55 protein-coding genes and 2 tRNA genes are annotated in these 57671 nt (G+C 67.3%); 16 read left to right on the forward strand and 41 right to left on the reverse strand.

What is annotated here, in order from left to right; genetic code table 11:
- From ACWDSI_RS17865 to ACWDSI_RS17890, 6 genes are all read right to left on the reverse strand, one after another.
- Positions 1-920: alanine/glycine:cation symporter family protein (locus ACWDSI_RS17865; RefSeq protein WP_449757332.1), on the reverse strand; the 920-nt coding region annotated here is incomplete at its 3' end.
- 119 nt (positions 921-1039) lie between these two features.
- Positions 1040-2035, reverse strand: a complete 996-nt coding sequence (locus ACWDSI_RS17870; protein ID WP_449745049.1) for a sulfate/molybdate ABC transporter ATP-binding protein — start codon at positions 2033-2035, stop codon at positions 1040-1042.
- A 2-nt stretch (positions 2036-2037) separates the two neighbouring features.
- The gene (gene cysW / locus ACWDSI_RS17875) at positions 2038-2967 is read right to left on the reverse strand and encodes a sulfate ABC transporter permease subunit CysW (protein WP_449745050.1); all 930 of its coding nucleotides are present in this window, start codon (positions 2965-2967) and stop codon (positions 2038-2040) included.
- A complete protein-coding gene (gene cysT, locus ACWDSI_RS17880; protein WP_449745051.1) occupies positions 2964-3854 on the reverse strand; it encodes a sulfate ABC transporter permease subunit CysT in 891 nt (296 codons plus the stop codon). The genes cysW and cysT overlap by 4 nt, the downstream gene beginning before the upstream one ends.
- Positions 3851-4903, reverse strand: coding sequence for a sulfate ABC transporter substrate-binding protein (locus ACWDSI_RS17885; RefSeq protein WP_449745462.1), 1053 nt, complete (start codon positions 4901-4903; stop codon positions 3851-3853). The genes cysT and ACWDSI_RS17885 overlap by 4 nt, the downstream gene beginning before the upstream one ends.
- A gap of 255 nt (positions 4904-5158) precedes the next feature.
- A complete protein-coding gene (locus ACWDSI_RS17890; RefSeq protein WP_449745052.1) occupies positions 5159-5359 on the reverse strand; it encodes a hypothetical protein in 201 nt (66 codons plus the stop codon).
- A gap of 138 nt (positions 5360-5497) precedes the next feature.
- Here ACWDSI_RS17890 and ACWDSI_RS17895 point away from each other — a divergent pair, with 138 nt between their 5' ends.
- Positions 5498-7477 (forward strand): glycoside hydrolase family 15 protein, encoded by a 1980-nt coding sequence (locus tag ACWDSI_RS17895; RefSeq protein WP_449745053.1) that lies wholly within the window; start codon positions 5498-5500, stop codon positions 7475-7477.
- Positions 7478-7502: 25 nt separating this feature from the next.
- Positions 7503-8393, forward strand: a complete 891-nt coding sequence (locus tag ACWDSI_RS17900; RefSeq protein WP_449745054.1) for a polyphosphate kinase 2 family protein — start codon at positions 7503-7505, stop codon at positions 8391-8393.
- Between the two features lie 24 nt (positions 8394-8417).
- Here ACWDSI_RS17900 and ACWDSI_RS17905 read toward each other — a convergent pair whose 3' ends face one another.
- From ACWDSI_RS17905 to ACWDSI_RS17915, 3 genes are all read right to left on the reverse strand, one after another.
- Positions 8418-9326, reverse strand: a complete 909-nt coding sequence (locus tag ACWDSI_RS17905) for a cation diffusion facilitator family transporter (protein ID WP_449757333.1) — start codon at positions 9324-9326, stop codon at positions 8418-8420.
- A 100-nt stretch (positions 9327-9426) separates the two neighbouring features.
- On the reverse strand, positions 9427-11478 hold the full coding sequence (locus tag ACWDSI_RS17910; RefSeq protein WP_449745056.1) for a M3 family metallopeptidase: 2052 nt from the start codon (positions 11476-11478) through the stop codon (positions 9427-9429).
- Between the two features lie 63 nt (positions 11479-11541).
- Entirely contained in the window at positions 11542-12162 is a 621-nt protein-coding gene (locus ACWDSI_RS17915; protein WP_449745057.1) for a TetR/AcrR family transcriptional regulator, read from the reverse strand.
- A 185-nt stretch (positions 12163-12347) separates the two neighbouring features.
- Between ACWDSI_RS17915 and ACWDSI_RS17920 the strand changes: the two genes are divergently transcribed.
- Positions 12348-13091, forward strand: a complete 744-nt coding sequence (locus tag ACWDSI_RS17920) for an alpha/beta fold hydrolase (protein ID WP_449757334.1) — start codon at positions 12348-12350, stop codon at positions 13089-13091.
- On the opposite strand, the gene lepA is transcribed toward ACWDSI_RS17920, so the two are convergent.
- Both lepA and ACWDSI_RS17930 read right to left on the reverse strand, forming a co-directional pair.
- The gene (gene lepA, locus ACWDSI_RS17925) at positions 13092-14951 is read right to left on the reverse strand and encodes a translation elongation factor 4 (protein WP_449745463.1); all 1860 of its coding nucleotides are present in this window, start codon (positions 14949-14951) and stop codon (positions 13092-13094) included. It abuts the gene before it with no gap.
- 128 nt (positions 14952-15079) lie between these two features.
- Positions 15080-15610, reverse strand: a complete 531-nt coding sequence (locus ACWDSI_RS17930; protein WP_449757335.1) for a hypothetical protein — start codon at positions 15608-15610, stop codon at positions 15080-15082.
- A gap of 24 nt (positions 15611-15634) precedes the next feature.
- On the opposite strand from ACWDSI_RS17930, the gene ACWDSI_RS17935 reads away from it, so the two are divergent.
- Together ACWDSI_RS17935 and ACWDSI_RS17940 are read left to right on the forward strand one after the other, a co-directional pair.
- Positions 15635-16285: an alpha/beta hydrolase family protein gene (locus tag ACWDSI_RS17935; protein WP_449757336.1), complete on the forward strand. Its 651-nt coding sequence runs from the start codon at positions 15635-15637 to the stop codon at positions 16283-16285.
- Positions 16282-16698, forward strand: coding sequence for a type II toxin-antitoxin system PemK/MazF family toxin (locus ACWDSI_RS17940; protein ID WP_449745061.1), 417 nt, complete (start codon positions 16282-16284; stop codon positions 16696-16698). Before ACWDSI_RS17935 ends, ACWDSI_RS17940 begins: the two co-directional genes overlap by 4 nt.
- A gap of 14 nt (positions 16699-16712) precedes the next feature.
- Here the strand turns inward: ACWDSI_RS17940 and ACWDSI_RS17945 are convergent, their stop codons facing one another.
- The 4 genes from ACWDSI_RS17945 to ACWDSI_RS17960 form a co-directional block, all read right to left on the reverse strand.
- Positions 16713-17561, reverse strand: coding sequence for a transglutaminase family protein (locus ACWDSI_RS17945; protein ID WP_449745062.1), 849 nt, complete (start codon positions 17559-17561; stop codon positions 16713-16715).
- A complete protein-coding gene (locus ACWDSI_RS17950) occupies positions 17558-18541 on the reverse strand; it encodes an alpha-E domain-containing protein (RefSeq protein ID WP_449745063.1) in 984 nt (327 codons plus the stop codon). Before ACWDSI_RS17950 ends, ACWDSI_RS17945 begins: the two co-directional genes overlap by 4 nt.
- On the reverse strand, positions 18538-20298 hold the full coding sequence (locus ACWDSI_RS17955; RefSeq protein WP_449757337.1) for a circularly permuted type 2 ATP-grasp protein: 1761 nt from the start codon (positions 20296-20298) through the stop codon (positions 18538-18540). Before ACWDSI_RS17955 ends, ACWDSI_RS17950 begins: the two co-directional genes overlap by 4 nt.
- 144 nt (positions 20299-20442) lie before the next feature.
- Positions 20443-21579 carry a sulfotransferase family protein gene (locus ACWDSI_RS17960; RefSeq protein WP_449745065.1) on the reverse strand — a complete coding sequence of 379 codons (1137 nt, stop codon included), beginning with the start codon at positions 21577-21579 and terminating at the stop codon, positions 20443-20445.
- Between the two features lie 238 nt (positions 21580-21817).
- On the opposite strand from ACWDSI_RS17960, the gene rpsT reads away from it, so the two are divergent.
- Positions 21818-22078: a 30S ribosomal protein S20 gene (gene rpsT / locus ACWDSI_RS17965; protein ID WP_449745066.1), complete on the forward strand. Its 261-nt coding sequence runs from the start codon at positions 21818-21820 to the stop codon at positions 22076-22078.
- 179 nt (positions 22079-22257) lie between these two features.
- On the opposite strand, the gene holA is transcribed toward rpsT, so the two are convergent.
- The 14 genes from holA to ACWDSI_RS18035 all read right to left on the reverse strand — a co-directional run bounded on the left by holA (position 22258) and on the right by ACWDSI_RS18035 (position 38251).
- Positions 22258-23232 carry a DNA polymerase III subunit delta gene (gene holA / locus ACWDSI_RS17970; protein ID WP_449757338.1) on the reverse strand — a complete coding sequence of 325 codons (975 nt, stop codon included), beginning with the start codon at positions 23230-23232 and terminating at the stop codon, positions 22258-22260.
- Positions 23189-24736: a ComEC/Rec2 family competence protein gene (locus tag ACWDSI_RS17975; RefSeq protein ID WP_449757339.1), complete on the reverse strand. Its 1548-nt coding sequence runs from the start codon at positions 24734-24736 to the stop codon at positions 23189-23191. Before ACWDSI_RS17975 ends, holA begins: the two co-directional genes overlap by 44 nt.
- A gap of 268 nt (positions 24737-25004) precedes the next feature.
- Positions 25005-26090 (reverse strand): helix-hairpin-helix domain-containing protein, encoded by a 1086-nt coding sequence (locus ACWDSI_RS17980; RefSeq protein ID WP_449757340.1) that lies wholly within the window; start codon positions 26088-26090, stop codon positions 25005-25007.
- A gap of 89 nt (positions 26091-26179) precedes the next feature.
- The gene (locus ACWDSI_RS17985) at positions 26180-27043 is read right to left on the reverse strand and encodes a DegV family protein (RefSeq protein ID WP_449757341.1); all 864 of its coding nucleotides are present in this window, start codon (positions 27041-27043) and stop codon (positions 26180-26182) included.
- 30 nt (positions 27044-27073) lie between these two features.
- Positions 27074-27817 carry a diglucosylglycerate octanoyltransferase gene (gene octT / locus ACWDSI_RS17990; RefSeq protein WP_449757342.1) on the reverse strand — a complete coding sequence of 248 codons (744 nt, stop codon included), beginning with the start codon at positions 27815-27817 and terminating at the stop codon, positions 27074-27076.
- A 37-nt stretch (positions 27818-27854) separates the two neighbouring features.
- Positions 27855-28568 carry a histidine phosphatase family protein gene (locus tag ACWDSI_RS17995; RefSeq protein ID WP_449745072.1) on the reverse strand — a complete coding sequence of 238 codons (714 nt, stop codon included), beginning with the start codon at positions 28566-28568 and terminating at the stop codon, positions 27855-27857.
- The gene (gene rsfS, locus ACWDSI_RS18000; protein WP_449745073.1) at positions 28565-28927 is read right to left on the reverse strand and encodes a ribosome silencing factor; all 363 of its coding nucleotides are present in this window, start codon (positions 28925-28927) and stop codon (positions 28565-28567) included. Before rsfS ends, ACWDSI_RS17995 begins: the two co-directional genes overlap by 4 nt.
- 90 nt (positions 28928-29017) lie before the next feature.
- Positions 29018-29740, reverse strand: coding sequence for a nicotinate-nucleotide adenylyltransferase (gene nadD, locus ACWDSI_RS18005; protein ID WP_449757343.1), 723 nt, complete (start codon positions 29738-29740; stop codon positions 29018-29020).
- A gap of 23 nt (positions 29741-29763) precedes the next feature.
- On the reverse strand, positions 29764-31197 hold the full coding sequence (locus tag ACWDSI_RS18010; protein ID WP_449757344.1) for a vWA domain-containing protein: 1434 nt from the start codon (positions 31195-31197) through the stop codon (positions 29764-29766).
- Positions 31197-32108, reverse strand: a complete 912-nt coding sequence (locus tag ACWDSI_RS18015) for an AAA family ATPase (protein ID WP_449757345.1) — start codon at positions 32106-32108, stop codon at positions 31197-31199. The genes ACWDSI_RS18010 and ACWDSI_RS18015 overlap by 1 nt, the downstream gene beginning before the upstream one ends.
- Positions 32105-33391: a glutamate-5-semialdehyde dehydrogenase gene (locus ACWDSI_RS18020; RefSeq protein ID WP_449757346.1), complete on the reverse strand. Its 1287-nt coding sequence runs from the start codon at positions 33389-33391 to the stop codon at positions 32105-32107. The genes ACWDSI_RS18015 and ACWDSI_RS18020 overlap by 4 nt, the downstream gene beginning before the upstream one ends.
- 96 nt (positions 33392-33487) lie before the next feature.
- Positions 33488-34246 carry an HNH endonuclease family protein gene (locus ACWDSI_RS18025; RefSeq protein WP_449745078.1) on the reverse strand — a complete coding sequence of 253 codons (759 nt, stop codon included), beginning with the start codon at positions 34244-34246 and terminating at the stop codon, positions 33488-33490.
- Positions 34247-34328: 82 nt separating this feature from the next.
- Positions 34329-36587: an ATP-dependent DNA helicase RecG gene (gene recG / locus ACWDSI_RS18030; RefSeq protein ID WP_449745079.1), complete on the reverse strand. Its 2259-nt coding sequence runs from the start codon at positions 36585-36587 to the stop codon at positions 34329-34331.
- The gene (locus ACWDSI_RS18035; protein ID WP_449745080.1) at positions 36587-38251 is read right to left on the reverse strand and encodes a DAK2 domain-containing protein; all 1665 of its coding nucleotides are present in this window, start codon (positions 38249-38251) and stop codon (positions 36587-36589) included. The genes recG and ACWDSI_RS18035 overlap by 1 nt, the downstream gene beginning before the upstream one ends.
- Before the next feature lie 220 nt (positions 38252-38471).
- Here ACWDSI_RS18035 and rpmB point away from each other — a divergent pair, with 220 nt between their 5' ends.
- Complete coding sequence (gene rpmB / locus ACWDSI_RS18040; RefSeq protein WP_449745081.1) at positions 38472-38663, forward strand: 50S ribosomal protein L28; 192 nt, start codon at positions 38472-38474, stop codon at positions 38661-38663.
- An 86-nt stretch (positions 38664-38749) separates the two neighbouring features.
- On the forward strand, positions 38750-39553 hold the full coding sequence (locus ACWDSI_RS18045) for an enoyl-CoA hydratase/isomerase family protein (protein WP_449745082.1): 804 nt from the start codon (positions 38750-38752) through the stop codon (positions 39551-39553).
- 35 nt (positions 39554-39588) lie between these two features.
- Here ACWDSI_RS18045 and ACWDSI_RS18050 read toward each other — a convergent pair whose 3' ends face one another.
- Genes ACWDSI_RS18050 through thiL form a run of 3 tightly spaced genes read right to left on the reverse strand, consistent with a single transcriptional unit; the run spans position 39589 to position 41876 of the window.
- Positions 39589-40272, reverse strand: a complete 684-nt coding sequence (locus ACWDSI_RS18050; RefSeq protein ID WP_449745083.1) for a uracil-DNA glycosylase — start codon at positions 40270-40272, stop codon at positions 39589-39591.
- Positions 40269-40790, reverse strand: coding sequence for a gamma carbonic anhydrase family protein (locus tag ACWDSI_RS18055; RefSeq protein ID WP_449745084.1), 522 nt, complete (start codon positions 40788-40790; stop codon positions 40269-40271). Before ACWDSI_RS18055 ends, ACWDSI_RS18050 begins: the two co-directional genes overlap by 4 nt.
- Positions 40791-40802: 12 nt before the next feature.
- A complete protein-coding gene (gene thiL / locus ACWDSI_RS18060; protein WP_449757347.1) occupies positions 40803-41876 on the reverse strand; it encodes a thiamine-phosphate kinase in 1074 nt (357 codons plus the stop codon).
- 201 nt (positions 41877-42077) lie between these two features.
- On the opposite strand from thiL, the gene ACWDSI_RS18065 reads away from it, so the two are divergent.
- Both ACWDSI_RS18065 and ACWDSI_RS18070 read left to right on the forward strand, forming a co-directional pair.
- On the forward strand, positions 42078-42323 hold the full coding sequence (locus ACWDSI_RS18065) for an Lrp/AsnC ligand binding domain-containing protein (protein WP_449757348.1): 246 nt from the start codon (positions 42078-42080) through the stop codon (positions 42321-42323).
- Positions 42324-42377: 54 nt separating this feature from the next.
- Positions 42378-42974 carry a DUF3515 domain-containing protein gene (locus tag ACWDSI_RS18070; RefSeq protein ID WP_449757349.1) on the forward strand — a complete coding sequence of 199 codons (597 nt, stop codon included), beginning with the start codon at positions 42378-42380 and terminating at the stop codon, positions 42972-42974.
- A 15-nt stretch (positions 42975-42989) separates the two neighbouring features.
- Here ACWDSI_RS18070 and ACWDSI_RS18075 read toward each other — a convergent pair whose 3' ends face one another.
- Positions 42990-43997 (reverse strand): NAD(P)H-dependent glycerol-3-phosphate dehydrogenase, encoded by a 1008-nt coding sequence (locus ACWDSI_RS18075; protein WP_449757350.1) that lies wholly within the window; start codon positions 43995-43997, stop codon positions 42990-42992.
- Between the two features lie 190 nt (positions 43998-44187).
- On the opposite strand from ACWDSI_RS18075, the gene cofC reads away from it, so the two are divergent.
- The 3 genes from cofC to ACWDSI_RS18090 are packed head-to-tail and all read left to right on the forward strand — an operon-like array spanning position 44188 to position 48085.
- Positions 44188-44883 (forward strand): 2-phospho-L-lactate guanylyltransferase, encoded by a 696-nt coding sequence (gene cofC / locus ACWDSI_RS18080; protein WP_449757351.1) that lies wholly within the window; start codon positions 44188-44190, stop codon positions 44881-44883.
- 7 nt (positions 44884-44890) lie between these two features.
- A complete protein-coding gene (locus tag ACWDSI_RS18085) occupies positions 44891-47092 on the forward strand; it encodes an RNA degradosome polyphosphate kinase (RefSeq protein ID WP_449745090.1) in 2202 nt (733 codons plus the stop codon).
- Between the two features lie 60 nt (positions 47093-47152).
- The gene (locus ACWDSI_RS18090) at positions 47153-48085 is read left to right on the forward strand and encodes an NUDIX hydrolase (RefSeq protein WP_449757352.1); all 933 of its coding nucleotides are present in this window, start codon (positions 47153-47155) and stop codon (positions 48083-48085) included.
- A gap of 84 nt (positions 48086-48169) precedes the next feature.
- On the opposite strand, the gene ACWDSI_RS18095 is transcribed toward ACWDSI_RS18090, so the two are convergent.
- From ACWDSI_RS18095 to leuC, 3 genes are all read right to left on the reverse strand, one after another.
- On the reverse strand, positions 48170-48805 hold the full coding sequence (locus tag ACWDSI_RS18095; protein ID WP_449757353.1) for an HU family DNA-binding protein: 636 nt from the start codon (positions 48803-48805) through the stop codon (positions 48170-48172).
- Positions 48806-48981: 176 nt separating this feature from the next.
- On the reverse strand, positions 48982-49575 hold the full coding sequence (gene leuD, locus ACWDSI_RS18100) for a 3-isopropylmalate dehydratase small subunit (RefSeq protein ID WP_449745093.1): 594 nt from the start codon (positions 49573-49575) through the stop codon (positions 48982-48984).
- A gap of 38 nt (positions 49576-49613) precedes the next feature.
- Positions 49614-51029, reverse strand: coding sequence for a 3-isopropylmalate dehydratase large subunit (gene leuC, locus ACWDSI_RS18105; RefSeq protein WP_449745094.1), 1416 nt, complete (start codon positions 51027-51029; stop codon positions 49614-49616).
- Positions 51030-51132: 103 nt separating this feature from the next.
- Here leuC and ACWDSI_RS18110 point away from each other — a divergent pair, with 103 nt between their 5' ends.
- Both ACWDSI_RS18110 and ACWDSI_RS18115 read left to right on the forward strand, forming a co-directional pair.
- Positions 51133-51870 (forward strand): IclR family transcriptional regulator, encoded by a 738-nt coding sequence (locus tag ACWDSI_RS18110; RefSeq protein WP_449745095.1) that lies wholly within the window; start codon positions 51133-51135, stop codon positions 51868-51870.
- Between the two features lie 63 nt (positions 51871-51933).
- Entirely contained in the window at positions 51934-52428 is a 495-nt protein-coding gene (locus ACWDSI_RS18115; protein ID WP_449745096.1) for a PPOX class F420-dependent oxidoreductase, read from the forward strand.
- Between the two features lie 266 nt (positions 52429-52694).
- Here ACWDSI_RS18115 and ACWDSI_RS18120 read toward each other — a convergent pair.
- The 5 genes from ACWDSI_RS18120 to ACWDSI_RS18140 all read right to left on the reverse strand — a co-directional run bounded on the left by ACWDSI_RS18120 (position 52695) and on the right by ACWDSI_RS18140 (position 56096).
- Positions 52695-52767 (reverse strand) — tRNA-Glu (locus ACWDSI_RS18120).
- Between the two features lie 50 nt (positions 52768-52817).
- Positions 52818-52889: transfer RNA gene (locus ACWDSI_RS18125), tRNA-Gln, on the reverse strand.
- An 85-nt stretch (positions 52890-52974) separates the two neighbouring features.
- Entirely contained in the window at positions 52975-54453 is a 1479-nt protein-coding gene (gene gltX / locus ACWDSI_RS18130; protein WP_449757354.1) for a glutamate--tRNA ligase, read from the reverse strand.
- A gap of 54 nt (positions 54454-54507) precedes the next feature.
- The gene (locus ACWDSI_RS18135) at positions 54508-55329 is read right to left on the reverse strand and encodes an alpha/beta fold hydrolase (RefSeq protein ID WP_449745098.1); all 822 of its coding nucleotides are present in this window, start codon (positions 55327-55329) and stop codon (positions 54508-54510) included.
- Positions 55326-56096, reverse strand: a complete 771-nt coding sequence (locus ACWDSI_RS18140) for a fumarylacetoacetate hydrolase family protein (RefSeq protein ID WP_449757355.1) — start codon at positions 56094-56096, stop codon at positions 55326-55328. Before ACWDSI_RS18140 ends, ACWDSI_RS18135 begins: the two co-directional genes overlap by 4 nt.
- Before the next feature lie 214 nt (positions 56097-56310).
- On the opposite strand from ACWDSI_RS18140, the gene ACWDSI_RS18145 reads away from it, so the two are divergent.
- A complete protein-coding gene (locus tag ACWDSI_RS18145) occupies positions 56311-57492 on the forward strand; it encodes an MFS transporter (RefSeq protein WP_449757362.1) in 1182 nt (393 codons plus the stop codon).
- The last annotated feature ends 179 nt before the right edge of the window (positions 57493-57671 follow it).

Below are 57671 nucleotides of genomic sequence, written 5' to 3' on the forward strand. Positions count from 1 at the left end.
ACACCGAGCGACTGCACCAAACCCTGCTTCACCGGATGGGTGACAGCAGCCGAGGCACCGGCGTTGGGTGCCGACCCCAATCCGGCCTCGTTGGAGAACATTCCCCGCTTGACACCCGTCATGATGACGTAGCCGAAGGTCGCGCCGACCACCTCGTTCGGGCCGAACGCGTCGGAGAAGATCTCCGCGACCACCTCGGGTAGCCGGCCGATGTTCACCACGACCACCGCGATGCCCAGCAGCAGATACAGGACCGCCATCAACGGCACCAGCCGCTCGGTCACCACGCCGATGCGCCGGACGCCGCCGAACACGACCAGCGCCGCCAACGACGCCACCACCACGCCCATCACCCAGTTGATCCACGTGGCGTCGGAACCGATCGTGCCCCTCACCGAGGCCGCAATGGTGTTGGCCTGCAGTGAGCTGAAGGCGAACGGAAAGCACACGACGAGGATGATCGCGAACAGGATCCCCATCCAGCGCGCTCGTAGACCGCGTTCCATGTAATAGGCGGGTCCGCCCCGGAATCCGTCGGGATCGCGAATCTTGTACAGCTGGGCGAGGGTCGATTCGATGAAAGCCGACGCCGCACCGCCGAGAGCCATCAGCCACATCCAGAACACGGCACCGGGGCCGCCCACCGCGATAGCCGTGCCCACCCCCGCGATATTGCCCACCCCGACGCGCGAGGCAGCAGAGATGCAGAACGCCTGGAACGACGAAACCGATTGCGGCTCACCGTCTGCGCCGACCGGCGTCTTGTCGCCGAGGACACGGAACATCTCGGGCAGGAGGCGAATCTGTACCGCGCGCGTACGCACGGTGAAGTAAACGGCGAGGCACACGACAACGGGAACCACTATCCAGGTCCACAGGTGATCACCCGCGGTGAGAATCACATCGTTCAACGTGTCCATTGGCGAATTCTACGAGCGCGGTGCACGACCCGCAGGGTTACCGTGAACCAGCAATCCGCGAACCGCAATTTCGGTGTTCGCGGACTTTCCTCGCCCCGACGACGGCGAATGGGTGACGCTCAGATCCGGTCGAGCGCGGGAACCTTGGTGGCGCGGGCGTAGATGGTCTCCCCCGGCTGCAGGTGCAGCGCGTTGGCGTCACCGCGGGTGATCTGCGCCTGGAACTCGTCGCCGGTGGCCGCGGCCACCAGTTCCACACGGGTCTCGAAGCCGAGGTTCACCACCCGGATGACCGTCGCCTTGATCACCCCGGTGTCGAGCGCCACGTCGGCAGCGGGCAGCGCGAGTTGCGGATTGCGGCCGATGCGAATGTCGTGCGGTCGCACCAGTTCTCCGTTGAGCCGGACGGTGGACCCCAGGAACGACGCGACGAACGGATTGACCGGCCGATCATAGAGATCGTCGGGTGTCCCGATCTGTTCGATCCGCCCCTTGTTGAGCACCGCGATCCGGTCGCTCACGTCGAGGGCTTCCTGCTGGTCGTGCGTCACCAGCACCGTGGTCACGTGCATCTCGTCGTGCAGGCGCCGCAACCACTTGCGCAGATCCTCGCGCACCTTCGCGTCGAGCGCGCCGAACGGTTCGTCGAGCAACAACACCTTCGGGTCCACCGCCAGCGCGCGCGCAAGAGCCATGCGCTGTCGTTGGCCACCGGAAAGCTGTGCGGGATAACGCTTCTGGAACACCTGGAGTCCCACCACCTCGAGCAATTCATCGACCTTGGCGTCGATCTCCTTGCGCGACCGTTTGCGGATCTTGAGTCCGAACGCGATGTTGTCGCGCACATTGAGGTGTTTGAATGCGGCGTAGTGCTGGAAGACGAAACCGATGTCGCGCTTCTGGGGCGACGCACCGGACACATCGTCGCCGTTGATGACGATTGTTCCGGAGTCGAGTTCGTCGAGACCCGCGATCGCCCGCAGCAGCGTCGACTTCCCCGAACCCGACGGCCCCAGCAGCGACGTCAGAGAGCCGCCCGGGATCTCGATCGAGACGTCGTCGAGGGCGGCGAAATCACCGTAGCGCTTGTTGGCGCCGGTCACCGAGATGGACATGTTCAGACGCCTTCCTTCTGCGTGACGACCTGTCGCGCATCGAGTTCTTCGGGGCCGTGCGGAGGGGTGAGCCGAGCTTCTGCCACTGTCGCGTCGCCGGAGACGGTGCTCGTACTCGCTTCGGCGAGCCTGCTCTTGGCTCGTCGCTCGATCAACGACATCGCCACCAACACCAGGATCGCCACCAGCATCAGCAGTGTCGCGGCGGCATACGCGCCGTACTCGTTGTAGTCGTCGGTGTAGCGGGAGTTCACCAGCAGCGTGAGTGTCTGCGAGATGCCGGGATAGTTCGACGACACCATGGTGACCGCACCGAACTCGCCGAGCGAGCGGGCGACGGTCAGCACGATGCCATAGGTCAGCCCCCACTGGATCGCGGGCAGGGTGACCCGCCAGAAGATCTGCCAGCGGTTGGCGCCGAGGGTGGCGGCAGCCTGCTCCTGTTCGGTACCGATCTCGCGGAGCACCGGTTCCACCTCACGCGCCACAAAGGGCAGTGTCACGAACAGTGTGGCGAGCACGAGACCGGGGAAGCCGAAGATCACCCGGAAGCCCAGACTCTCCACACCGCCGAACCACCCCCCGTACCCCCAGAGCAGGATCAGCGCCACGCCGGCCACCACCGGCGACACCGCGAACGGGAGGTCGACGACGGCCTGCAGGACCCCCTTGCCCGGGAATCGTCCACGGGCCAGGGCGAGCGCGATGATCACCCCGAAGATGACGTTGAGCGGCACCACGATCACCACGATCAGCAGGCTCAGTTGCAGGGCCGAGATCGCCGCGGGCGTGGTGATCCAGTGCCAGAACTGAAGAAATCCGTGGGAGAACGCGCGCCAGAAGATCAGCCCGACGGGCACCAGCAGCAGCACGAAGAGGTAGACCAGCGCGATGGTGCGCAGTCCGTACCGGGTCAGCGGCGACAGTTTCATCGGTCCTGCTCCTCACGGGTGGACTGTCTGCGTCCGACGAGGCGGAGGATGAGCAGAGCGACGAAGGCGATCAGCAGCAACACCACCGAGATCGCGGCCGCGTTCACCGGTTCGTCGATCTCGATCTGCTGCTGGATGTACTGCGAGGCCACCTGGGTCTTGCCCGGGATGTTGCCACCGATGAGCACCACCGAACCGAACTCGCCGATCGCGCGGGTGAAGGCGAGGCCGGCTCCGGTCAGGATCGCGGGCAGCAGGGCGGGCAGGACGATCTTGGTGAAGATCGTCGCGTTCTTTGCACCGAGGACGGCCGCCGCCTCCTCGACGTCGGTGTCGAGTTCGATCAGCACCGGCTGTACCTGCCGCACCACGAACGGCAGCGTGACGAAGGTCAGCGCGATGACAAGTGCGGGTTTGGTGGCCGACAGGTGCACGTCGATGGGGCTGTTGGGTCCGTAGAGCGAGAGCAGCACCAGACTCGCGACGATGGTCGGAAGTGCGAAGGGGAGGTCGATGATCGCATTGACGAAGCCCTTGCCGGGGAACTCGTCACGGACCAGCACCCAGGCGATCAGCGTGCCGAACACCACGTTGATCGCGGCGGCCACCACCGACACCACAACGGTGATCCAGATCGCGTCGACGGCGTTGGGGTCGCTGATCGCATCCCAGAAACCGCTCCACCCGTTGTCGAAGGACTGCACGGTGATCGCGGCGAGTGGCAGCAGCACGATGACGCTGAGCCACAGCCACGCGGTGCCGACGGCGAGCGGGCTGACACCGGCGAACGTGCGCGAACGTCCCAGGAAGCCCTTCGGCGGCTGTGCGCCCGTGTTCGCTGCGGCGCCGCCGGTGACCGGCGCGGCCACACCTCGGCTCGCGGTCATTGCTTTCCTCCGGCGTTGTAGATCTCGGTGATGGCCCCCTTGGACCCGAACAGGGCATTGTCCACGGCCTTCCACCCGGTCAGGTCTTTGCCCTTGTTCTTCGCGGCCGTGCCTTTCCCGAGTTGCGCACCGAGTTGCTTGATGGTCCAGAGCTTTTCGATCTTTCCGGGGAACAGGTCGGCGGTGTCCGCCACCACCGACGGCACCACAGGACGGAATCCCTGTCGCGCCCAGATCAGTTGGGCCTCGTCGGTAAAGAGGAAGTCGACGAACGAGCGCGCGGCGGGCAGATCCTTCGAGGTGTTGACCACGGCCACCGGATTCTCGATCTTGAAGGTCTGCGGCGGAATGACATAGTCGATCTGCTGATTGGACGGCGCCGTCGAGTTCTTGCGGTCGAGCATGATGGCCTCGTTCTCGTAGCTGATGAGGACGTCGCCCTGTCCCTGCTGGAAGGTGGTGGTGGCCTCGCGGCCCGATTTGGGGCGGACCTTCACATGGTCGCGAACGAGTGTCGAGACGTAGTCGAGCCCGGCCTGCGGGTGTACACCGCCGGCGCTCTTGGCGGCGAACGGGGCCAGCAGATTCCACTTCGCCGACCCGGAACTGCCCGGGTCGGGGGTCACCACCTGAACACCCGGCTTCAGCAGGTCGTCCCAGTCATGGATGTTCTTGGGGTTGCCCTTGCGCACCACCAGTGCCACCACCGACCCGAACGGAACGCTGTTGTTGGGTTCCTGCTTCTTCCAGTCCTCGTCGACGAGTCCCGCCTTGACCAGACGAGTGACGTCGGGTTCGACGGAGAAGTTGACGACGTCGGCGGGAACGTGACGGGCCACCTTGCGTGATTGGTCCCCCGACGCCCCATACGACACCGAGAAGCCGATCCCGGCTCCGGCAGGGGTGTCACGGAAGGCGGGAATGATCTTGTCGAACCCGGGCTTCGGAGTGGCGTAGGCAACCAGATCGAGATGGCGGTTGCCGCTGGAGATGTCAGCGCCGCCGGGGGTGTCGGTGGAACCGCCCCCGCACCCGGCCACGACCGCCATACCGACGATCACGGCGCACACCACGAGCGGAGTGCGCCAGGTGCGGGCGCGACTGGTTCTCACGAGACCTCCACGACGGATTCACCGGCAACACGGGAATCGCGCCGGACGCAGATCACGCTAACAACGGCGTGCCGCGTCCCCAAGACGCCGGAACGCGCACGTCGGTCTGTTCAGCGCGTCAGCAACCACGCCAACACCACCAGCACGACCAGGGCGAGGAGCGCCCAAGTGACTCGCGATCGGATCACAGACTCACAGCCCCTTTCCGTCGTCGTCGGCGAAGCGGCGGCGATCAAGCAACCTCATGACGGCGTCGACCAGCAGGTTCAGCACTGCGGCGACGCCGATGGCGAACGGGACGACGAACACAAGCGTCACGAGCAACTGCGGCACAAAGGACAAACCGGTCAGCCACTCCTCGACGCCGTCCCACCAGGCGAAGAATCCGGTCACCGCGCTCACCTCGTTTCACCGACTCGCCGCCGGGTTTTTTTCAGCGTGATTCGAACTCGGCCGGTCGCCGGAGATTCGGCGCTCGCACCGGCCCCGCATCAAGTGGCGCCGTCCCGAGTCCATCGCAATGATATAGAAATGACAGCGACGCAAGACCCGCCCATGCCCTCCGGCGCACCGGGCGCCGACCCGGAGGCAGCTGCCTTCTCGCCCGCTACCGCGTCGAGCAACGCGTTTCCACCGATCGGTGACTACGCCTTCTTGTCCGATACCGAGACGAACTGTCTGATCGCCCGCAACGGCGCCGTCGAATGGATGTGCGTGCCCCGTCCCGACTCGCCGAGCGTGTTCGGCGCGGTCCTCGATCGCAGCGCCGGGCACTTCAGACTCGCGCCCTACGGGGTCAGTGTTCCGGTGGATCGTCGCTATCTGCCGGGCAGCCTCATGGTCGAGACCACCTGGCAAACCGAGACCGGCTGGATCGTCGTTCGCGACGCGCTCGTGATGGGGCCCTGGCATGACAACGTGCGACGCTCACGCACCCATCGCCGCACCCCTACCGACTGGGATGCCGAGCACATCCTGCTGCGCACCGTGCGATGCGTGTCGGGCACCGTCGAGTTGGCGCTCAGCTGTGAACCCGCCTTCGACTATCACCGCACCCGCACGCGTTGGGAATACTCGGGTCCGGCCTACGGGGAGGCGATCGCGACAGCGGTCGACGGTGCGACCGACAATCCGGCGCTGAAGCTCACCACCGACCTGCGGCTGGGTCTCGAGGGCCGCGAGGCCCGGGCGCGCACCCGCCTGGTGGAGGGCGATGACCGCTTCGTGGCGTTGAGCTGGTCGAGTCAGCCCGCGCCGCAGAACTTCGAGGAGGCGGCCCAGAAGATGTGGTCGACGTCGGAGTGCTGGCGGCAGTGGATCAACGTCGGTACGTTTCCCGACCATCCGTGGCGCACGCATCTGCAACGGTCCGCGCTCACGCTCAAGGGCTTGACGTACTCGCCCACCGGCGCACTGCTCGCGGCGGCCACCACGTCGCTGCCGGAGACACCACACGGTGAACGGAACTGGGATTACCGCTACGCCTGGGTGCGCGATTCCACCTTCGCGTTGTGGGGCTTGTACACGCTCGGACTCGATCGTGAGGCCAACGATTTCTTCTCCTTCATCGCCGACGTCTCGGGGGTGACCAATGGCGAACACCATCCGCTGCAGGTGATGTACGGCGTCGGCGGCGAGCGCGAACTCGTGGAGGAAGAACTCGATCACCTCTCCGGCTATGACGGAGCGCGGCCGGTTCGGATCGGCAACGGCGCGTACAACCAAGCGCAGCACGACATCTGGGGCACCATGCTCGATTCGGTCTACCTCAACACCAAGTCGGGTGAATCGGTGCCCGAAACACTGTGGCCGGTCCTCAAGGCGCAGGTCGAGGAGGCCATCAAGAACTGGCGCAAACCCGACCGTGGCATCTGGGAGGTGCGCGGCGAACCGCAGCACTTCACGTCGTCGAAGGTGATGTGCTGGATCGCCCTCGACCGCGGGTCGCGGCTGGCGGCGCTGCACGACGAGAAATCGTATGCGCGCGAATGGGCTGCGATCGCCGATGAGATCAAGGAGGACATCCTCACCCACGGGGTGGACGCGCGCGGAGTGTTCACCCAGCGCTACGGCGACGACGCACTGGATGCCTCGCTGCTACTGGTCCCCTTGCTGCGCTTCCTGCCGTCCGACGACCATCGGGTTCGCAACACCGTGCTGGCCATCGCCGACGAGCTGACCGAGGAGGGACTCGTGCTGCGCTACAAGGTCGACGAGACCGACGACGGCCTCAGCGGCGAGGAGGGCACCTTCACGATCTGCTCGTTCTGGCTGGTGTCGGCACTGGTCGAGATCGGCGAACTCCCCCGCGCGAAGGCGCTGTGCGAGCGACTGCTCTCGTTCTCGAGTCCGCTCAAGCTCTACGCCGAGGAGATCGACGCCAAGACCGGTCAGCATCTCGGGAACTTTCCGCAGGCCTTCACCCACCTCGCGCTGATCAACGCGGTCATGCATGTGATCCGTGCCGAGGAGGCGGCGAGTCACGGGCAGTTCCAGCCTGCCAATCATTGATGCACCGGCCTGTAACTTTGCGTTGATGAAGTGGAAATCGCTTGCCGCACAGACACTCGTGACACCGGGAGCATCGGTCAACCTGGGCCGTGACTTCGATCCCGGCCGAAAAGACTCGACGATGACGAAGGACGAGGGCCTCGCCGCCCTCGCGGACGCCAAGTCAGCGCTGTTCGATCTGCAGGACCGCTTCTACGCGCAGTCCGATCGCGCGCTGCTCGTGGTACTCCAGGCCATCGACGCGGCGGGCAAGGACAGCACCATCAAACATGTGATGTCCGGCCTCAATCCCGAAGGCGTGGACGTCTACAGTTTCAAAGCGCCCTCGGCCACGGAGCGGGCCCACGATTATCTGTGGCGCCACCAGATCGTCGCACCCGAACTCGGTCGCATCGCGGTGTTCAACCGATCGCACTACGAGAACGTGACCGTCACCCGGGTCCACCCGGAGTTGTTGTGGCCCAAGTCCGCTCAGCTCGAGGACAGCAGCGGCATCTGGCGCCGGCGGTATCGCGACATCAACGGGTGGGAGCGGCATCTCACCGAAAGCGGCACCACGATCGTCAAGATCTTCCTGAACGTCTCCAAGCGCGAGCAGGGTCGACGGTTCCTCGAGCGAATCGACCGGCCGGAGAAGAACTGGAAATTCTCCCCCGCCGATCTCACCGAGCGCGGGTTCTGGGACGACTATCAGCAGGCATTCGGTGACATGTTGAGCCACACCAGTACCGAGTGGGCGCCGTGGCATGTTGTTCCCGCCGACCACAAGTGGTTCTCACATCTGAGCACCCTGGCGATTCTGCTGACCGTCATGCAGAAACTCGATCCGCAGTACCCGGATGTCTCGCCGGACACCAAAGCCCAGCTCGGCGACGCCCGCGAGAAGCTCACCGCCGAACTCGGCGACGCCGGATGAAGACGCGGAATGAAAACGTCCCTGTCAGCGCAGCCGCCACGGCTCGTAGGCGCGCGGATCACCGATCGGTTCGAGATGAGTGGTGATCCGCAGATGGTCGAGGGCTTCGTGTAAGCGTTCCTCGACCTCCTCGGTCTTGTCGTGCGCCTGCTGCATCGACCACTCACCCGGAACCAGCATGTGCATCTGCAGGTAGCGTTCGTGTCCGGCCTCGCGGGTGCGGACATCGTGGAAGTCGACCCGGTCGGACCGGAAGTCGTCGAGCACCGCGTCGATCGTCGCGACGTCGGCGGCGGGCATCGCCGCGTCCAGCAGACCGCCGCCGGACCGCCACACCAGTCCGATACCGACGTAGAGGATGTTGACGGCCACGGCGATCGCGATGATCGAGTCGAGCGGCAGCCATCCGGTCCACGCGACCAGGAACACGCCGATCACCACACCGGCCGTGGTCCACACATCGGTCATCAGGTGCTTACCGTCGGCCTCCAGCGTCATCGACCGGTTACGGCGCCCGGCACGGATCAGGACCACCGCGACGACGCCGTTGATGGCCGTGGCCACCACCGAGATGGTCAGGCCGAGGCCGACCGCCTCGAGTTCTTGTGGATGCAGCAGGCGGTCGACCGCGGCGACGATGATCGCGGCGGCGGCGATGACGATCATCACTCCCTCGAACACCGCGGAGAAGTACTCGGCTTTCGAGTGCCCGAAATTGTGTCCGGTGTCGGGAGGCCGCGCGGCCACTCGCAGGGCGATCAGCGCACCCACCGACGCCACCAGATTGACAATGGACTCCAGGGCATCCGACAGCAGACCCACCGAACCGCTGACGCGCCAGGCGATCAGCTTGAGCACGATCACCACCACGGACGTGGCAACGCTCAGCAATGCGTACTTGATGAGGTTCTCGCGCGCGACCTGTGCTGCCACGGTCCTATTGCATCACGTCGAGCCCTATTGCATCACGTCGAGCACAGTCGGGTCGCGGAGCCGACGTGCAGCCACGTGGTCCGGCCGCAGGGATCGACCGTCAGGCAGAAGCCAGGCCCCGTCGCGCCAGCAACGGGCCGATCTCGGCCTTGCGGCCGATCAGTTTCTCGTGCGCGACAAGGGGGTCGACGCTGTCGCCGCGCGAGAGTGTCGACGCAGCGAAACGCCTGCCGTTCTCGCGCTGCAGTCCGCCTTCGGCCAGGAACCACTGTTCGGTCTCGGCGTCGAGCACCTCCGACCAGATGTAGGAGTAGTAGCCGGCCGAATAGCCGCCGCCGAAGATGTGGTTGAAGTAGGTGCTGCGATACCTCGGCGGGATGAGGTCGGTGCCGAGACCGGCGCCGGCCAGGGCCTGCGACTCGAACGCCTGCACGTCGGTGATCGCGTCGGCTTCCGCCGAACTCAGTTCGTGCCACGCGAGGTCGAGGACTGCGGCGGCGAGGTATTCGATGGTGCCGTGAGCCGTCTCGGTGCTCGCCGACGCGCGGGCCGCCTCTGCCAGCGCTGCCGGGATCGGCTCACCGGTGCGGTGGTGGCGGGCGTAGTTCTCGAGCACCGCGGGATGTAGCGCCCACATCTCGTTGACCTGTGAGGGGAATTCGACGAAATCGCGGGGCACCGACGTGCCCGACTGCGACGGGTAGTCGACCGCCGACAGCAGACCGTGCAACGCATGCCCGAACTCGTGGAACAACGTGGTGAGCTGATCCATGGTGAGCAAGCACTTCGCACCGTCGTCGGGCTTGGTGAGGTTGAGTACGTTGACGACGACCGGTTGGGTCTGCAGCATCGTCGACTGATCGACGATGCTGTTCATCCACGCACCGCCACGCTTGGACGGCCGCGCGAAGTAGTCACCGAGGAACAGGCCGATACTCTGGGCGCGCTCGTCGAGCACCTCCCAGACCCGGACATCGGGATGGTAGGTCGGCAGATCCGGACGTTCGACGAATCGCAGGCCATAGAGAACGTTGGCGGCGTAGAACACGCCACGGGTGAGCACCGCGTCGAGTTCGCAGTAGTCGGCGAAATCGTCGAGCGGAACCGACGACTGCGTCCGTTTGAGCCGAGCGAGCCAGTACGTGAGATCCGCCGCGCCGATCTCCTCGTCCCCGGCGAGGTCGGTGAGTTCGGTCAGCTCGCGTCCGCCCGCGCGCATCGCCGACGCGCTCAACTCGCGGAGCAGGTCGTCGACCGCCGCGGCCGAGGGGGCCGTCTCCTCGGCGATCACGAAGTCGGCATGGTGCCGGTAACCGAGCAGTTCCGCGCGACGCGCCCGCAGCCGTACGATCTCGAGCACGAGATCCCTTGTGTCGTTGTCGTTTCCACGGGCACAGCGACTGATCGAAGCCTCGAACACCCGGCGCCGGAGGTCGCCGTCGGCGAGTTCGGTGAGCACGCTCTGACTGGTCGGGAGTTCGAGTGCGATGAGGTACTTACCGTCGTGGCCGGCGTCGGTCGCGGCACGACGGGCCGCCGCGATCTCACCCTCGGACATCCCGGCGAGCGCCACCGCGTCGTCGACGAGCACCGCGGAATCGTTGGTGTCGTCGAGGATCTTCTGGGAGAACGTCGTGGTCAGCAGTGCGAGTCGCGCGGAGATCTCACGCATCTCGCGTTGACCGTCCTCCTCGAGCCCTGCACCCGCACGCACCGCGTCGCGGTAGCGCTTGTCGAGCAGGCGCCGCTGCGACTCGCTCAATTCGTGCGCACCCCCGTCACGGATCTGCGAAATCCGTTCGAACAGTGCCGGATTCATGGCGATGGTGTTCGCATGGTCGGTCAGCAGGGTGGAGAGCTGTTGGGAGATCTCGTTGCGTTGCGGGTTCGTGTCGGGTCCGACGAGGTTGAAGAACACCCCCGCTGCACGCGCCAGGTCGCGCCCGGACAGTTCGAGGGCCTCAATGGTGTTGCCGAACGTCGGCGGATTGCCGTTCGCGGCGATCTGCTCCACCTCGGCCAAATGCGTTGCCATGGCCGCGGTGAATGCGGGCAGAAAGTCGTCGTCGGAGATCGCCGGGTAATCCGGCAGTCCGTGTGGCAGATCGCTGTGGGCGAGAACGGGATTCGTGCGCTCGATGCCTACCATCATTGACCTCTCGTCCTGCGATTGTGCGCTGTGACCGCCGCCCGGGTCGCCGGTGACGCAGCGAACTCAGCTTACTGCCGACATCACAAGCGTCGCGTGCACATGGCCGATGAACCACCGCCGCCACTGCTCCGGTGTCCATCCTCGACCGCTAACCAGCACCAACCAGTTCCGGCGGGAGGCCAGGAGCCACACGTCATCGACGACGGCCTCCGCGACCGCCTCGCGCGCCACCAGGCCGGTGGCCCAGGCCACCTCGTCGCGGCGGCGCTGCTCGCGGATCACCAGCAGGTGCGACGCTTCGGGGTCGGTGACCGCCGCTTGGTCCAGCACGTTCTGAATCTCGGCGGACCGCTCATGGGCATCGGACAGCCAGCGCGCCGCCGCAGTGAGTCGCTCCTCGAGGTCGTCGCCGACACCCATCAGCCGGTAGGCGTCGGTGTCACGCACCGGTACGTCCTGGCCGTCGCCCAGAGCGGTGCCGATGCAGGTGTCGAGCAACGCGAGTTTGTTGGGGAATTGCTGATAGATCGTCTGCCGCGTCACCCCGCTCGCGCCGGCCACGGCGGACAACGTTGTCGCCGACCACCCCAGATCACAGAACATCTCGGTCGCCACCGCGACCACGCGCTCGCGATTGCGTCTGGCCTGCTGTGCCCTGCCCTGCGAGTCGTACGAACGAACCACGGCACGAGTCTAGACATATTTCATATTACATTGTGTAATGTCAATAATTCCCGACGCCAGGAGCCGAGCATGAGTTCTTCCTCCATACCCACCGCGCTCGGCCGCGTGCACGTCGAGGCATTTGGTTCCGGACCACCCGCAGTGCTGTGGCACAGCGGTTCGTCGATTCGAGATCGTGGTCGCGCGTGGTTCCGACACTGTCGTCAGCCCGCACACTCGTCGTTCTCGACGCGCCGTCGTGCGGACGCAGCGATCCCTTGACGCGGGCCACCGACATCGCAGCATGTGCCGATGCCGCAGCCGAAATCGTCACCCGAGTGGTCGCCGATCACGACGTGAACCAGGTGGATTGGCTCGGTAATGCGTGGGGTGGCCACGTCGGGATGCATCTGGCGGCAACTCGACCGGATCTCGTCGGGAGTCTGATCAGCATCAGCGCACCAACCTTCCCGATCACGTCGGCCATGCGCCGCCAGATCAGGGCGTTAATGCCTCTCTATCGGATCGCAGGTCCTCGCGGACCGGTACTGCGGGCAATCAGCGCCGGACTGTTCACCGACGAAACGCTGGCTCACGACCCCGAAACATCGACGATGTTGCGCAGTGCGCTGCACACGTCGGGCAGACACATGATCACCGCGACCCGGACGGCGATTCTCAGCCGCACCGATCTGGGCTGGGCTACGCGTCAGATCGTTTGTCCCACTTTGTTCGTCGCGACCGAGGACCGCGGCGAGTGGACCCCGGCCGAGGCGGGCGTGGTTGCGGACGAGATGGTGGATGCGCACGTGGGATCGGTCGCTCGGGCCCGGGTCATCCCCGCCTGGGAACAGCCCGGCGTCACCGCCGACCTGATCCTCGAATTCTGGAGAACCCATCCCCCAGCGGCCACGACCGCGAGGCCGGGTCGACCGGGAGAGAGCGCCTGACTACTTGCCCTTCGGTTTGTCACCGAGGGAGTCCGTCGACAGTGCGGCGACGAACGCCTCCTGCGGAACGTCCACCCGGCCGATGGTCTTCATTCGTTTCTTGCCCTCCTTCTGCTTCTCGAGCAGTTTGCGCTTGCGGCTGATGTCACCGCCATAACACTTGGCCAGCACGTCTTTCCGGATGGCGCGGATGTTTTCGCGCGCGATGATCTTGGAACCGATGGCCGCCTGCACGGGCACCTCGAACTGCTGTCGCGGGATGAGTTCCTTGAGCTTGGTGGCCATCTTGTTGCCGTAGGTGAAGGCGGCGTCACGGTGCACGATGGCACTGAACGCGTCGACGGCCTCGCCCTGGAGCAGGATGTCCACCTTCACCAGGTCGGCTTCCTGTTCGCCTGCCTCCTCGTAGTCGAGGCTCGCGTAGCCGCGGGTCCGCGACTTGAGCGAGTCGAAGAAGTCGAAGATGATCTCAGCCATCGGCATCGTGTACCGCATCTCCACCCGCGTCTCCGACAGGTAGTCCATCCCGCCGAGTTCGCCGCGGCGCGACTGACACAACTCCATGATGGCGCCGATGAACTCGCTGGGCGCGATGATGGTGGTCTTCACGATCGGTTCGTAGATGTGCCGGGCCTTGCCGTCGGGCCAGTCGGACGGGTTGGTCACGACGTGCTCGGCGCCGTCCTCCATCACCACCCGGTAGACGACGTTGGGTGCGGTGGAGATGAGGTCGAGGTCGAATTCCCGCTCGAGCCGCTCGCGGGTGATCTCCATGTGCAGCAGTCCCAGGAATCCGCAGCGGAATCCGAACCCGAGCGCCACCGACGTCTCCGGTTCATAGGTGAGCGCGGCGTCGTTGAGTTGCAGTTTGTCGAGCGCCTCGCGAAGCACCGGATAGTCGGAGCCGTCCACCGGGTAGAGCCCCGAATACACCATCGGGCGCGGTTCCCGATAGCCGGTCAGCGCCTCGGTGGCGCCGTGCCGGGCAGTGGTCACCGTGTCGCCGACCTTGGACTGACGCACGTCCTTGACGCCGGTGATGAGGTAACCCACCTCGCCCACACCGAGGCCCTTCGACGGTTTGGGTTCGGGCGAGACGATGCCCACCTCGAGGAGTTCGTGGGTGGCCCCGGTCGACATCATCGCGATCTTCTCGCGCGGCACGATGCGGCCGTCGACCACGCGGACATACGTGACCACACCGCGGTAGGTGTCGTAGACCGAGTCGAAGATCATCGCGCGGGCCGGTGCGTCCGGATCGCCGACCGGTGCGGGCACCTGCCGGATCACCTCGTCGAGCAGTTCGGGCACGCCGGCTCCGGTCTTTCCGGAGACCCGCAGCACCTCGTCGGGGTCGCAGCCGATGATGTGGGCGATCTCGGCGGCGTAGCGGTCGGGGTCGGCGGCGGGCAGATCGATCTTGTTGAGCACCGGGATGATGGTCAGATCGTTGTCCATGGCCAGGTACAGGTTGGCCAGGGTCTGCGCCTCGATGCCCTGTGCTGCATCGACGAGCAGCACCGCGCCCTCGCAGGCTTCCAGTGCCCGCGACACCTCGTAGGTGAAGTCGACGTGGCCGGGGGTGTCGATGAGGTGGATGACGTACTCGGTGTCGGTGCCGTCGGGGTCGGTGACCGTCCACGGCAGCCGCACGTTCTGCGCCTTGATGGTGATGCCGCGCTCACGCTCGATATCCATGCGGTCGAGGTACTGCGCCCGCATGTCACGCTCGGCGACCACGCCGGTGAGCTGCAGCATCCGGTCGGCCAGAGTGGATTTTCCGTGGTCGATGTGAGCGATGATGCAGAAGTTCCGAATCCGGGCGGGATCGGTGAACGTGGTGTCGGCGAAGGTGGGAATCGATCTGCTCCTGGTGACGCGCCGCGCGGCGGGTGGTCGGCTGTTCGGTCCAGTTTCTCACGAGTTCGCCGCCGGCCTGCGCGGCCGGGTCATCACCTGGCCCGTGTGCAGGGGCCAGGCCGCTCGACTCATGTGGGGATTCCGATCCGCACGCAGTACCACGTGATGTCGGTGCCCTCGGGCGGCGGGCCGTATGGCGCTAGGCGATTGTCGCCGTGATACTCCGGGGTGTACCAGTTCGGGTGACGTGTCGGCCGATGTGTCACATCGCGCACCAACTCGGCACGCTCGAGTACCACCGCCGAACCCGGCCGGGATTCACCGCTGATCCAGAGATAGCGGTCGTAGAGGAGCATCCCGTCCCGCACCAGGGCGGGTCCGGGTGCGCCGGACCAGGCGGGTAGCGCCGCCACGAACCCCGGTGCGAGGTGCAACCACCCATACCGTCCCGAGTCGGGTGCGGCCTCGATGCGTGCGGGAACCCCGCCGACGAGCGGCCCGGGGTTTCCTCCCGGTATCGCCTCCCGGTCGATCCACATCGTGGTCGGTTCGATCCGGTCGCCGACGTCGAATGTTTCGTAGCCGGGTAGGAGATCGACCAGCATCCAGACCTCGAGTGCTGATTCGCTCGCCGTGTGATTCGTGGGCACCGGACGCATGCGCCCGGTTATACCGTGGATGGCGTGAATGTCGAGACCTTCTCCGCCGACGATGTTGTCGCCGACGTCTACCGGCCGGAGGGGACCCCACGCGCGGTGGCGGTGCTCGCGCACGGGGCGGGCGGTAACCGGCAGACCGCCATTCTGCGGGCATACGGCACCGAGTTGCGTGAGCGCGGAATCCTTGTCGCGTGCATTGACCTGCCCTACCGGCAGCGCCGTCCGAAGGGACCGCCGAGCCCGTCGACAGCGGCCGCCGACCGAGCCGGGATCCGCGCAGCCGTGGTCATGTTCCGCGGCGACGCCGACGGGCCGCTGATCCTCGGCGGCCATTCCTACGGAGGAAGGCAGGCGTCCATGGCCGTGGCCGACGATCCCGACCTTGCCGACGTACTACTGCTCTCGTCATACCCCCTGCATCCGCCCGGAAAGCCCGAACGCGCTCGCACCGAACATCTTTCGCAGATCACGACGCCGACGGTGATCGTGCACGGGGCCACCGACCCGTTCGCCACGACGCCGGAGATCACGGCCGCAACCACACTGTTCGCCGGACCCACTCGGCTCGTCGAGATCGAGAAGACCGGGCACGATCTGAAACCGGACAAGCGGCCCACCGCGCAGCTGGCCGCCGATGTGCTCGATGAGCTGATCACCGCCGGGAAACACCGGTGACCGGTCGCGCTCCGGGACGCCCGACCCACGAATTCGCTCGTGAGATCGTCTACTCCCCCGACCTCGACGGTGCCGCCGACCCGGGCGAGATCGTCTGGACCTGGGTTCGTTACGAGGACGACCCGACTCAGGGCAAGGATCGGCCCGTGCTGGTGGTGGGCCGCACCGGCGAAGGTGACCACGCACGGCTGTTGGGTCTGATGCTCTCCACCAAGCAATATCACCGAGACGACCCGAACTGGCTCGCCCTGGGATCAGGCGCCTGGGACGCCGAACACCGGCCCAGCTTCGTCCGGCTCGACCGGGTGCTCATCGTTGCCGAACACGGGATTCGCCGCGAGGGTGCGGTACTCGAACGATCTCGTTTCGAGACGGTGGCCGCGGCGCTGCGCGTCGACCACGGCTGGCAGTGAGGGTGCCGGAGAACTCACGCCAGGCGCGTGATCTCCACCACCACATCGAGGTCGGTGGCCTTGCCGCCGGTGTAGATGCCCTTCAGCGGTGACACATCGGAGTAGTCGCGGCCCACGCCCACCGACACATGTTGCTCGGTGATCGGCTTGTCGTTGGTCGGGTCGTAACCCCACCAACCGCCGGTCCAGACCTCGATCCACGCGTGGCTCTGCCCCTCGACGGTCTTGTCGATCTTGGCGTTCGGTTTGGGGTGCAGGTACCCCGACACGTAGCGGGCCGGGACTCCGAGGCTGCGCAGCATCGACAGCGTCAGATGCGCGTAGTCCTGGCACACCCCTTTGCGTTCGTTCCACGCATCCACGGCGGTGGTGTGCACGCCCGTGGTGCCGGGCACGTACTCCATCTCCTCGTGGACGAAACGGCAGATCGCCTCCACCGCGGCCTCGGGCTCGAGTCCCTTCGACAGCCGTCGCGCGGTGGTGGTGAGCTGTCGGTTCTTGGGCACATACGTTGTGTACGAGAGCATCTCGTCGTAGCGATCAGCCACGTAGTCGCTCTGGATGCGTTCCCAGTCCGCTGATTTCTCGGCGTCTGGGCGCTCACCCGCCTCGGTCTCGACCACCGACATCCCCGACACCTCGAGCTCTTCGTGGGGTGCGTGGAGGTCGAACGCGGTGACCGCGGTGCCCCAGTAGTCGGTGTAGCGGTAGGCACGGGTTGCCGGAACGGTCTCCACACGGTTGACGATCACGTTCTGGCGGGCATCGCTGCGCGGGGTCAGCCGTGCCTCGTTGAACGAGGAGGTCACCGGGCTCTGGTAGGCGAACCCCGTGGAATGCACCACTCTCAGACGCCAGCTCACAGTTCACTCTCCTCGATGACATGGTCTTCGCCGTCGCTCACACGGGCGTCCGCCCACGACACGTACGGCGAGACGTGGAAGTACTGGGCGGTGATCGCCTCGTTGACCTCACGGCAGGTGTCCTGCAGGTCGAGCAGGCGTTCCTGCAGACCGTCGATGAGGTGTCCGGGTTCGAGGAACTCCAGCGAACTGCGCGCGCGGCCGAGGAGCAGCAACGCCTCGGCCTGCTCACCCACGCGGCTCGGGCGTTTCTCCAGCTCACCCAGATTGTGTTCGGCCACACGAAGGGCATGGAAGATCGACCGCGGGAACAGTCGGTCGATCAGCATGAACTGAACGATGTTCTCCGCGTCGAGGAGGCCACGGTAGGTGCGCAGATAGGTGTCGTGGGCGCCGGCGGACACCAGCACGTTCACCCACGCCGGCGAATCCACCGGGTCGCCGGCCCGCGACAACAGCATGCGGATGGTCATGTCCACTCGCTCCACCGACCGACCGACGAGCAGGTAGCGGTAGCCGTCGTCGTGACTCATGGTCGCGTCGGCCAGGCCCGCGAACATCGCCGCGCGATTCTTCACATACGACAGGAACTCGTGCGGTCCGAGTCGGCGACCGCGGCGCTCGGCGTCGCCGAGTCCGTTGTAGGTGGTGTTGAGGCATTCCCACATCTCGCTGGAGGTGACCTCACGTGCCCCGCGGGCGTTCTCGCGTGCCGCGCGGATCAGATCGACCACCGACCCGACGGCTTCCTTGTCGTAGGCCATGCGTTCGGTGAGCGACCACACGTCGAGTGGTTCGTCTGTCTCCGGCGGTTCGAGCCCGAGCACCCGGATGACCATGCGCACCGTGCCGTCCACATCGGCGGAGGTGTCTTCGAGGAGTTGATGGATCGCGACGTCGAGCAGTCGTGCCATGTCGTCGGCACGCTCGACGTAACGACCGATCCAGTACAGCGATTCGGCGTTGCGGGCCAGCATCATCGGTGGCCACCCTCCTGCTGTTGCTGTTGCTGTTGCTGTTGCTGTTGCTGTTGCTGCTGCTGCGTTTGGGTGAACGTCTGGTCGGGTGCGCTCTCGGAGGGACGCGCCGCTTTGGCTCCGCGCGCGGTGACCACCTTGCCGCCGCCGAGTTCACGCTCACTTGCCGACGAACGCGAGGCCAGCACCCACGTGTCCTTGGAACCGCCGCCCTGGCTGGAGTTCACCACGAGCGATCCCTCGGGCAGGGCCACGCGGGTCAGGCCTCCGGGCAGCACCCAGACCTTCTCGCCGTCGTTGACGGCGAAGGGCCTCAGGTCCACGTGGCGGGGGCGCAGATTGTCGCCGATCTTCGTGGGCACGGTCGACAGCTGCACCACCGGCTGCGCGATCCAGCCGCGCGGATCGTTGCGCACCTTGCGTGCGAGGGTATCGAGTTCGGCGGGGGTGGCGTCGGGCCCGAACACGATCCCGTAGCCACCAGAACCCTCGACGGGTTTGATGACCAGTTCGTCGATGCGGTCGAGGACCTCTTCACACTCATCGGGCAGCCAGCACCGCAGGGTGTCGACGTTGGACAGGATCGGCTTCTCACCGAGGTAGTAGTTGATGATCTCGGGCACGTAGGTGTAGATGAGCTTGTCGTCGCCCACCCCGTTGCCCACGGCGCTGGAGATGACGACGTTGCCCGCGCGGGCGGCGTTGAGCAGGCCGGCCACGCCGAGCATCGAGTCGGGCCGGAACTGCATCGGGTCGAGGAAGTCGTCGTCGATGCGACGGTAGATGACGTCGACTCGCTGCTCCCCCTCGGTGGTGCGCATGTACACGACGTTGTCGCGGCAGAACAGGTCGCGGCCCTCGACGAGTTCGACGCCCATCAACCGGGCGAGCAGCGAATGCTCGAAGTAGGCGGAGTTCGCGACACCGGGCGTCAACACCACGATGTTGGGATCTGCTTCGTTGAACGCCGCCGAGGCGCGCAGCGCCCGCAGCAGGTGACTGGGATAGTCGGCGACCGGCCGCACCCGGTGGGTGGAGAACATGTCGGGGAAGACGCGCGCCATCGTGCGGCGGTTCTCCATCACATAGGACACCCCCGACGGCGAACGCAGGTTGTCCTCGAGCACCCGGAAATCGCCGTTCGCGTCACGGATGAGGTCGATGCCCGCGACGTGGATGCGAACACCGTTGGGCGGACGGATGTTTGCGGCCTGACGGTGAAAGTGCTCGCATGAGTGCACCAGGCGTTTGGGCAGCACACCGTCGCGCAGGATCTCCTGCTCGCCGTACACGTCGTCGAGGAACAGTTCGAGGGCCTGCACACGCTGGGTGATGCCGGCCTCGAGCTTGGTCCACTCGGCAGCCGAAATGACTCGCGGCACAACGTCCAACGGAAAGGGCCGCTCCATACCCGAGAGCGAAAACGTGATGCCCTGGTCGATGAATGCGCGACCGAGCGCGTCGACCCGGGCCTCGAGATCGGCCTGATCCGACTCGGCCATCACCTTGAAGATGCCCCGATACGCCGGGCGCACCTCGCCGTCGGCGTCGAACATCTCGTCAAAAGCCTTGCCGTACGGGCCTTTCGAGTATCCCTCGAAGATGCCGGTGTCGGTGGGGCTGGTGCCGCCGCGTCCCGCTTTCGGCTTGGCCGTCTTCGCCGGTTTTGCCGACGACGTCGAACTCGTCGACGATGATCGGGTGGATGTGGACTTACGCGCCGCCTTCTTGGCTGGCGCACCGGTCGACGCGGGGCTCATAGACAGACATGGTGCTACAGATTTCCCATCTCGGCATTGTTGATGACCCAGGCGTGTTGCCTGCCGGTCACTGCGGCGTCACCGCGACGACCACGATCACGGTGGCGCCGGCGCACGGCGCCACCGTGCCCGCACCGTCGAGGTTCAGCGGCGAGGAGTGCGCAGCGCGGTCGCACGCCGGGCGGCCCGGCGGAGCAGATTTCGCCCGCGCGTCCGCCATCGCGGCGCCACGTCGGGCAGCGGGGCGCGCTGCACCATTTCGGCCAGGGTGTCGAGGGCAACCTCGAGAACCTGCTGGGTGGTCGGCGCGGTGTCATCTCCTGCGGCGGTGGCCTTCACCTCGAGGTCGGCGAGGTTACCGGACACCGCATATCCCGCAGCCTTGACGCCGTCGATCATGTGGGCGGCCTGCCGCGACGCCCAGGAACGTTGCGCCGCGGACAGTCCCTGCGGTGGCCCCGACCTGGACGCGAACAGGATCTCGCCGATGACCTGGCCCTTGATCACCCGCTCGTACCGGCGCCACTCGATGTGCTCGGGTTGCACCCGGCTGTTGAGCTGCCTGAGGAACTCGGCCTGGGCCGCCGACAGTGACTTGTTGGTGCTGGGCACCGGAAGATTCAGCAGTGCGGGATCGATGTCGAGCACCGCCAGGAATCGCTCCCACAGGCCGTCCCCGGCAGCGGCGCGCGTTGCGGGCACGGTCACGACGTGAATGCGCTCGGGGCCCACCGCGGCGGCCCAGCGTTCCAGGATCGCCACGTAATCCTGGAACTCCCAGAACGGCTCTTCGGGTCCGTCGGCGTCCGTGGGTGCGTCCGGCGGGTCCGCGTGGGCGCGGACGTTGTCGATGAATGCGTCGAACGTCGTGGGTCGCTGGTTCTTGACGTTCTCCTGCCACACCGACGGCAACTGGCGCGCGAGGTCGCGGACAGTCGCGATGACGTGCACCTCGTCGGCGAAGGAGAGGTCGTCGAGCAACGTCGCGATATGCGCGTCGGTGGCCGTGGCGAACAGTTCGTGCGAGAGCAGCGAGTTTCCGGGCCAGGCCCGCATCTGAGCCCGCATCGTCGGCCAGGTGCCGGCGAAGGCGGGATCGGCCCAGTCGAGGTAGCGCTCCGGCTGTAGGTGCGTGGCGACATGGAAATGGTCGGAGATCACGTTGCCGGGATACAAGAGACCCGACGTCCGCAGCGCCACGTCGCGGTTACGCCAGAGGCGATCCTGCAGGTGGGTGGTTCCGGTCTTGGGAAGTCCGATATGCACAAAAACGACAGACATGGTGGTGCGAGCGTAGAACAGCGCGGTCGCACTGATGCGACGGCGCGCGATTTGGGTGGCGATCCTTCCGGCTGGTAAAGTTGTTCGCTGTCGCAGAGTCGGCGTGGTGGGATCTTCATCATTGCGTCGTAGCTGCTCAGGAGCGATCCCGACATCGCGGACCCCGGTCAACCGGCCACCGCACGGATCACTCGAGACCGACGAACACCGAGCAACAACGAGTACGAGGTAAAAACGCGTGGCAAACATCAAGTCGCAGGTCAAGCGCAACCGGACCAACGAGATCCGTCGTCAGCGCAACCAGTCCGTCAAGTCGTCCCTGCGGACCGCGATCCGCAGCTTCCGTGAGGCCGTCGACGCCGGCGACAAGGACAAGGCCGCCGAGCTGGCCCAGTCTGCGGGCCGCAAGCTGGACAAGGCCGCCAGCAAGGGCGTGATCCACGCCAACCAGGCCGCCAACAAGAAGTCGGCGATGGACCTCGCCGTCAACAAGCTCTGAGTCCGATCCCGGTCAGAGGCCGATAGGTCCCGAGCGCGCACCGTTGAGGTTGCAGCGCCGACCGTCGTACTCCGCACCTGACAACTCACCCCGGTGACGCCCACGCCGTCACCGGGGTGAGTTGCGTTGTCCATGCGGTTGTTCGTCAGCATGAACACGGCATGTCGGCCGCGCGGATGTCAGCGTCGTCGCCCGGTCGGCCGGAGACCGGCCACCGCCGACACCGCATGGGTCAACGCGTAGTCGGCGTCTGCCGCCTGCCCTTTCACCTCACCGTTGAGCGCCGCGACCACCACGACCGCCTGCGCGATCGAGTCGGAATCCCAGGCTCGAGCCTGCGACTGCACGTTCTTGACGCGGCGCGGTGGCATTCCCAGCTCGGACGCGGCAGCGTACTGGTCGACCGATCCCATCGCCCGCACCCTCGCGATCGAGTGAACCGCCTCGGCCAGGGCATCGGCCAGCAATACCCGCGGCACCCCGTGGTGCAGCGCCCAGGCAAGCGATTCCAGCGCGCCCGCCCGGTCGCCGGTCACCGCCTTGTCGGCGACCTCGAATCCGGTCACCTCCGGGCGGCCCTGGTAGTAGAGGCGGACCGCGTCACGGTCGATCTTGCCGCCGGTGTCGGCGACCAGCTGACTACACGCCGCGGCGAGTTCACGGAGCTCCGAACCGACTCCGTCGACCACCTGCTCCACCACGTCGGCACTCACCCGCACCCCCAGAGCGCGGAACTCGTTACGGACGAAGTCCATGCGCTCCGACGGCCACCGGGGTGCGGCGCAGTCGTGCTCGGCTGCCCCGGCCTTGCGCAGGTCGGAGACCATCGATTTCGCGCGGCCGCCACCACTGTGGATCACCATCAGCGTGATCCCGTCGGGTAGTTCGCGGGCCGCCTGCGCGATGAGGGCGGCCGGTTCCTTGCCCGCGTCGGCAGCGGACTCCACCACCACCACTCGTTCCTCGGCGAACAGCGACGGGCTGAGCAACTCGGCCAACTCGTGGTGGCTGACGTCGCCGGCGCGCACCCGGGTGACCGGAACGTCCGCGTCGGCCTCGCGTGAGATCTCGGCGGTGACCGCGCCGATCACCCGTCCGGTGAGGAAATCGTCATCGCCGAGGAGCAGGTGGAGTCGTTCGGTCACGAATGTCATGGTGCCAGACGCTTCCGACGACACGGCGCGCCCTGCGCGATGCCCAGGCCCACCGCCATCCGATCAACGCCGCCACACACGTCACGCCGAGCACGAGAAACATTCCGGTCGCGCCCGGCGGCAGTCGGATCACCGCCCACCGCACATCACCGAGGTGGCGGGCACAGCTGAGCATCCACCACAGTTCAGGTCCGAGGGAGCGCAACAGTAGCTGGGCGACGAGGGCGGCCGGACCGTCGGGCGGTCCGGCCGCACCGATCAGCGCCGCCACGGTGCCGACCACACTGATGACGGCCACCACGGGTGCCACGAGGACGTTGGCCGGTATGGAGGCCAGGTTGAATGTCGCACTGATGAATGCGATCAGCGGGGCGGTCACGATCTGCGCCGCGATCGCGATGGCCAGGGCTTGGGCGATCGCCGGCGGTACCCGACGATCGCGGAGCCGGTCACGTAGCACGGGCGCGAGCAGCACCAGCCCGGCCGTCGCCGCCACCGAGAGGGCAAACCCGGGCTGCGTGGCCAACTCCGGCCACCACAACAGACCCCCCACCACTGCGAATCCCAACGCCGGCAAGGCATGTGCCCGGCGCGACGACATCACCGCGAGCAGTCCCACGGCGCCCATCATCGCGGCCCGCAAGACGCTGGGCGACGGCCGGACCAGGACGACGAATCCCACGATGACGATCGCACCGAACACGGCGGCCACACGGGGTGATGCTCCGAGCAGCCGGATGAGGGTGACCGCCGCGCCGCACACGATCGCGAAGTTCGCGCCGCTGACGGCGGTCAGGTGACTCAGTCCGGCGGCTCGGAACTCGGTACGGACATTCTCCGACAGCGTGCTCTCGTCGCCGATCACCAGACCCGGCAGCAGGCCCGCCGATTCGCCGTCGAGCGCCCGGGAGGCATTCTCCTGCAATCTGTTCCGAATCATCCCGGCGATCCGCTGCACCGGCGGGGGACGGCCCACCAGCCGTGGCGTGCCCCGTGCGGCCAGGCGCGCCACCGACAGGCCACCCCCGCGCGGCGGACTCACGCTGACCAAGGCCACCACCCGTTGGCCCGGTGACAGGTCCGCCCAGCCGGAACTGCGCGCCACCAGGTCGGCGACACCGGCACGGACGCGCCGACCCGCCACCACGTCGACGGTCACCCGGGTGGTGACCTGTCCACGCGCGGCGGGACCGAAATTTCGGGGGTCGTCGCGAATGATCATCGAGACCGTGGTCTTTCCCGTCATCTCCGACAGCGGGTGGTCGGCGCGTGTCTCCATCCGCAGCCACAACGCGCCGGCGCAGGTCGCCGCCAGACCCGTGCCCACCACCAGAAGGCCGATCCGGCTCCACCCGAACCGACCACCCGCACAGACCACCACCGTTGCGACACAGACCATTCCGGAAAGCACCGTGACGCACGGCGTCGCCCATCCCGGTCCACACAGGCCGATGAGTGTGACCACCCATACCACCAGCGCGGGGACCACCAGGCGAAAGTCCATGTCGGGGACGGTAGCCTCGCGCGGCAAACACTCCGAACATCTTTCGGCCGCATACGCATTCGTCTGTGTACACACCACGACCTGTGGACCGTCGACCGTGCCCAGAACCCCGTCGACCGTGCCCAGAACCCCGTCGACCGTGCCCGAATGCGGGCACGCTCAACCGAAATGTGGGCACGCTCAACGCGTCGGGCACGCTCAACCGAAATGTGGGCACGCTCAACGCGTCGGGCACGCTCAACCGAAATGTGGGCACGCTCGACGGGGATCAGACGGTCACCAGATCCTTGAGCTTCGCCAGCCGGGCGGGGCCGATGCCGTCCACCTCGCCGAGTTGGTCGACGGAGGTGAACTTCCCGTGCGTCGTCCGCCAGTCGATGATGGCCTTGGCGGTCACCGGTCCCACGCCGGGCAGTTCATCGAGTTGCTCGGCGGTCGCGGTGTTCAGGTTCACCTTGCCGCCGGCACCGGGCGTGGTCGCAGATCCAGTTGTTCCTGTGGTTGATTGGCCACTCGATGATCCACCTGACGAGTCCGCTGCGGGCGCACCGGACGAGACAACCGCACTGCGCAACGACATCTGGCCCTGCTTGCCCGCGTATCCGACCAGGATCTGATCGCCGTCGTTGAGCACTTGGGCGAGATTGAGCGAGACGGTGTCGGCGCCCGGCCGCGCTCCCCCGGCCCGGGCGATGGCGTCGGCCACCCGCGCACGTGGGGCCAGCCGCACCAGCCCTGGACGGTGCACGAGCCCGACCACACTGACGACCATCGCGGCGGCGGGTACCGGTTGCTGCGCCGACGATGGTGTACCCGACGATGGTGTGCCCGACGCCGCCACGCCGTCCTCCTGCGACGGCCCGCCCTGCTGCGACGCCGCGGTGGGACCCGCAGACTCCGGAAAAGCCACCGTGGGCGTCGCGTCGGGACTCCGGAAGAGGCCGTATGCGGCTACCGCGCAGGCGATCACACCGACGAGGATCAGGGCTATCGCCCCTGGCGGCGCGATCCGCACCCGATGTCGGGATTCGGATTCGTCGTCGTCGGGATCCCAGTCACCCGTCCCGAATCCGTCGGGATCGGCCTCCCCGACCCGGGTCTGGTCGAGCCACGCCGGCGCGGCGCCGATACCCCACTGGTCTGCGTGTCCCGGACTCCCCGACTGCTCCCGACCCCCCGACTGCTCCCTCCCCTCAGCGGCACCAACGACGGACTCGTCGATGACGGTCTGCCCGGGGGGTGGCGGTGTGATGGCGAGACGGTCGAGCGCCGAGCGTCCCGCCGGCTCGGCCGCACGACCGAAACCCGTTCGGCCCGCCGTCATCCGGATCGGGTGTGTGCGATTGTCGCTCATGCCGCCACACGGTACGACGGCAATCCGGCTCCGCCGGGGCCGATCACACCGCGTCGATCACCCGCTGTGGACGAACCGGGATGTGTGGATCACGACGTCGACGGAAGCCGCTCGATGGGTTCGAGATAGCTACCGATCACCACGCCGACCGCGCCCGGCCCCACATGACACCCCAACACCGGTCCGAGGTCCACGGTGATCGTCGAGGTCACATGCCTGAGCCGGTCACGCAACCGTCCGGCGAGATCGGCCGCGGCCGCCGGGGACTGACAGTGCTGAATGCCGACGGTCACCGGACGGTCGTCGACGAACTCGACCGCGGTATCGGCCATCTTGTCGAGCGCTTTGGAGAAGGTGCGGGTGCGTTCACGCAAGGTGAGCATGCCGTCCACCACGTGCAGGATGGGCTTGATCGCCAAGGCCGACCCCAGCATCTTGCTGGCCGCACTGATGCGGCCGCTCTTACGCAGGTTGTCGAGGCTCTGCACACACAGCAACGATTCGACGGTGGCCGTCTGCCGGATCGCGGCCTCGTACGTGCGGTCGCGGTCGGCGCCGCTCGCCGACGCCTGGGCCGCGGCGATCGCCGCGAATCCGACGGCGAGGCCCACCGTCCGCGAGTCCACCACGCGGACCTGTCCCGAGTACTCCTCGGCGGCCAGCCGCCCGGCGCTCCACGTTCCCGACAGCTTGCGCGACATGTGGACCGCCACCACCCCGTCGCCCTCGCTGAGTTCCACGGCACGCCCGTACGCCTCGGCGAGATCGTGCGGGTTGGCGCCCGAGGTGGTGACTCCGGGGGTCGAGACGATGTCGTCGGGAACGTCGTCGACACCCTCGCGGTAATCGGTGTCGCCGATGGTCAGGTGTAACGGCACCTGGATGATCCCGTATCGATCGGCCACCGCGGTGGGGAGCCGGGCGGAGGAATCGGTGACGACGACGACTGGCACGCGGTCCACGTTAGCCGGTGGACACCCCCGTCAGTCGCCCGATGCCGACAGCGCCCGCATCACCGGCTGCGCGACCACCTGGGCCACCCGCCGATGGCACTCGAATCCCCAGTGGATGCCGTCGGGGTTCATCTCCTGAGCCGGATCGGAAAAGGCATCGCGGGTGGGCGGATACAGATCTGCCCGGGGCACCCCACGGCCGTCGGCCCACCGGGTCATGGCGGCCGTCGTCGGCACCCGCCCGGTGTGCACGAAGCCGTAGTAGGGGCTGCGGTGGGTCGGCGGCAGACACATCACCAGCGGCAGGTCGGGTCGTAGCTGGTGCAACGCAGCGCGGATCTTCTCCAGGTAGTCCACCGTGACCGCGGGCGGCAGCGCCAGCGGCCAGCCCACTTTCGCCGCCCTCGGCTGGACCCACTGATACGCCGACCGCACCGCCTGCCGCAGCTGCGGCGGCCGCACGTACCGGATCTCCTCACGCAGCGCCGTGGGTAGCGGCGACGGCAGACTGTCCATGCCGCCGAACGCCAGCACCACGAGCCGGGCGTGCGGCACCGCCGCCCAGATGTTGGGGTCCTGGGTCATGGCCCACCACACGTCGCGGCTGGTCCAGCCGATCCGGCCGAACAGCGCGACGGGCAGCCCACAGCGCTCACCGAGCAGGTTGGGCCAGATCCGCGGGTCGTCGGCGGGCAACCCGCCGCGCGGACCGAAGTAGGCCAGCGAATCCGAGAGCACCAGCAGGGTGTCGCCGGCTCCGGGGGGCGTGCTCATCGGCGGACACTCACCGGACGGCGCTCACAGACGGCACTCACAAGACGGACGCGTCGGCCACCTCGGCCGACGCGTTCCACACGTCCAGCCGCCAGCGGGGCCGCGCACCGCGCACACCGTGACCCGACAGCTGCACCCAGCTGGTGTTGGCGAGGCCGCCGAACACCGGCCAACTCCCCTCCGGCAACCCGAGCAGCGACGCGGTCATCGCGGCGATCACGCCGCCGTGCGCCACCAGCACCACGGGTGATTCCGACCGCTCACCACTTCCCCACTCGGGCAGCCCGGCAACGAGTTCGTCGACCACCGGGGTGGCGCGGGCGGCCACGTCCACGCGGCTCTCGCCGCCCGGCGGACGCCACGTGGCATCGTCACGCCACTGCGCGCGTGCACCGGGCATGATCGCGTCCACCTCGAGGTGGGTCATGCCCTGCCACTGGCCCAGATGCGTCTCGCGCAGCCGCCGGTCGGTGTCCACCGGCAGTCCGGTGACGATCGACAGGGCGGCGGCGGTGTCGGCGGCGCGACGCAGATCCGACGACCGGATCAGCAGCGGATCCCGTTCGACCAGCGCGCTCGCGGCCGACTTCGCTTGCCGCACACCAAGTTCGGACAGGTCGGTGTCGAGCTGGCCCTGCATGCGGCTGGTCGCGTTGTACTCGGTTTGCCCGTGCCGCAGCAGAATCAGCCGTCGCACCACGGGGGTCAGCCGCTCGACCGCGGTGTCGTGGTCGTCGGGTTGTCCGCTCACGCCTGTGCCTCCACGTCGATTACCGGACAGTCCTGCCACAGCCGGTCGAGCGCGTAATAGGCACGCTCGTCGGCGTGCTGCACGTGCACGACGATGTCGATGTAGTCCAGCAGCGCCCAGCGGCCCTCGCGCGTGCCCTCGCGGCGTACCGGCTTGTAACCCGCGTCACGCATCTTGTCCTCGATCTCGTCGGTGATCGAATTGACCTGCCGTTCGTTGTCGGCGGACGCGATCACGAACAGGTCGGTGATGACCAGTTGCTCCGACACGTCGATCACCGTCACGTTCTCGGCGACCTTGTCTTCTGCCGCGGCCACCGCCACCCTGGCCATCGCCAGTGATTCGGCTGATGCTGTCACGCGTGTCCCCTTCTGATTCGGCCCGCGGGTTCGCGGTCCGGAGTCTCTGGTCAGTGGCTTGTGCGCGGTTCACCGGGCGCACTCCGGCTCTCAGGGTGCCGACACCCCGGGTGAATCGACCTTCGGCCGGCGATACAGCCGTCGTTTGGCGATGTACTGCACCACCCCGTCCGGCACCAGGTACCACACCGGGCGCCCGCCGGCCGCCCGGCTGCGGCAGTCGGTGGACGAGATCGCGAGCGCGGGTATCTCCATCAGGTGCAGCGTATCGGGCGGCAACGTCGACAGGTGGGTGGCCAGGTGGCTGGCATTGAGTTCGTATCCGGGTCTGCTCACCCCGACGAAGGTGGCCAGTTCGAACAGTTCCTCCCAGTCCTGCCACGACAGGATCGATTCCAGAGCGTCGGCGCCGGTGATGAAGAACAGGTCCGCGTCGGGCAGGATGCCACGCAGATCACGCAGCGTGTCGACGGTGTAGGTGAATCCCTCGCGGTCGATGTCGACGCGGCTCACACTGAAGCGGGGATTGGACGCGGTGGCGATCACCGTCATGAGGTAGCGATCCTCGGCGGGACTGACCTGGCGTGTGCGGTCGTTGGCGCCGCCATCGTGCGAACGGGTCGGGGTGCCCGGCTCGGCGGGCTCGGCGTCGGAGAGTTTCTGCCAGGGACGCCCGGTGGGAACGAAGATGACCTCGTCGAGCGAAAACCGATAAGCCACCTCGCTGGCCGCGACGAGGTGGCCGTTGTGGATGGGATCGAACGTCCCGCCCATCACGCCGATCCTGCGTGCGCGCGGACGCTCTGCTGACATGACGAGTGAGTTTACGCGGTCGGTCACACCGGGAGCAGGTCGGCGATGACCTCCGACAATTGCGCGGCGTTACGGCATTCGAACATGTCGATGACGTCGGCGTAGTCGGCGGCAATCGAATCGCCGCTCCCCCAGAGGATTTGTTCCTCCGGGTTGAGCCAGTAGGCGTGACGGGCCCGCTCGGTGAGATCGCGCAACGCACCGAGCTGCGGGTCGTGATAGTTGTTGCGGGCGTCACCGAGTATCAGGAGTGCGCCGCGATGGGTCAGCGAGTCGGCGTATTGCTCGACGAAGCCGCGCAGCATGTGACCGTAATCGGAGTGTCCGTCGCGGGTGACCAGCCGCGCCCCGGTCAGCATCCGGTGCATCGCCGCCCCGACGTCGGCGCCGCCGAATCCGTCGTCGCCGCCGGAGTCGAAGTGATCGGTCACCTCGTCGACGCTGTCGACGAACGCGAACACGCGGACCTTGGAGAACTGCTGACGCAGGGCGTAGACGAGTTGCAAAGTGAACTGGGAGAATCCCGACACCGAGCCCGACACGTCGCAGATGATGATCAGTTCCGGTCTGCCGGGGCGCGGTGCGCGCGTCTTGAGTTCGATGGGCACCCCACCGGTGGACATCGACGCCCGTAATGTCGCACGGACGTCCACCGAGCCGCGGTGTGCCCGCCGCCGCCGCACCTCGAGCCGCGACGCCAGCAACCTCGCGAGGGGGGCGATGGTGCGCCGGATCTCGGCGAGATCCCTGGCTCCCGCGGAAAGGAACTTGATGTTCTCGGGCAACTTCGGCACGGCGTAGTCGCCGACGCGGTCACGACCGTTACGGTCGGCCATCCGACGCTGGGTTTCGACCTCGATCGCGGTGCGTAACCGCCCGGCTCGTTCGCGCGCGGCACGCCGGTACGTCGGGTCGGCGCCCACCCGCAGGTCGTCACCGCTCCCGCCGGCCATGGCCGCGGCGATCCGGGCGATGAGCGTTTGCGGGTCGACGCTCGACAGCGCCTGGTAGGCGGAGAACGCCTCGCCCCTACTCGACTGATAGCGACCGAGTTCGTCGACCACCTGCGCCACCGCACGTGACAGTCTTCCATCGCTGTCGGCCGAGTCGTCGGCCAACAGCGCGGCAAGCATGTCGCGGAGCGCCGACATGTCGATCTCGCCGTCGTCACCGCGGGGCAGCCCGTCGCCGCCGGTGCGCGCCCCGATCGCCACCGGAAACCACAGATCGAAGAGGCGATCGAACGTGTCACGGTGGAGGTGATCGTCGAGCAGGGTCGCGGCCAGACCCTCACGGAGGCTCGACCGGTCGAGCAGATCGAGCACCTCGACCGCGCGGGCGGCATCGATCAGCGCCGACGGCCCGACCACGATCCCACGGCGGCGCAGTTCGTCGACGAAGTCGGTCAGGTGCGCGACCAACGGGATGGTGCCGGGGCCGCCGGCGTCGGCGGCCATCAGCCGAGCTTGAGTTCTTTGACCGCCGTCTTGAGGTCGGGCCGGTGTTTGAGGACCACGCCCAGCGTGCGGGCGATCAGTCCCTCGTCGAGACGTCCCGACCGTCCACCGCTGTCGCCGGCACCGAGTGCGAGCAGGGTGTTGGCCCAGTCGATGGTCTCGGCGACCGACGGTTTCTTGCGGATGTCGAGGGTGCGCAGCACACCCACGATGCGCACCAGTTCCGCGCTGAGTTTGTCGGGCAACGCGGGCACCCGCGAGGCGAGAATCTCCTTCTCACGCGCGGCGTCGGGGAAATCGATGTAGAGGTACAGGCAACGCCGCTTGAGTGCCTCGGACAGTTCCCGCGTCGCGTTGGACGTCAGGATCACCACGGGCCGGCGGGTGGCCACCACGGTGCCCATCTCGGGGATCGTGATGGCGAAGTCACTGAGCACCTCCAGCAGCAGGCCCTCGACGTCGACGTCGGCCTTGTCCACCTCGTCGACGAGCAGCACCGCCGGTCCCTCGCGGGTGATGGCGGTCAACAGCGGGCGCGGGAGCAGGAACTCGTCGGAGAAGATGTCGGTCTTGGCGTCGGCCCAGTCGCGCGTGCCGGTGGCCTGGATGTGCAGGATCTGCTTGGCGTGATTCCACTCGTAGAGTGCCCGGGCCTCGTCGATACCCTCGTAGCACTGCAACCGGACCAGCTCCGCGTCGGTGGCCGCGGCGATCGCCCGCGCGAGTTCGGTCTTGCCCACTCCGGCGGGTCCCTCCACCAGCAGCGGTTTGCCGAGGCGATCAGCGAGAAACGTGGCGGTGGCGGTGGCGTCGTCGGGCAGGTACCCGGTGGCGCGCAGCCGGTCCACCACGTCGGGCACACCGGTGAACGACGGCACGATGGGCGGTGTGCCCGCGGCGTCGACGCTCACGCGGGACGGATCTGGCCGTCGCCCCAGGCCAGCCACTTGGTCGAGGTCAGCTCGGTGAGCCCCATGGGCCCCCGGGCATGCAGCTTCTGGGTGGAGATGCCGATCTCGGCACCGAAACCGAACTGCTCACCGTCGGTGAACGCGGTCGACGCGTTGACCATGACGGCCGCCGCGTCCACGCGGTCGGTGAACTCCTCGGCCGCGCGCAGGTCGGTGGTGACGATGGCCTCGGTGTGGCCGGTGCCGTAGGTGTCGATGTGCGCGACGGCGGCGTCGAGACCGTCGACCACCTTCATCGCGATGTCCATGGACAGGTACTCCTCGGCCCAGTCGGCTTCGGTGGCCGGTTCCATTCCGGGTTCGTCGCCGTGGATCACCACACCCTGCGCCTGCAGGGCCTGACTGATCTTGGGCACCGCGTCGGCGGCGATCGCCTTGTCGACGAGGACGGTTTCGGCGGCGTTGCACACGCTGGGCCGCCGGGTCTTGGCGTTGAGCACGATGCGGGTGGCGACGTCGATGTCGGCGAGCGCGTGCACGTAGATGTGGCAGTTGCCGGTGCCGGTCTCGATGGTGGGGACGGTGGCGTCGGCGACCACAGCGCTGATCAGGCCGGCTCCTCCGCGCGGGATCACCACGTCGACGAGGCCGCGTGCGCGGATGAGCGCGGTGACGCTGGAGCGATCGTCGGTGGGCAGCAGCGCGACCACGTCGACGGGCACGCCACGCGCGCCGAGTACCTCGCGAAGAATGCGGACCAGTTCGGCGTTCGACGACGCCGCCGACGACGAACCGCGCAGCAGCACCGCGTTTCCGGACTTGAATGCGATGCCGAAGGCGTCGACGGTCACGTTGGGGCGCGCCTCGTAGACGATGCCGACCACCCCGAGGGGCACCCGCACCTGCCGCAGCCGCAGCCCGTTGGGCAGGGTCTTGCCGGAGACGAGTTCTCCGATGGGGTCGGGCAGCGCGGCCACCTGGCGCAGGCCGTTGGCGATGCCGACCACCCGTTCGGGCGTCAGTCGCAGCCGGTCGAGAAGGCTGGCCTCGATACCCGCGGCCTCGGCGCGTGCGATGTCGTCGGCATTGGCAGCGAGGATCGACTCGGTCCCCGCCTCGACGGCGTCGGCAGCGGCCAGCAGCGCCTCGTTCTTGGCTGCCGCGGACATCCGCGACAGCGTGCGCGAGGCCGAACGGGCGGCCTTGGCCAGGTCGTGGACCACCTGTTCGGTGTCGGCGCCTGCTGGGCGATCGACGGACGGGGGAACGGTGGGTGCGCTCATCTGGAACCTCCACTTCGCATGCACGACGGGCATCCGGACCAGCCTACGTCCGTGGCGGTGCGGCACCCAAGTCCCTGAGTCGTCAGCATTGTGTCGTCAGCATTGCTGCAGGGCCCGCGTCAGCACGTCGCGAGACGAGCGATCCACCTGCAGGCCGTATGCCGTGAGCACGTCGACGAACTGAATGGCGTACTGGCAGTGGAATCCGGTATTGGGCGGCATCCAGCGCCCCGGCTCGCTGTCACTCTTGTCCTGATTGGAATCCCCGTCGACGGCGACGAGGTTGGCCGGATCGTTGGCGAGGTCGGCCCGCCGGGCTGGTGGCCACGCGAAAGCGCCCATGTCCCAGGCGAAGGCGAGCGGGACGATGTGGTCGATCTGGATCGCGGTGGCACGCCGGTCGCGGCGGAAGATCACCACCGCACCGGTGTAAGGGCTGCGCAGTTCACCGGCGAGCACGGCGTGCGGACAACTGGCCACCGGACCCGATCGGGTGTCGGAGAGGTCGCGGGTCAGGATGTCGTTTCGGGTGTCGCAGCCGTTGTCGGAGTCGGCGACATCGGTCGCGTCGGTCCACGGTGAGCCGAAGGCCGTGCGCTCGTAGTCGTCGCGGCGGTGCCGCCCGTCGACCACCGGCACCGTCACCAGGACGCGCAGGGTCGAGGCGGCGAGCGCAGCCAGGTGCGTGTGATCGGCGGGCCGCGCATCACGCAGCGTGCCGCCCGCCACCCCGACCGCGGTGGCCACGCCCGCCGTGACCACCAGCCACCGACGCAGCGGCCACTCGCTGCGCGACCGGTGATGCCATCGACCACGAAGCCGGTAGCGCAGCACCCGACATGTCTCCGCGAGCATCGCTCCCCCATTCGTGGCCCGAACAGTCCGACGCGGCGGCATCGCGACGGGTTCCGCGCACACGTCGGGACTTGCGCCGGCGTCAGGACTTGTCGAGGTAACGCACCTTGCGCGGCACGAGAATGGAGTCGACGAGGTCGGCGACGGGCCGGTGATCGACCAGCGTGATGTCCTCGTCGACGATCCGTTCGGCGAGCTCACGCGCATCGGCGATGACGTCGGCGTCGTCGAGCAGCGACAGGTACTGCAGCGACGACACCCCACCGGACTGCAGCGAACCCAGCAGATCTCCCTCGCGGCGCTGCAACAGATCGACGCGCGCCAACTCGAATCCGTCGGTGGACGATTCGACGGCCGTCAAGCGCGCCGCGGCCTGCGAGATCTCGGGCATCGCCGTCATCAGCAGGCACAGGCCGGGGTGGCTGCCGCGGCCCACGCGGCCACGCAACTGATGGAGCTGGCTGACGCCGAACCGGTCGGCGTCGACGATGACCATCATCGACGCGTTGGGCACGTCGACGCCCACCTCGATGACGGTGGTGGACACCAGGACGTCGATCTCGCCGCGCCCGAAAGCGTCCATGATTGCGTTCTTCTCGTCGCCGGGCATCCTGCCGTGCAGCATCTCCACGCGGTACGCGCCGAGCGGTCCGGCGACCAGTTCGGCGTACTGGTCGAGCAGCGATGTGGTCTCCGGGGCCGGTGGCCCGTCGTCGGAAGTCTTTCTGCGGGAGGGTGGTTCGGTATCGCCGATACGCGAACACACCACATAGACCTGTCGTCCGGCGTCGACCTCCTCGGCGGCGCGGCGCCACGTCCGTTCGACCCAACGAGCGTTCTTCGACGACACCACGCGGGTGGTGATCGGCTGACGGCCGCGCGGCAGTTCGGTGAGCACCGACGTGTCGAGGTCGCCGAATGCGGTCATCGCCACCGTCCGCGGGATCGGCGTGGCGGTCATCACCAGGAAGTGGGGTGAGGTGTCGCCGCGGCCACGGCCACGCAGTACGTCGCGTTGTTCGACACCGAAGCGGTGCTGTTCGTCGACCACCACCATGCCCAGGTCGAAGAACTCGACGTTCTCCTCGAGCAGAGCATGCGTGCCGATCACGATTCCCGCCTTGCCGGTCACCACATCGAGCAGGGTTTCTCGTTTGCCCTTGGTCTTCATCGATCCGGTGAGCAGAGCAACACCGGTCGCGCCGTCGGCGGCGCCGAGCTCGCCCACCGTACCGAGGTCGCCGAGCATGGTTCGGATCGTTCGATGATGCTGCGCGGCAAGGACTTCGGTGGGTGCGAGAATCGCGCACTGATGACCGTTGTCCACCACCCGCAGCATCGCGAGCAGCGACACGAGGGTCTTACCCGAACCCACCTCACCCTGCAGCAGCCGACTCATGGGCACGGTGGCGTCGAGGTCGTCGCCGATCTCGACACCCACGGCACGTTGACCGTCGGTGAGCGAGAACGGTAATCGCTGCAGCAGACGGTCTTCGAGCCCTCCGGCCACGTGCGGGCACCGCGGAGCGTTCTCGGCACGACCGGCGAGCCTGCGCTGGGCCAGCACCACCTGAATCGCGAGTGCCTCGTCGAATCGCAGTCGCGTGCGAGCGGCCTCGATCTGCTCCTCGGTGTCGGGAAGGTGGATCGATTCGATCGCGGTCTGCAGTCCGACGAGTCCGCGGGCATGCCGCTGCTCGTCGGTGAGCGGATCCGCCAGCGGCGGAAGTTGGTCGAGGAGGCGTCGGATGGTTCCCCAGATGTCCCAGGTCTGGATCTCCCGGTTGGCCGGGTAGATGGGAATGATCGCGCGATCGAAGCTCACCGAGAGCCGCGTGGCTTCGGGAGTTCTCTTCGCCCCGGTGATCTCGGCCTCGAGTTCGTACATCTCGGCCAGCATCGCCGATCCCACCACCCGGTCCACCTCGACGTCGCCGTCGGGGAGCACCACCCATTCGGGATGGGTGAGCTGCGGCTGCTGATGGTAGAACTTCACCGTCCCGGCCACCATCACCCGGGCGCCGGGCGTCAGCGCACGCCTGATGGCGCGTGGGTTGAAGAAGGTGACGTCGTAGGTGCGGTTGCCGTCGGAGACGGTGACCTTCAGGAAACTGCCGGAGCGTTTACGCATCCTGATCATGTCGGCGCGGGTGATCCGCCCCACCACGGTGATCCATTCCCCCGCGACGAGCGTTTCTTCCGGGGACGCCTGCCCGTGCCGCAGGTACCGCCGGGGCGCGTACCGCAACAGTTCGCCCACTGTCGACACCCCCAGTGACGCCAGTCCGGCGGCCGCCACCGGTGGTAACACATCGACGAGCGGGTCCGACAGCGCGACCACTATTCGATACCCAGCTGAACGAGGTCGTCGGCCTGCCCCGTCTCGTAGACCGCCAGTTCCACGCCGGGGTAGGTGCGGTGCATGTGCTCGTCGAGCGCCTGTACTGCTGCCGCGTCGACGTTCGCGCCGGTGAGCGCGGTGACCATCTCGCCGCCGGTGGCGAGCATCAGATCCACCAGTGACACCATCGCGGTGGTCTGATCGGGCGCGATCACCAGCACGTCCGAACCGATCAGGCCCAGGATGTCCCCGACCTCGGAGGTGCCCGCCAGGGTCATGATCTTCTCGTGGGCGACCTGCAACGATCCCCACCGCGCTCCTGCCGCCGCCTCGGCCATCGCGTAGGCGTCGGCGTCGGCCGGTTCGGACGGATCGTGCACCGCGAGGGCGGCCAGGCACTGCGCCATCGACGAGGTCGGCAGCGACACCACCGAGCGCTGCGCCGAGCGCACCTGTGCGGCAACGGTCACCAGATCCTGTGAGGTCAGCGCCCCGTTGGCCATCACCACGACGTGCGCCGAATCCGTGGCGCGAATGGCCTCGGCCAGCGCCGCCGGGGTCAAGCCCGCGTCGGCGCGCAGCACGGCCGCCCCGGCGTCGGCGAAGAGTTCCGCGGCGCCGTCGCCACGCACCACGGCCACCACCGCACGTCTGTGCCGCGGCGGCGGTTCCGTCGAATTCGCTTGCGCTCGTATGGAATCGAGGGCGAAGCAGGTTATCCGGATGTCGGTGATCACGCCCACACCGATACCCGCCTCCACGGCAGCACCGGGTTCACAGGTGTGTACGTGCACGGAGAAGCGCTCGCCGACGGGCGACCCGTCACCGACGATCACGACGGCGTCGCCGAGATCGTCGAGCCGGCTCCTCAGGTGCGCGATGCTGTCGCCGGCGGCTTCGGAGAGCAGATACATCACCTCGAAATCCATGTCACCGGGGTCGTCGCAGTTGTCCTCGTCGGGCAGTCGGGTGTGGCCGCCGCCGGACAGGATGCCGCGGTAGCGACGCCGGCGATGCGTGACGCCGGTCAACACCCCGACCATCGCGTCGAGCATCACCAGCAGTCCGCGCCCGCCGGCGTCCACCACGCCGGCCGACGCAAGTTCGGGCAACTGCTCCGGCGTGCGTTCGAGCGCATCAGCCGCCTCGTCGGCGATTGTCCGTGCGAGGTCGGCGGGTTGATCGTCGGCGTGCGCGGCCGCGGTCTCCGCGGCCACGCGGAGCACGGTGAGCACGGTGCCCTCCCGCGGATCGCTCACCGCCCTGGTTGCGGCCAGCGACCCCAGGCGCAGACCGGAGATGGCGAACTGGGAGAACGTCATGGCCGCGTTGCCGACGGCCAGTTCACACGCGTCGGCGACGCCGACGAGGACCTGCGACATGATGATGCCGGAATTGCCACGCGCGTTGGTCACGGCGGCATCGGCCATCGCGCGCGCGAGCATCGCCGCGTCGGCGTGGGCCGGGACGGTGTCGAGGGCCTCGACCACCGCGCGCATCGTGGCGACCATGTTGCTGCCGGTGTCGGAGTCGGGAATCGGAAAGACGTTGAGGTCGTTGATCTCGCCGCGCACGAGTTCGAGACCGTCCACGCAGGCGTGCGCCCAATCGCGCAGCAACTGGGGGTTCATCACGTGTGCCACCCCGGTGCCGGGCGCCGCCATACGCAGACCCCTTTCGCTCAGATCCACCGGCGGTCGAGCGGCCGCCACGAGGTGTGTTCGAGATTACTCGGCGGCAACGACAGGTCGGGATTTGGCCGTGGACACCGGCAAACGCTATCCTTGCAGGGTTGCCTTGCTGCCGTTGTCACCGCGTCGCGGTGTCCGGCGAGCGGCGTGGCGTAACCCAGAAGACATTTCCATCTACCAAGGGAGTTCGACAATGGCTGCCGTCTGTGACGTCTGCGGCAAGGGTCCGGGCTTCGGCAAGTCCGTTTCGCACTCGCACCGCCGTACCAATCGCCGCTGGAACCCGAACATCCAGTCGGTGCGCGTCGAGGTTGCCCCGGGCAATCGCCGCCGCAAGAACGTCTGCACCTCCTGCCTGAAGGCCGGTAAGACCGCTTCGGCCTGACCGCCGGGCACCACGACCCGATCCCGACCGAGCGCACGCTCGGGGCCGGGGTCGGGTCTTTCGTGTGCGCCGACTAGGGTGTCGCAATGACCTCCGTCACGACGCCCGGGGTGACCCGGCAAGGCTCCCTGCTCATCATCGCGGTCTCCGACGCCGCGTCCGGATCCGCACTCGACGCCGGGGCACTGGCGTCCGGGACGGCGGCGCTGCGTGAGATCGCCTGCGGTCAGCGCGACGCCGGCGCGATCCTGCTCACCGGGTCGGGGCGCAACTTCTGCGCGGGCGGTAACGTCCGCGACTTCGCCGACGCGCCGCACCGGCCGGCATTCCTGCGTGAGCTGGCCGATACGTTTCACTCGTTCGTCACCGCATTGCTCGAAGCCGAACGACCCGTCGTCGCCGCGGTCAAGGGCTGGGCCGCCGGTGCCGGCCTGAGTCTGGTGCTGCACGCCGACGTCTCCGTGGGCGGTCCGTCCACCAAGCTGCGGCCGGCCTACCTGGGCATCGGCCTGTCCCCCGACGGCGGCATGACATGGACACTGCCCCGGGTGGTGGGTACGGCACGTGCCCGCGAGATCATCCTCACCGACCGCATCATCGGAGCCGAAGAGGCACTCGAATGGGGCATCCTGTCCCGGCTGGTCACCGACGACGAGATCGACACGGCCGCGATCGACGTCGCCCGCACGCTCGCCGCCGGGCCACGTGCCGGCATCACCGCCACCCGTGCACTGCTGTCGCGGTCGGCGACGACGACACTGCGGGATCAGCTGGCCGCCGAGGCCGCGGCGATCTCCCTGGCCAGCGGCACTGCCGAGGGCATGGAAGGGGTCGATGCCTTCATCGGGAAGCGCGCACCCGACTTCGTGGCCGCCCGCGAGCGGGGGTGACCGGCGCACGACGGTGATCCCGGAAAGACGGCTCGCTACGGCAGGCGCCAGTCCACCGGTTCGCCGCCGAGATCCTCGAGCTCGGTATTGGCCCGGCTGAACGGTCTCGAGCCGAAGAAGCCCCGACTCGCCGACAACGGCGACGGGTGGGCGGAGACGACGGCGGGCACGTCGGGCATCCATTTCTGCAGTCCCGCCGCGTCACGTCCCCACAGGATCGCCACGAGCGGCTCGTCGCGGTCGGCGAGCGCGCGAATCGCGCACTCGGTCACTGCCTCCCAACCCTTGCCGCGATGAGATGCCGGTTGTCCCGGCGTCACCGTGAGCACCCTGTTGAGCAGCAGCACTCCCGCCCTTGCCCACGGCGTGAGATCGCCGGTGGTAGGCATCGGGTAGCCGAGATCGGCGCAGTATTCGGTGTAGATGTTGGTCAGCGAACGCGGAATCGGCGACACCTCCGGCGACACCGAGAAACTCAGTCCCACAGCGTGACCGGGGGTGGGATACGGATCCTGCCCGACGATGAGCACCCGCACGTCGTCGAAGGGCTGGGTGAAGGCGCGCAGCACGTTCTTTCCGGCGGGCAGGTAGCCGCGGCCCGCGGCGACCTCGGCGCGCAGGAACTGTCCCATCTCGGCCACGTTGTCGGCCACCGGCCCCAGCGCCTGCGCCCACCCGGCGTCGACGAGTTCGGCGAGCGGTCGTGGTCCGGAGGTCAATCGAGCCTCCGCAGTTCCGCACGGTAGTGCAACGCATTCTGGTGGTACATCTCCACGTTGAGGTCGACATGTCCCGACGTGACCTCGAACCCCTCGCGAATCCGTGCGGGCACCCCGAGCGCCATCCGGCGGGCGGGCACCTCGAACCCGAACGGCACCACCGCGCCGGCCCCCACCACGGCGCCGTCACCCACTCGGGACCCGTTGAGCACCACCGCCCCCGACGCGATCAGGCAGTCGTCACCGATCGTCGACCCCTCGATGTGGGCGTTGTGGCCCACCACGCATCCGGTACCGATCACGGTCGGATCGATCGGCGTGCAGTGGATCACGGTGCCGTCCTGGATGTTCGTGCAACGGCCGATGGTGATGGTGCCGTAATCACCGCGCAGCACCGCACCCGGCCACACCGACGCTCCGTCGCCGAGGGTGACCGCGCCGATCACGGTGGCATCGGGGTGGACGTAGACATCGCGCCCGAGCACGGGTTCACGGTCGCCCAGAGCGTAGATCGCCATGCGTCGATCTAATCAGGATGCCCCGCCGCCCTCGTCGACCGGCCGCCCGAACGACTGCCAACCGGACAGTCCGGCCAAGGGTGTTCCGTCGACCCACACCTCACCACCGGGCCGCGTGCCGGCCCCGACCTCGCCGATCACCGTCCACCCCGGCGGCGGCCCGGTTGGCGCGAAGGTCGCGAGCAGGTGGTGATCCTCACCGCCGGTGAGAGCCCACCGGCGTTCGTCGGCGCCGAGCTCGGCTGCCGCCCGACCGGTGGCGGGCGTGCGCGGCACCGCCGCGGAATCCACCGACAGCAGCACCCGCGACGCGGCCGCCACGGTGAGCAGTTCTTCGACGAGGCCGTCGGAGATGTCGGTCATCGCGTGCGCCCCGGCACGGGCCGCGACGGGACCGGCGCCGAGGTCCGGATCGGGCAACCGATGGGCGGCGACGACCTCGGCGTGGCGGTCGAGCAGGTCGGCACCCGCCGACGGCCCCCGGCGCTCGGCCGCCTCGAGCACCGCCAGACCTGCCGCACCCGCACCCAACGGACCGCTGACGGCCACCACGTCTCCGGACCGGGCGCCGCCGAGGGCCACCGGCTCCAGCCCGTCGAGCGCGCCGACCGAGGTGACGGTGAGCACCATCTCGCCGGCCTCCACCAGGTCGCCGCCGAGCACCCGGGCGCCGAGACGGTGCGCGGCACCGACGATGCCCGCGTTGAGATCGAGAACGGTCTGCGCCGGGGTGCTCGACGGGCAGCCGATCGACACCACCACACCGACGGTGCGGGCACCCATCGCAGCGATGTCGGCGGCACTTTGCACCACCACCCGGGCCCCGACCTGCTGCGGTGAGGACCAGTCGAACCGGAAGTGGCGTCCCTCGACGGCGGTGTCGGTGCTGATGACCGTGGGACCGGCGGCGTCGAAGACCGCTGCGTCGTCGCCGGAGCCGATCACGATGTCGCCGCGCGCATCGTCCTCGCCGCCGGCGGCGGCGGTGAACAGCGCAATCATTCGTCGTTCGCCCAGATCACCGACGGTGCCGCCGGGCCATTCGGCCGTCGTGCGCTCCGTCCCGACCTCGTCGCCGGTGGCCAAATCAGCTCCCTCGCTCGCCCTGAGTCGCGCTCGCACCCGGTTGTCGGTGACAATGTGTGCCACAGTGTATTGGTTTCCCGAGTAACCACGTCGCCTCTCGACGGCGCCGGTTCACCGGGGCCGGGTGCGCGGCACGACGCGAGTCGGGCGGCACCGACGTGGCGCCGACAGCCCGGCACGCGATGAGGCAGACACGAGAGGATGGCCGTGGTTCAGGCATACATACTGATCCAGACCGAGGTCGGACGGGCCGCGTTGGCGGCGGCGACCATTGCGGAGATCTCGGGCGTCGCCTCATCCGAAGAGGTCAGCGGACCTTATGACGTCATCGTCCGCGTCGAGGCCGCCGACGCCACACATCTCACCGACGACGTGGTCCCGCAGATCCAGAAGGTCGACGGCATCACCCGCACCCTCACCTGCCCGGTGGTCACGGCCGGTCACTGATCGCCCGTTGACACCGTCGACGGCCCGGATGCCCGATGTCCTAGGGTGTTCGTCGTGACCTCATCCGGCCCCGACGATCAGCACGATCGTGACGACAACGATCAGAACGATCCCGAGTCGGCAGCGGGCGATCACGCCGATTACGACACCGGGCCCCGGCTCAGCCCGGCACTGATCGCAACCCTGGTCACGATCCCGGTGATGGTGATCGTCGGGTTCATCGTGTTCGCGGCGATGCGTCCCGACACCCCGACCACCCCGGTCGATTCGTATGCCACCGAGTCCTCGGCCGCTCCGGAATGCGGCAAGTTCCTCGCTGCGTTGCCGGCGTCGTTCGAGGGTTTCGGGCAGAAGAAGGTGTCCGGGAATCAGGCCACGTGGTCCGCCGCCGGCGACGGCGGTCCGGTGATCGTACGGTGCGGGGTGTCGCGTCCGTCGGATCTGTCGGCCACCAGCAACCTGCAGGTGGTCAACCCGGTGCAATGGTTCATCACCGATTCGGTCGAAGGCAGCGGACAGGCCTTCGTGTGCGTGGATCATCGTCCCTACGTGGCGATCTGGGTTCCGGCCAACGCCGGCAACGGACCGATCACCGACGTCTCGGCAGTCATCGAACGCACCCTGCCGCGCGGGCCGCTCGATTTTGGCTGACCCGGTCCGGACGGGTCAGTCCCGGTAGACCTCGGGCTTGGACCGGCGCCCCAGCAGTGAGCTGATCGCGTCGGACACCGACAGGCCGGAGTGGCAGACCTTGTCGACCGCCTCGGTGAGTGGCATCTCGACGTGGTGCTTTTCGGCCAGCGCACGTACCGACGTGCACGACTTGACTCCCTCGGCCACCTGGCCGTTGGTTGCCGCCTGTGCCTCCTCCAGAGTGGCGCCCTCCCCGAGCCGCGCCCCGAAAGTGCGGTTGCGTGACAGCGGCGACGAGCAGGTGGCCACCAGGTCGCCGATTCCGGCGAGACCGGCCATCGTTTCGATCTCGGCACCCATCGCGGTGCCCAGCCGGATGACCTCGGCGAGTCCGCGGGTGATGATCGTGGCGAGGGTGTTCTGTCCGAATCCGACACCGCTTGCCATGCCGCAGGCGAGCGCGATGACGTTCTTGGCGGCGCCACCGATCTCGCAGCCGATCACGTCGGTGTTGGTGTACGGCCGGAAATAGCCGGTCCTGAAGGCACCCTGCAGCGTCGTGGCCCGGTCGATGTCGGTGCAGGCGATCACGGTGGCCGCGGGCTGGCCCTCGGCAATCTCACGGGCGAGGTTGGGGCCGGAGAGCACCGCGATCCGATCGCCGGACACCTCGGTGACCTCGGCGATGACCTGGCTCATCCGCATCAGGGTGGACGTCTCGATGCCCTTCGCCAGTGAGATCAGCGACGCGTCGGGTTGGAGGTGCTCACGCCACTGCGCGAGATTCTCGCGCAGCGCCTGGGACGGTATCGCACACACCACGATGTCCGCGCCGGTCAAGGCATCCACCGCCACGGCCGTCGCGGTGATCTGTGTGGGCAGCGTGATTCCGGGCAGGTACGTGGCGTTGGTGTGCTCGCCGTTGATCTCCTCGGCCACATCGTTGTGGCGCGCCCAGATGACGGTTTCGGTCCCGGCGTCGGTCAGCACCTTCGCGATCGTCGTACCCCACGAACCGGCACCCATCACCACCGCACGCACATCGATCCTTTCGCCGATCCAACTGTTGGCCTCCTCACAGTAACTCGCGACACATCGCGTTCCGGCCGTTTGCACCCACAACCCACGCCGATCGACCCACCCGGTCGTGATGGGCCATCATGAACAGATGACCGTGCCGTGCAGCGCCAGCCACTCGGCGCGCCCGTCGCAGCAGGCACGCGGTGTGGCTGTGACGGACGTGGTCGCGGTGCTCGCCGTCAAAGACCTCCGCGACGCCAAGACCCGTCTGGCCGTCATCCCCGGCCCACCGTCGGGTCGCGCAGAACTGGTGCTCGCGATGCTCGCCGACACCATCGCCGCACTCCTCGCGGCAGGCGTCGACCGGATCGTCGTGGTCAGCCCGGACGAAACCGTCCGCGAACTCGCGGCGCGCGCCGGTGCACGTCCGATACCCGAGGACATCAGCGGGGGCGGACTCAACGCCGCGTACGCGCAGGGGGCCGCGCACGCGCGCGCGCTCTGGCCGGTGGCCGGTATGGCACTGATGATCCAGGCGGACCTGCCCGCCGCGGCACCGCACAGTCTGCGGCAGATCATCGAAGCAGCGGCACCCGACACACAGTCGATCGTCGCCGACCGTTCCGGTGCGGGTACCGCACTGTTGCTGCGTCCCATCGCGATCGACGAGTTGCCCCGCTTCGGGACGGATTCGGCTGCCGCGCACCGCAACGGCGGTGCCACCGAACTCGACCCGCAGGGCACGCGATGGCCCGATGTCCGCACCGACGTCGACACCGTGGACGATCTGCGCGCGGCGATGCGACTGGGCGTGGGCCCACGCACACGCATCGCAGCCATCTCGGTGGCCGGTGCGGGGCGGCCGGGCGCGGCCACCGGTGTCGGTACCCAGGCCGATGCGTCATGATGGCAGGGTGAGCCCAGCCGACGACACCGCCACCCCTCCGGCACCCACCACACAACCCGTGGGAGCGATTCCCGGCGCGCCGCCGGCGGCCACGCTGACCCCGGACGAATCGGCCGACCTCCCCGAGGATCGGTATCTCAATCGCGAACTCAGTTGGCTGGACTTCAATTCACGGGTGCTGGCCCTCGCCGAGGACACCTCGATTCCGCTGCTCGAGCGCGCCAAGTTCCTTGCCATCTTCGCCTCGAATCTCGACGAGTTCTTCATGGTTCGCGTCGCCGGGCTCAAACGTCGTGACGAGACGGGTCTGTCGGTGCGCTCCGCCGACGGCCTCTCGCCGCGTGAACAGTTGCTGCGCATCGCCGGCCGCACCCAGACCCTCGCCGACCGGCACGCCCGGGTGTTCCTCGATTCGGTACGTCCAGCCTTGGCGGACAACGGAATTCACGTCGTCTCCTGGTCAGATCTGACCGACCGGCAGAAGCACCGAATGGTCGAGTACTTCCACGAGGAGGTATTCCCGGTGCTGACTCCACTCGCCGTGGACCCGGCACACCCGTTCCCGTACATCAGCGGGCTGAGCCTGAACCTGGCGGTCACCGTCAAGGACGCACACGAGGGTGGCGAACACTTCGCCCGTGTCAAGGTGCCCGACAACGTCAACCGGTTCGTGCGCGTCGACCGCTTGCTGCCGCACACCTCCGAACCCGACAGCAAGGGTCACTACGAGGTCTTCTTCCTGCCGATGGAGACGTTGATCGCCGCCAATCTCGAGCACCTGTTCCCGGGCATGGAAATCGTTGAGCACCATGCGTTCCGGATCACCCGCAACGCCGACTTCGAGGTCGAGGAGGACCGCGACGAGGACTTGTTGCAGGCACTCGAGCGGGAGTTGGCCCGGCGTCGGTTCGGCTCGCCGGTGCGACTCGAGGTGGCCGACGACATGAGCGACCACATGCTCGAACTGTTGCTGCGTGAACTCGACGTCAACCCCGCCGACGTCATTCAGGTCCCCGGATTGCTGGACCTGTCCTCGCTGTTCGAGGTCAACGCGCTCGACCGCCCGCACCTCAAGGACCGGCCCTTCGTGCCGGCAACGCATCCGGCGTTCGGTGAACGCGAGACACCGAAGAGTGTCTTCTCGACACTGCGCGAAGGCGATGTGCTCGTTCATCATCCCTACGACTCGTTCTCCACGAGCGTCCAGCGTTTCATCGAGCAGGCCGCCGCAGATCCGCAGGTCCTCGCGATCAAACAAACCCTGTACCGCACGTCGGGCGACTCCCCGATCGTCAACGCGCTGATCGACGCGGCCGAGGCGGGCAAACAGGTTGTCGCACTGGTGGAGATCAAGGCCCGCTTCGACGAACAGGCCAACATCAAGTGGGCCCGGCAACTCGAGCAGGCCGGGGTGCACGTCGTCTACGGCCTCGTCGGACTCAAAACCCACTGCAAGACGTGTCTGGTGGTGCGCCGCGAAGGGTCGACGATCCGTCGCTACTGCCACATCGGCACGGGCAACTACAATCCCAAGACCGCGCGACTCTACGAGGACGTCGGCCTGTTGACGGCCGCTCCCGACGTCGGCGCGGATCTCACCGATCTGTTCAACACGCTGACCGGGTATTCGCGCAAACGGGAGTACCGCAACATTCTGGTGGCGCCGCACGGCATTCGGTCGGGGATCATCGAGCGGATCGATCGTGAGATCGAGTTGCGGCATGCCGGCGACAGCCGAGCGCGGGTGCAGTTGAAGGCCAACGCCCTTGTCGACGAGCAGGTGATCGACGCGCTCTACCGGGCATCCCAGAACGGTGTTCCGGTCGAGATCGTCGTCCGCGGAATCTGTGCGCTGCGGCCCGGGATGCCCGGGGTCAGTGACAACATTCACGTGCGGTCGATTCTCGGGCAGTTCCTCGAACACTCCCGGATCTTCCACTTCGGTGCGCAGGACGAGTACTGGATCGGCAGCGCCGACATGATGCACCGGAATCTCGACCGTCGGGTCGAGGTGATGGTCCGTGTGCGCGACGAGCGGTTGACCGGTGAACTCGCCGACATCTTCACCTCGGCACTCGACCCCCGAACACGGTGTTGGGTACTGCAATCCGACGGCACGTGGCTGGCGTCTCCGGCTGCGGGGGAAGAGGTGCGCGATCACCAGCGGCAGATGATGCGTCGCAACCGTCGTCGCAATGCCGGCGCCTGACACCACGGTGACCGATTCCGGTACCCGATCGGTAACCTCGACCTCTTAGGATCGGCACCGATGTCGAAGACGACGAAGACGATCTGGGCCGCCGGCGGTGTGCTGTGGCGGTTGACCGCTGCCGGTGACGTCGAGATCGGCCTCATCCACCGCCCCCGTTACGACGACTGGACCCTTCCCAAGGGCAAGATCGAGTCCGGCGAAACACTGATCTCCACGGCGGTGCGCGAAATCGCCGAGGAGACCGGCTATCACGCGCATCTCGGCCGTCACCTGCGTGACGTCCATTACGACGTCGGCAACGGCCGCAAGCATGTCCGGTACTGGTCGGCACGCGCAGTCGGCGGTGATTTCGCGCCGAACCACGAGGTCGACGTGATGGAGTGGGTGAGTGTCGAGGCGGGCCTCGCGCGGCTCAGTTATCGGCAGGACAAGGACATCGTCCGCGAGTTCGTCCGGCTCCGCGCGGATCTCGACGTCATGCTGCTGGTTCGGCACGCGCGCGCCGGCAGTCGGTCGGGTTTCGCCGGCGACGACCGGCTGCGCCCACTCGATTCGACGGGTGACCAACAGGCACGAGCACTTGTCGCGCTGCTCACCGCCTTCGGCGTCACCGAACTGCACAGCGCCGACCGCACACGCTGTGTCCAGACACTCGAACCCACGGCCGCCGAACTGGCGGTGCCGATACAAGTGGAACCGACACTGTCGGAAGAGGCATACAAGGTCGATCCGGATGCGGCGCGCGACCGACTGCGTGAACTCGCCGGCACGAGCGGGGGCCCGGGTCGGGTGATTCGCGCAGTGTGCAGTCAGGGCAAGGTGATTCCACCGGTGATGGAGTGGTGGTCGGCGCGCGACGACCTCACGCTGCCCGCTGCCCGCACCCGGAAGGCCAGCATCTGGGTGATCTGCACCAGCGGCGGCACACTCCTCAGTGCCGACTACATCGACAGCCCACTGCCCGGGACGGACACCGGCGTCGGCTCCTGAGCGCAGTGCGCGAAGAGTCCCCGAATACACCTCACCCCCCGACGGGGGAAGACCGTCGGGGGGTGAGAGGGGTTGGGTGCCGGGTCAGCGACGAGTCGTCTTCTTGGCGGCCGTCTTCTTCGCCGGGGCGGTCTTCTTGGCCGCCGTGGTCTTCTTGGCCGGTGCCGCCGTCTTCTTGGCGGCGGTGGTCTTCTTCGCCGGCGCCTTTGTGGCGGTGGTCTTCTTCGCCGGGGCGGTCTTCTTGGCCGCCGTGGTCTTCTTGGCCGGTGCCGTCGTCTTCTTGGCGGCGGTGGTCTTCTTCGCCGGCGCCTTTGTGGCGGTGGTCTTCTTGGCCGCCGTGGTCTTCTTGGCCGGTGCCGCCTTCTTGGCGGCGGTGGTCTTCTTCGCCGGTGCAGCGGCTCCGCTGCCGCGCTTGACCGCCGGGCCGGACGCGGTGAGCTTCTGCTTACCGGACACGACCGCCTTGAACTGCGCGCCCGGACGGAAGGCCGGGACCGAGGTCGCACGGACCTTCACCGTCTCGCCCGTGCGCGGGTTGCGGGCGACGCGCGGTGCGCGGCGGCGCTTCTCGAACACACCGAAGCCGGTGATGGTGACGCTCTCGCCCTTGTGGACCGCGCGGACGATCGTGTCGACGACCTGCTCCACCGCCTCGGTGACGGTCTTGCGATCGGCGTCGAGCTTCTTTGTCAGCTCATCGATGAGCTCTGCTTTGTTCATTGGAAAACCTCCGCAAGCTGTTCTGGCCCACTTGTCGGGTCAGCTAACACCACACGGTAAACGTCAAACACGAAAAGTTCCATCTTCCACGCCAATTAGCGGAACGTGTGTCGAATCCTGTGTGGGCTCTAGGACGTTCCGGGCGGTCGGCCGAGAGGCCGAAAAGGTGACGCGGCTCAGTATGGCAGAGTGACCGGCTTCCACGACGGGCGGCTCGACTCGAACTCAGAAATGGCTTCTACCTGGCGTAATGTCAGGCCGATGTCGTCGAGACCTTCCATCAGACGCCATCTGGTGTAGTCGTCAATTGCCAACGGCACCACGAGGTCTCCCGCCGTCACCGTCTTATCGGCAAGACTGACCGTCAATTCCAGACCGGGCTGTTCCTCGAGTCGCTTCCAGAGCAATTCGACGTCGGACTGCTCCACCTGTGCGGCCACCAGGCCGGCCTTGCCCGCGTTCCCGCGGAAGATGTCGGCGAACCGGGAAGAGATGACGACACGAAATCCGAAGTCTGACAGCGCCCACACGGCGTGCTCGCGCGACGAGCCGGTGCCGAAGTCGGGGCCCGCCACCAGAACCGAGCCGTGGCTCCACGGTTCGGCATTGAGAATGAAGTCGGGATCGGTTCGCCAGCCCGCGAAGAGTCCGTCCTCGAAGCCTGTCCGGGTGACCCGCTTGAGATAGACGGCGGGGATGATCTGGTCGGTGTCGATGTTGCTGCGCCGCAGCGGGACGCCGATACCGGTGTGGGTGATGAAGGGTTCCATTACCTCAACTCCTTGGTGTACGAAGCGAATGCGAGTCGTCAGAGATCTGCCGGCGAGGAAAGTGTGCCGCGGAGCGCGGTGGCCGCGGCCACCGCCGGCGACACGAGATGGGTGCGGCCGCCCTTGCCCTGCCTGCCCTCGAAGTTGCGGTTGGAGGTGGATGCGCATCGCTCCCCCGGCGCGAGCTGGTCGGGGTTCATCCCGAGGCACATCGAGCAGCCCGCCTGCCGCCATTCGGCGCCTGCGGCGGTGAAGATCTCGCCGAGACCTTCTTCGTCGGCCTGTGCCCGCACCCTCATCGAGCCGGGCACCACCAGCATCCGGACGCCGTCGGCGATGGTGCGCCCGTCGAGGATCTCGGCCACCGCGCGCAGATCCTCGATCCGGCCGTTGGTGCACGACCCGACGAACACCGTGTCGACGGCTATGTCGCGCAGCGGCATTCCCGGGGTGAGGTCCATGTACTCGAGTGCCTTCGCCGCCGACGTCGACGCCGACTCGTCACCGAAATCGGCGGGATCGGGCACCGTGGCCGACAGCGGCGCGCCCTGACCGGGATTGGTGCCCCACGTCACGAACGGGCTGAGCGACGACGCGTCGATGTGCACCTCGTCGTCGAACTGCGCGTCCTCGTCGGTGCGCAGCGAGGTCCAGTACGCCACCGCGGCATCCCAGTCGGCGCCGGTCGGCGCATTGGGCCTGCCCCTGAGGAACTCGAAGGTGGTCTCATCGGGAGCGATCATGCCGGCTCGCGCCCCCGCCTCGATCGACATGTTGCAGATGGTCATTCGGGCCTCCATCGACAGCTTCTCGATGGCGCTGCCGCGGTACTCCAGCACGTAGCCCTGACCACCGCCGGTGCCGATCTTCGCGATCACCGCGAGGATCAGGTCCTTGCTCGTGACGCCCGGGGGCAGGTCGCCGTCGACGGTGATCGCCATCGTCTTGAACGGACGCAACGACAACGTCTGCGTGGCCAGTACATGCTCCACCTCGGAGGTGCCGATACCCATGGCCAGTGCGCCGAACGCGCCGTGCGTAGAGGTGTGGCTGTCGCCGCAGACGACGGTCGTCCCGGGCTGGGTGAGACCGAGCTGCGGACCGACGACGTGCACGATGCCCTGTTCGGTGTCACCCATCGGGTGCAGACGGATGCCGAACTCGGCGCAGTTGCGGCGCAACGTGTCCACCTGGGTTCGCGACACCGGGTCGGCGATCAACAGATTGGTGTTGAGGGTAGGCACGTTGTGATCCTCGGTGGCGATCGTGAGATCGGGTCGGCGCACCTCGCGTCCCGCGAGCCGCAGTCCTTCGAAGGCCTGCGGGCTGGTCACCTCGTGCACGAGGTGCAGGTCGATGTAGATCAGGTCCGGATCGCCCGCTGTGCCGCGGACAACCACGTGGTCGTCCCAGACCTTCTGGGCGAGAGTACGTGGCGTGGTGGCGTTGCTCATGGTGCATTTACTCCGACTCGACAAGACCCGGCACGTGGCTGGTGGCACCGGGACGCGAAATCAATCGCGTGCATCTCACTATTTGGAACGCTAATATCGTCCTATGGGAAAGGATAGCGCATCCGAGACGCTCAGCGGAATCGGCGTCCTCGACAAATCGGTGAGCGTGCTCCGGGCCATCGCCGAGGCGCCGGCCAATCTCACCGAGCTGTGTGAACGCACCGATCTGCCGAGGGCCACCGCCCATCGGCTCGCCGTGGGGCTCGAGGTCCACCGCTTGCTCGCGCGCAATGCGGCCGGGCGATGGTATCCGGGGCCCGCACTCGGTGAGCTCGCGGCGTCGGCGCACGATTCCGTTCGCGAGGCATCGCTGATGGTGCTGCCGCGGCTGCGGGAGATCACGGGCGAATCCGTTCAGGTATATCGCCGTGAGGGAGCCGAACGCGTCTGCATCGCGGCGATGGAACCGCCGACCGGACTGCGTGACACCGTGCCCGTGGGCACCCGCTTCCCGATGAACGCCGGGTCGGCCGCGAAGGTGTTGCTGGCCTGGGCAGAGCCCGCCACCCAGCGAGCGCTGCTGCACGACAGCGTGTTCAGCGAGCGGGCACTGCACGAGATCCGGCGCCGAGGATGGGCGCAGAGCGCCGGCGAGCGCGCCGCGGGCGTGGCCAGTGTGTCGGCACCGCTGCGCGACGGCGAGGGTGAGGTCGTGGCCGCCATCTCGGTGTCGGGGCCCATCGATCGGATGGGTCGCCGACCCGGAGCCCGGTGGGCGGCCGACCTTCTCGCCGCGGCCGACGCCATCCACAAGCGGCTGGTCTCCACCACGCAGGGCTGAAGGCGGATACGAATCGCCGTGATGCACACCGGAGCCGGTCCGGTGTCGGTTAGCGTCGTCTGCATGGGAACCAACCAGCGTCAACAGATCGTGATGACGGACAACGAGATTGCCGATTTCGTGGCCCGCAGCCGCACCGCCACCCTGGCCACCTCCGGGCCCGACGGCAGTATCCACCTCGTCGCCATGTGGTACGGCGTCGTCGACGACGCCATCTGGTTCGAGACCAAGGCGAAATCACAGAAGGCGGTCAATCTGCGTCGCAATCCACGGTGCTCGGTACTCATCGAGGATGGCGACACATACGGCACCCTGCGCGGCGTGGCCTTCGAGGGCACCGGGGAGATCCTCGAGGACGCCGACACGTGCCTACGCGTGGGAATCAGTGTCTGGGAGCGCTACACCGCGCCGTACACCGAGGAGGCGCGTCCACTCGTCGAGCAGATGATGAACAAGCGTGTGGCGATCCGACTGGTACCCGAGCGGGTCCGTTCCTGGGACCACCGCAAACTCGGACTGCCCGACATGCCGGTTGCCGGCAACACCGCACCGGCCTGAGCGACCGCAACGCAAATCGTGCGGGGCCGGGTGAGGGGCTGCGATCCATACAGAACGGGCGCCTCCTGGGCATGCGACGCGCACAGGCGCCGGTGGTGTTTGCCGTGGCCGCCAATTCTGTACGGACCCAGAAGCGCCACGCCACGCCGCCTTGGATTCGCGGCATGCCTATGCAGGTTTCCGTGGGCAAAACGTGGGCACGACGCCCACAGACTCCGAACACACGAAGACCCCCTCACCGCTGGTGAGGGGGTCATTCTGCGTTGTAGCCCCGACGGGATTCGAACCCGCGCTACCGCCTTGAGAGGGCGGCGTCCTAGGCCGCTAGACGACGGGGCCATGGATCTCTATTCAGTTGAAACCTCCGGGTGTGGTGTCCCGGCTGTTCGCTGGGGTACCAGGACTCGAACCTAGAATGGCTGAACCAGAATCAGCTGTGTTGCCAATTACACCATACCCCAAGGGTTGTTCTTCCCGGTGAGGAAAAGAACCTGCAGTAGAGTAGCAGAGGGCAACCCGGTAACCGCAAATCGCCTGATCAGAGCCCTATTCTGGGATGTTGGCCCGCGCCGCCGTCAAGCGCGACAAGGTCTTGTCGCGACCGAGTAGTTCCATCGACTCGAACAGTGGCGGACTGATGGCCGACCCGGTGACCGCGACCCGGACCGGACCGAATGCCTTGCGCGGTTTGAGCTCCAACCCGTCGATGAGCGCGGCGTTGAGTGTCTCCTGCAGTGCGGGCGTCTGCCAGGACGCCAGATCGGTCAGCGCGGTGATCGTGGCGTCGAGAACGGGCCCGGCGTCGGCGCCGAGATTCTTCGCCGCCGACTTCTCGTCGATCGCGAACTCGTCGTCGGAGACGTAGAGGAACGAGATGAGCGGCCACGCGTCCGCCAGCACCTGGATGCGGGTCTGGACCAGTTCGGCAACGTTGGTGAAGGTGACGAGGTCGACGGGTTCGGCGAGCTTGCCATGCGTCACCAGGTAATCGCGCAGACGCGCGGTGAAGTCGCCGAGTTCGAGCATCCGGATGTGCTCGGCATTGATCGCGTCGGCCTTCTTCTGATCGAAGCGGGCGGGATTCGAATTGACCTGGCGCACATCGAAGGCGCCGATCATCTGATCGAGGGTGAACACGTCGGTGTCGTGCGAGTAACCCCAACCGAGCAGCGCAAGGTAATTGAGCAGGCCCTCCGGGAGAAAACCACGATCACGGTGATGGAACAGATTCGACTGCGGGTCGCGCTTGGACAGTTTCTTGTTGCCCTCCCCCATCACGAACGGCAGATGCCCGAATTCGGGCACCCGCTGCGCGATTCCGATGCGGATCAGCGCCTCGTAGAGCGCGATCTGCCGCGGCGTGGACGAGAAGAGATCCTCCCCGCGCAGCACGTGGGTGATCTTCATCAGGGCGTCGTCGACCGGATTGACCAAGGTGTAGAGCGGGTCCCCGTTCGCGCGGGTCAGGGCAAAGTCGGGCACGGTGCCCGCCTTGATCGTGGTGGTGCCGCGCACGAGGTCGTCCCACGTGATGTCGTGGTCGGGCATGGGCAGGCGCACAACGGGTTTGCGCCCCTCCGCCAGGTAGGCCTCGCGTTGCTCGGCGGTGAGGGTGCGATCGAAGTTGTCGTAGCCCAGTTTCGGGTCGCGTCCGGCGGCGCGATGGCGGGCCTCCACCTCCTCCGGCGTGGAGAATGCCTGGTACGCCTCGCCGGCGGCGAGTAGCTGCGCGACCACGTCGAGGTGGATGCCGCGCCGTTCGGACTGCCGATAGGGTGCGTAGGGCCCCCCGACCTCGGGCCCCTCGTCCCAGTCGAGTCCCAGCCAGCGCAGCGAGTCGAGGATCGCGTCATACGACTCCTGGCTGTCGCGGGCCGCGTCGGTGTCCTCGATCCGGAAGACAAAGGTGCCCTTGTCGTGCCGTGCCTGTGCGAAGTTGAACAGGGCCGTGCGCACCATCCCCACGTGCGGGGTTCCGGTCGGCGACGGACAGAAGCGGACGCGAACGGTATCGGTGCTGCTCATGGTGGTCAGCGTATCGAACCGGTACCGACGGCCCGACGCCCTCCCGTCGCCGGCTCAGTCTCGATGTCGTCCGAGGAAGTCCAGCATCAGGCGGTTGACTTCCCGAGGTTGCTCCAGATAGCCGAAATGACCTGCGCGGGCCACCTCCGCATACTCGGCCGCGGGGATGGCGTCGGCCACCTCGCGCGCCAGAAAGACCGGAAGGGTGCGATCATCGGCGAATCCGACCACCAGCACGGGCCGCGAGATTCCCCGGTAGGCCGCGAGCCGATTGGGTTCGGCGGTGTGGATCGAAAGTTGGGCACGCATGCCCGGAGTCATCCCCTTCGACGAGAACATGATGACGTCGAGCCAGTCGCGCACCGTCCGGTCGTCGGCGAGGGTGTGCGGTGAGAGGTTGAGATGTGCGGTGATGGCCGCCGCATACTCGGCGGGCAGGTCGATCTTGTTGTCGTAGAGCGCACGTTCGCCCGCCGAAATCGCTTCCTGCAGCACGGTGCTGCGACCATAGGTGCCCAGCAACACCGCGGCGCGCACCAGATCGGGCCGCGTCAGCGCCAGTTCCTGGCTGATCCGCGCGCCGAGCGAAGTTCCCACGACGAGGGCGGGCGCCACCCCGAGGTGCTCGATGAGTGCAGCGGTGTCGGCCACCATGTCGTCGAGGGTGAATCCGTCGGCGCACTCCGACGATGGTGCGATCCCGCGGTTGTCGAAGGTGATCACCTCGTAGCCGGCGGCGACCAGCGCGGGCTGTTGATTGGCCTTCCAGACCCGCCCGGGACTGCCGCTGCCCATCACCATCACCACCGGCGCGCCCGAACCGGCTCTCTCGTAAGCGATCTCGATGCCGTTGACACGCGCGGTTCCGGTGGTCACGGTTTGTCCACCACCGGATTGCTCAGCGTCCCGATGCCTGCGACCGTCACCGACACTCGCTGTCCCGCGACCATCGGGCCGATTCCCTCGGGTGTGCCGGTGAGCAACACGTCGCCCGGGAGCAGCGTCATCACCCGCGAGACCCATTCCACGATGGCACCGACATCGTGCAGCATCAACGATGTTCGGCTCCGCTGACGGACCTCACCGTCGAGTTCGGTGACGAGTTCGGCGTCGGCAGGGTCGAAATCGGTCTCGATCCAGGGACCCAGCGGGCAGAACGTGTCGTATCCCTTTGCGCGCGTCCACTGACCGTCGACCTTCTGCTGATCACGCGCGGTGACGTCGTTGGCGACGGTGTAGCCGAGGATGACGCTCTTCGCGTCGGCAGCGCGTACGTCCTTGCACGGCCGGCCGATCACCACCGCGAGTTCGCCCTCGAAATCAACGCGCTGAGACGACGGTGGCCGCACGATCGGCACCTCGGGGCCGACGATCGAGGTGTTCGGCTTGAGGAAGATCACCGGGTCCTCGGGTGCGGTGCCACCCATTTCGGCGGCATGGGCCGCGTAATTCTTGCCCACACAGATGATCTTCGTCGCCAGGATGGGGGCGAGGAGTCGAACATCGGCCAGGGGCCATGATCGGCCGGTGAAGGTGGGCGTGCCGAAGGGATGTTCGGCGATCTCCCTGGCAACACCACCCGATTCATCCTCGATCGAGACGAACGCCACACCATCGGGACTCGCGATACGACCTAGACGCATACCAGAACACTAACGCACGCACGATGTCCACTGTCTGGGACAGCAGTTGGTTCGGGTCGTCATCGGTTTTACAATGTGAACACATCATCCCATATTTTGAGACTTTGTAGTGTGAGGCCGCCGCTCTGGAGGAATCGCCCATGCCGGATCAACGCAAGCAGGAGGAGGTCGCGTGACGACATCGACCACGATCGGTTCCGCCCGACGCTGGACCATGCTCGCCTGCTCGCTGCTGGCCGCGATGACCACCACCTGTGTCGTGAGTGGTGTCGCCTACCTCATACCGGCGCTGCATACGCGCGAGGGCATGTCGATCACCCAGGCGTCCGTGCTCGCCACCGTTCCCACGATCGGGCTCATGCTGGCGATCATCGGCTGGGGTGCACTGCTCGACCGTCACGGTGAACGCCTGATCCTGATCGTGTCCATGTCGATCAGTCTCACTGGTGCGGCGGCGGCGGCAATCGCCGCTGCGCTCGACGCCCCGTTCGCGGTGGTGGGCGCGTGTCTGTTCGTCGGCGGCATCGGGGCCGGCGCCGCCAACGGCGCCAGCGGCAGGATCGTGGTCGGCTGGTTTCCGCCAGAACTGCGCGGCACCGCGATGGGGATTCGCCAGATGGCGCAGCCGCTGGGGATCGCCGTCTGTGCTCTCACCATGCCGGTGGTAGCCGCAGGAGCGGGTGTGGCTGCGGCACTGGCGATTCCGGCAGCGGTCACGGTCCTGGGACTGATCGCGGTGATCGCCGGCATCATCGACCCTCCGATGGCGACGGCCGTGCCCGGTGCCCCGGAGATCGCCGGTGCGAAACGAAACCCGTACCGCGAGAGCTGGTTTCTGACTCGCGTGCACGCGGTGAGCGTGCTGCTGGTGATACCTCAGTCGATGCTGTGGACGTTTGTGCCGACATGGCTGATCGTGGCCCGGCACTGGTCTCCCGCGGCGGCAGGCTTTCTCGTGACGGTGACACAAGTGATCGGCGCTCTCGGACGCATCGCCGCGGGTCGGTGGTCGGATGCGTGGCTGTCACGAATGCGTCCGATCCGGCTGATCGCGTTGGCCGGTTCGGGCGCAATGACCGCCTTGGCCGTCACCGATTGGATCGGCGGTCCGGTGGCGCCCGCGCTGATGATGATCGCGTCGATCATCTCGGTGGCCGACAACGGGCTGGCCTTCACCGCCATCGCCGAATACGCCGGACCCGGTTGGAGCGGCCGTGGTTTGGGAATCCAGAACACCGCCCAGTACCTGGCGACGGCGGTGACCACGCCCGTCTTCGGTGCGGTGATCGCGGCCGTGGGCTTCCCGCTGGCCTTCCTGGTGTCGGCCGCGGCACCCGTACTCGCAGCCCCGCTGGTGCCCGCCGACGCCGCACCCCGAGAGGAACCCGTCACCTGATCGGTCGGCCCATCACCGAGCGTGCCTCCACCCGCTGGTTGAGCGCCCCCGCTGGTCGAGCCCCGCCGCTGGTCGAGCCCCCACCGCTGGTTGAGCCTGTCGAAACCACCCCCCGCTGGTTGAGCCCCCACCCGCTGGTTGAGCTTGTCGAAACCACCCACCGCTGGTCGAGCCCCCAC

The organism is Gordonia sp. NPDC003429 (assembly GCF_053588575.1).

Excerpts from the sequence above, each read along its gene's own strand:
- ACWDSI_RS18090 (WP_449757352.1), top strand. The coding sequence starts at position 47,153 with ATGTCGAAGACGACGAAGACGATCTGGGCCGCCGGCGGTGTGCTGTGG.
- ACWDSI_RS18035 (WP_449745080.1), bottom strand. The coding sequence starts at position 38,251 with ATGGCGGCGCCCGGCACCGGGGTGGCACACGTGATGAACCCCCAGTTG.
- ACWDSI_RS18095 (WP_449757353.1), bottom strand. The coding sequence starts at position 48,805 with ATGAACAAAGCAGAGCTCATCGATGAGCTGACAAAGAAGCTCGACGCC.
- cysW (WP_449745050.1), bottom strand. The coding sequence starts at position 2,967 with ATGAAACTGTCGCCGCTGACCCGGTACGGACTGCGCACCATCGCGCTG.
- ACWDSI_RS17895 (WP_449745053.1), top strand. The coding sequence starts at position 5,498 with ATGACAGCGACGCAAGACCCGCCCATGCCCTCCGGCGCACCGGGCGCC.
- ACWDSI_RS18065 (WP_449757348.1), top strand. The coding sequence starts at position 42,078 with ATGGCCGTGGTTCAGGCATACATACTGATCCAGACCGAGGTCGGACGG.
- gltX (WP_449757354.1), bottom strand. The coding sequence starts at position 54,453 with ATGAGCAGCACCGATACCGTTCGCGTCCGCTTCTGTCCGTCGCCGACC.
- ACWDSI_RS17900 (WP_449745054.1), top strand. The coding sequence starts at position 7,503 with ATGAAGTGGAAATCGCTTGCCGCACAGACACTCGTGACACCGGGAGCA.
- ACWDSI_RS17870 (WP_449745049.1), bottom strand. The coding sequence starts at position 2,035 with ATGTCCATCTCGGTGACCGGCGCCAACAAGCGCTACGGTGATTTCGCC.
- rpmB (WP_449745081.1), top strand. The coding sequence starts at position 38,472 with ATGGCTGCCGTCTGTGACGTCTGCGGCAAGGGTCCGGGCTTCGGCAAG.
- ACWDSI_RS18115 (WP_449745096.1), top strand. The coding sequence starts at position 51,934 with ATGGGAACCAACCAGCGTCAACAGATCGTGATGACGGACAACGAGATT.
- ACWDSI_RS18010 (WP_449757344.1), bottom strand. The coding sequence starts at position 31,197 with ATGGCCGCCGACGCCGGCGGCCCCGGCACCATCCCGTTGGTCGCGCAC.
- nadD (WP_449757343.1), bottom strand. The coding sequence starts at position 29,740 with ATGTCAGCAGAGCGTCCGCGCGCACGCAGGATCGGCGTGATGGGCGGG.
- ACWDSI_RS18045 (WP_449745082.1), top strand. The coding sequence starts at position 38,750 with ATGACCTCCGTCACGACGCCCGGGGTGACCCGGCAAGGCTCCCTGCTC.
- cysT (WP_449745051.1), bottom strand. The coding sequence starts at position 3,854 with ATGACCGCGAGCCGAGGTGTGGCCGCGCCGGTCACCGGCGGCGCCGCA.
- ACWDSI_RS18055 (WP_449745084.1), bottom strand. The coding sequence starts at position 40,790 with ATGGCGATCTACGCTCTGGGCGACCGTGAACCCGTGCTCGGGCGCGAT.
- octT (WP_449757342.1), bottom strand. The coding sequence starts at position 27,817 with ATGAGCACGCCCCCCGGAGCCGGCGACACCCTGCTGGTGCTCTCGGAT.
- ACWDSI_RS17960 (WP_449745065.1), bottom strand. The coding sequence starts at position 21,579 with ATGTCTGTCGTTTTTGTGCATATCGGACTTCCCAAGACCGGAACCACC.
- ACWDSI_RS17980 (WP_449757340.1), bottom strand. The coding sequence starts at position 26,090 with ATGAGCGACAATCGCACACACCCGATCCGGATGACGGCGGGCCGAACG.
- ACWDSI_RS18020 (WP_449757346.1), bottom strand. The coding sequence starts at position 33,391 with ATGAGCGCACCCACCGTTCCCCCGTCCGTCGATCGCCCAGCAGGCGCC.
- ACWDSI_RS18025 (WP_449745078.1), bottom strand. The coding sequence starts at position 34,246 with ATGCTCGCGGAGACATGTCGGGTGCTGCGCTACCGGCTTCGTGGTCGA.
- ACWDSI_RS18110 (WP_449745095.1), top strand. The coding sequence starts at position 51,133 with ATGGGAAAGGATAGCGCATCCGAGACGCTCAGCGGAATCGGCGTCCTC.
- holA (WP_449757338.1), bottom strand. The coding sequence starts at position 23,232 with ATGACATTCGTGACCGAACGACTCCACCTGCTCCTCGGCGATGACGAT.
- leuC (WP_449745094.1), bottom strand. The coding sequence starts at position 51,029 with ATGAGCAACGCCACCACGCCACGTACTCTCGCCCAGAAGGTCTGGGAC.
- ACWDSI_RS18140 (WP_449757355.1), bottom strand. The coding sequence starts at position 56,096 with ATGCGTCTAGGTCGTATCGCGAGTCCCGATGGTGTGGCGTTCGTCTCG.
- ACWDSI_RS18145 (WP_449757362.1), top strand. The coding sequence starts at position 56,311 with ATGCTCGCCTGCTCGCTGCTGGCCGCGATGACCACCACCTGTGTCGTG.
- ACWDSI_RS17975 (WP_449757339.1), bottom strand. The coding sequence starts at position 24,736 with ATGGACTTTCGCCTGGTGGTCCCCGCGCTGGTGGTATGGGTGGTCACA.
- ACWDSI_RS17950 (WP_449745063.1), bottom strand. The coding sequence starts at position 18,541 with ATGATGCTGGCCCGCAACGCCGAATCGCTGTACTGGATCGGTCGTTAC.
- ACWDSI_RS17885 (WP_449745462.1), bottom strand. The coding sequence starts at position 4,903 with ATGGCGGTCGTGGCCGGGTGCGGGGGCGGTTCCACCGACACCCCCGGC.
- ACWDSI_RS17910 (WP_449745056.1), bottom strand. The coding sequence starts at position 11,478 with ATGATGGTAGGCATCGAGCGCACGAATCCCGTTCTCGCCCACAGCGAT.
- ACWDSI_RS17955 (WP_449757337.1), bottom strand. The coding sequence starts at position 20,298 with ATGAGCCCCGCGTCGACCGGTGCGCCAGCCAAGAAGGCGGCGCGTAAG.
- leuD (WP_449745093.1), bottom strand. The coding sequence starts at position 49,575 with ATGGAACCCTTCATCACCCACACCGGTATCGGCGTCCCGCTGCGGCGC.
- ACWDSI_RS17930 (WP_449757335.1), bottom strand. The coding sequence starts at position 15,610 with ATGCGTCCGGTGCCCACGAATCACACGGCGAGCGAATCAGCACTCGAG.